Annotated in this window: 49 protein-coding genes and 1 pseudogene (2 of these 50 only partly in view); 29 read left to right on the top strand and 21 right to left on the bottom strand. The window is 32.3% G+C overall.

Annotation, left to right across the window (positions count from 1 at the left end; translation table 11 throughout):
- The 3 genes in view from BMZ09_RS13165 to BMZ09_RS13155 are tightly spaced (at most 5 nt apart) and all read right to left on the bottom strand, a layout consistent with a single transcriptional unit that may run on beyond the window.
- A protein-coding gene (locus tag BMZ09_RS13165) for an ABC transporter permease (protein WP_090841386.1) crosses the window boundary here: on the bottom strand, positions 1–699 show its 5' portion. It extends 495 nt beyond the left edge of the window; the window shows 699 of its 1194 coding nt (coding positions 1–699); its start codon is at positions 697–699; the stop codon falls past the left edge of the window.
- Positions 696–1328 (bottom strand): ATP-binding cassette domain-containing protein, encoded by a 633-nt coding sequence (locus BMZ09_RS13160; protein ID WP_177183539.1) that lies wholly within the window; start codon positions 1326–1328, stop codon positions 696–698. Before BMZ09_RS13160 ends, BMZ09_RS13165 begins: the two co-directional genes overlap by 4 nt.
- 5 nt (positions 1329–1333) lie before the next feature.
- Positions 1334–2989 carry a DUF4836 family protein gene (locus tag BMZ09_RS13155; RefSeq protein WP_090841382.1) on the bottom strand — a complete coding sequence of 552 codons (1656 nt, stop codon included), beginning with the start codon at positions 2987–2989 and terminating at the stop codon, positions 1334–1336.
- 226 nt (positions 2990–3215) lie between these two features.
- Here BMZ09_RS13155 and typA point away from each other — a divergent pair, with 226 nt between their 5' ends.
- The 8 genes from typA (at position 3216) to BMZ09_RS13115 (ending at position 12360) form a co-directional block, all read left to right on the top strand.
- Complete coding sequence (typA, locus tag BMZ09_RS13150) at positions 3216–5015, top strand: translational GTPase TypA (protein WP_090841380.1); 1800 nt, start codon at positions 3216–3218, stop codon at positions 5013–5015.
- Between the two features lie 3 nt (positions 5016–5018).
- Positions 5019–5792: a nicotinamide mononucleotide transporter family protein gene (locus BMZ09_RS13145; protein WP_090841378.1), complete on the top strand. Its 774-nt coding sequence runs from the start codon at positions 5019–5021 to the stop codon at positions 5790–5792.
- A 76-nt stretch (positions 5793–5868) separates the two neighbouring features.
- The gene (locus BMZ09_RS13140) at positions 5869–6069 is read left to right on the top strand and encodes a hypothetical protein (protein ID WP_090841374.1); all 201 of its coding nucleotides are present in this window, start codon (positions 5869–5871) and stop codon (positions 6067–6069) included.
- The gene (locus BMZ09_RS13135; protein ID WP_090841372.1) at positions 6069–7448 is read left to right on the top strand and encodes a nodulation protein NoeA; all 1380 of its coding nucleotides are present in this window, start codon (positions 6069–6071) and stop codon (positions 7446–7448) included. The genes BMZ09_RS13140 and BMZ09_RS13135 overlap by 1 nt, the downstream gene beginning before the upstream one ends.
- Entirely contained in the window at positions 7445–8923 is a 1479-nt protein-coding gene (locus tag BMZ09_RS13130) for a hypothetical protein (protein WP_143067824.1), read from the top strand. The genes BMZ09_RS13135 and BMZ09_RS13130 overlap by 4 nt, the downstream gene beginning before the upstream one ends.
- Positions 8924–9079: 156 nt before the next feature.
- Positions 9080–9952, top strand: coding sequence for a GNAT family N-acetyltransferase (locus BMZ09_RS13125; RefSeq protein ID WP_245741151.1), 873 nt, complete (start codon positions 9080–9082; stop codon positions 9950–9952).
- Positions 9949–11052, top strand: coding sequence for a DegT/DnrJ/EryC1/StrS family aminotransferase (locus tag BMZ09_RS13120; protein WP_090841366.1), 1104 nt, complete (start codon positions 9949–9951; stop codon positions 11050–11052). Before BMZ09_RS13125 ends, BMZ09_RS13120 begins: the two co-directional genes overlap by 4 nt.
- Positions 11053–12360, top strand: a complete 1308-nt coding sequence (locus tag BMZ09_RS13115) for an O-antigen translocase (protein ID WP_090841365.1) — start codon at positions 11053–11055, stop codon at positions 12358–12360.
- A 1-nt stretch (position 12361) separates the two neighbouring features.
- Here BMZ09_RS13115 and BMZ09_RS13110 read toward each other — a convergent pair whose 3' ends face one another.
- Entirely contained in the window at positions 12362–13504 is a 1143-nt protein-coding gene (locus tag BMZ09_RS13110) for a glycosyltransferase (protein ID WP_090841363.1), read from the bottom strand.
- Between the two features lie 31 nt (positions 13505–13535).
- Here BMZ09_RS13110 and BMZ09_RS13105 point away from each other — a divergent pair, with 31 nt between their 5' ends.
- Positions 13536–14648 carry a glycosyltransferase gene (locus tag BMZ09_RS13105; RefSeq protein WP_090841361.1) on the top strand — a complete coding sequence of 371 codons (1113 nt, stop codon included), beginning with the start codon at positions 13536–13538 and terminating at the stop codon, positions 14646–14648.
- Positions 14635–15051 (top strand): sugar 3,4-ketoisomerase, encoded by a 417-nt coding sequence (locus tag BMZ09_RS13100; RefSeq protein WP_090841359.1) that lies wholly within the window; start codon positions 14635–14637, stop codon positions 15049–15051. Before BMZ09_RS13105 ends, BMZ09_RS13100 begins: the two co-directional genes overlap by 14 nt.
- Here BMZ09_RS13100 and BMZ09_RS13095 read toward each other — a convergent pair.
- From BMZ09_RS13095 to BMZ09_RS13085, 3 genes are read right to left on the bottom strand one after another with little or no spacing between them, the layout of a single operon-like run.
- Positions 15037–15975, bottom strand: a complete 939-nt coding sequence (locus BMZ09_RS13095) for a glycosyltransferase family 2 protein (RefSeq protein WP_090841357.1) — start codon at positions 15973–15975, stop codon at positions 15037–15039. The two genes, BMZ09_RS13100 and BMZ09_RS13095, sit on opposite strands and share 15 nt — an antisense overlap.
- Complete coding sequence (locus BMZ09_RS13090; RefSeq protein WP_090841355.1) at positions 15972–16862, bottom strand: glycosyltransferase family 2 protein; 891 nt, start codon at positions 16860–16862, stop codon at positions 15972–15974. Before BMZ09_RS13090 ends, BMZ09_RS13095 begins: the two co-directional genes overlap by 4 nt.
- 11 nt (positions 16863–16873) lie before the next feature.
- Positions 16874–17560 carry a cell division ATP-binding protein FtsE gene (locus BMZ09_RS13085; RefSeq protein ID WP_090841353.1) on the bottom strand — a complete coding sequence of 229 codons (687 nt, stop codon included), beginning with the start codon at positions 17558–17560 and terminating at the stop codon, positions 16874–16876.
- A 255-nt stretch (positions 17561–17815) separates the two neighbouring features.
- Between BMZ09_RS13085 and BMZ09_RS13080 the strand changes: the two genes are divergently transcribed.
- The 4 genes from BMZ09_RS13080 to BMZ09_RS13065 all read left to right on the top strand — a co-directional run bounded on the left by BMZ09_RS13080 (position 17816) and on the right by BMZ09_RS13065 (position 24888).
- The gene (locus tag BMZ09_RS13080) at positions 17816–20836 is read left to right on the top strand and encodes a tetratricopeptide repeat protein (protein ID WP_090841351.1); all 3021 of its coding nucleotides are present in this window, start codon (positions 17816–17818) and stop codon (positions 20834–20836) included.
- Between the two features lie 40 nt (positions 20837–20876).
- Positions 20877–22604: a TonB-dependent receptor gene (locus tag BMZ09_RS13075; protein ID WP_090841349.1), complete on the top strand. Its 1728-nt coding sequence runs from the start codon at positions 20877–20879 to the stop codon at positions 22602–22604.
- A gap of 100 nt (positions 22605–22704) precedes the next feature.
- On the top strand, positions 22705–24327 hold the full coding sequence (locus BMZ09_RS13070) for an amidohydrolase (protein WP_090841347.1): 1623 nt from the start codon (positions 22705–22707) through the stop codon (positions 24325–24327).
- 33 nt (positions 24328–24360) lie between these two features.
- Complete coding sequence (locus BMZ09_RS13065; RefSeq protein ID WP_090841345.1) at positions 24361–24888, top strand: DUF2059 domain-containing protein; 528 nt, start codon at positions 24361–24363, stop codon at positions 24886–24888.
- Here the strand turns inward: BMZ09_RS13065 and BMZ09_RS13060 are convergent.
- Positions 24885–25583 carry a class I SAM-dependent methyltransferase gene (locus BMZ09_RS13060; protein WP_090841343.1) on the bottom strand — a complete coding sequence of 233 codons (699 nt, stop codon included), beginning with the start codon at positions 25581–25583 and terminating at the stop codon, positions 24885–24887. The two genes, BMZ09_RS13065 and BMZ09_RS13060, sit on opposite strands and share 4 nt — an antisense overlap.
- A gap of 21 nt (positions 25584–25604) precedes the next feature.
- Here BMZ09_RS13060 and BMZ09_RS13055 point away from each other — a divergent pair, with 21 nt between their 5' ends.
- From BMZ09_RS13055 to BMZ09_RS13040, 4 genes and pseudogenes are all read left to right on the top strand, one after another.
- Entirely contained in the window at positions 25605–26099 is a 495-nt protein-coding gene (locus BMZ09_RS13055; RefSeq protein ID WP_090841341.1) for a YkgJ family cysteine cluster protein, read from the top strand.
- Between the two features lie 27 nt (positions 26100–26126).
- Complete coding sequence (locus tag BMZ09_RS13050; RefSeq protein ID WP_090841339.1) at positions 26127–27020, top strand: hypothetical protein; 894 nt, start codon at positions 26127–26129, stop codon at positions 27018–27020.
- A gap of 74 nt (positions 27021–27094) precedes the next feature.
- Positions 27095–27244, top strand: a pseudogene (locus tag BMZ09_RS13045) (sterol desaturase family protein); the annotation flags it as partial.
- Between the two features lie 262 nt (positions 27245–27506).
- Complete coding sequence (locus tag BMZ09_RS13040; RefSeq protein ID WP_143067823.1) at positions 27507–28493, top strand: flotillin family protein; 987 nt, start codon at positions 27507–27509, stop codon at positions 28491–28493.
- Between the two features lie 6 nt (positions 28494–28499).
- Here BMZ09_RS13040 and BMZ09_RS13035 read toward each other — a convergent pair whose 3' ends face one another.
- Complete coding sequence (locus BMZ09_RS13035) at positions 28500–29780, bottom strand: exo-beta-N-acetylmuramidase NamZ family protein (RefSeq protein ID WP_090841334.1); 1281 nt, start codon at positions 29778–29780, stop codon at positions 28500–28502.
- An 8-nt stretch (positions 29781–29788) separates the two neighbouring features.
- On the opposite strand from BMZ09_RS13035, the gene BMZ09_RS13030 reads away from it, so the two are divergent.
- The 3 genes from BMZ09_RS13030 (at position 29789) to BMZ09_RS13020 (ending at position 33026) form a co-directional block, all read left to right on the top strand.
- Positions 29789–31024: an ABC transporter permease gene (locus BMZ09_RS13030; protein ID WP_090841332.1), complete on the top strand. Its 1236-nt coding sequence runs from the start codon at positions 29789–29791 to the stop codon at positions 31022–31024.
- 202 nt (positions 31025–31226) lie between these two features.
- Positions 31227–32207, top strand: a complete 981-nt coding sequence (locus BMZ09_RS13025) for a PLP-dependent cysteine synthase family protein (protein WP_090841330.1) — start codon at positions 31227–31229, stop codon at positions 32205–32207.
- Between the two features lie 390 nt (positions 32208–32597).
- The gene (locus tag BMZ09_RS13020) at positions 32598–33026 is read left to right on the top strand and encodes an FKBP-type peptidyl-prolyl cis-trans isomerase (RefSeq protein ID WP_090841328.1); all 429 of its coding nucleotides are present in this window, start codon (positions 32598–32600) and stop codon (positions 33024–33026) included.
- Positions 33027–33133: 107 nt separating this feature from the next.
- On the opposite strand, the gene BMZ09_RS13015 is transcribed toward BMZ09_RS13020, so the two are convergent.
- Entirely contained in the window at positions 33134–33499 is a 366-nt protein-coding gene (locus tag BMZ09_RS13015; RefSeq protein ID WP_090841325.1) for a DUF1304 domain-containing protein, read from the bottom strand.
- Between the two features lie 37 nt (positions 33500–33536).
- A complete protein-coding gene (locus BMZ09_RS13010) occupies positions 33537–34130 on the bottom strand; it encodes an FMN-binding negative transcriptional regulator (protein WP_090841323.1) in 594 nt (197 codons plus the stop codon).
- Between the two features lie 69 nt (positions 34131–34199).
- On the opposite strand from BMZ09_RS13010, the gene radC reads away from it, so the two are divergent.
- The 4 genes from radC (at position 34200) to BMZ09_RS12990 (ending at position 37836) form a co-directional block, all read left to right on the top strand.
- On the top strand, positions 34200–34898 hold the full coding sequence (gene radC / locus BMZ09_RS13005; protein ID WP_090841321.1) for a RadC family protein: 699 nt from the start codon (positions 34200–34202) through the stop codon (positions 34896–34898).
- Positions 34899–35062: 164 nt separating this feature from the next.
- Positions 35063–36361: a polysaccharide deacetylase family protein gene (locus tag BMZ09_RS13000; RefSeq protein ID WP_090841320.1), complete on the top strand. Its 1299-nt coding sequence runs from the start codon at positions 35063–35065 to the stop codon at positions 36359–36361.
- On the top strand, positions 36345–37037 hold the full coding sequence (locus BMZ09_RS12995; protein WP_090841317.1) for a YjjG family noncanonical pyrimidine nucleotidase: 693 nt from the start codon (positions 36345–36347) through the stop codon (positions 37035–37037). Before BMZ09_RS13000 ends, BMZ09_RS12995 begins: the two co-directional genes overlap by 17 nt.
- 4 nt (positions 37038–37041) lie before the next feature.
- Positions 37042–37836, top strand: a complete 795-nt coding sequence (locus BMZ09_RS12990) for a hypothetical protein (protein WP_090841315.1) — start codon at positions 37042–37044, stop codon at positions 37834–37836.
- On the opposite strand, the gene BMZ09_RS12985 is transcribed toward BMZ09_RS12990, so the two are convergent.
- A complete protein-coding gene (locus BMZ09_RS12985; RefSeq protein ID WP_090841313.1) occupies positions 37833–39110 on the bottom strand; it encodes a replication-associated recombination protein A in 1278 nt (425 codons plus the stop codon). The genes BMZ09_RS12990 and BMZ09_RS12985 overlap by 4 nt on opposite strands.
- 197 nt (positions 39111–39307) lie before the next feature.
- Here BMZ09_RS12985 and BMZ09_RS12980 point away from each other — a divergent pair, with 197 nt between their 5' ends.
- Positions 39308–40060 (top strand): rhomboid family intramembrane serine protease, encoded by a 753-nt coding sequence (locus BMZ09_RS12980; RefSeq protein WP_090841311.1) that lies wholly within the window; start codon positions 39308–39310, stop codon positions 40058–40060.
- Here the strand turns inward: BMZ09_RS12980 and rlmB are convergent.
- The 9 genes from rlmB to BMZ09_RS12935 all read right to left on the bottom strand — a co-directional run bounded on the left by rlmB (position 40055) and on the right by BMZ09_RS12935 (position 55998).
- A complete protein-coding gene (rlmB, locus tag BMZ09_RS12975; protein WP_090841309.1) occupies positions 40055–40789 on the bottom strand; it encodes a 23S rRNA (guanosine(2251)-2'-O)-methyltransferase RlmB in 735 nt (244 codons plus the stop codon). The two genes, BMZ09_RS12980 and rlmB, sit on opposite strands and share 6 nt — an antisense overlap.
- Before the next feature lie 70 nt (positions 40790–40859).
- Entirely contained in the window at positions 40860–42815 is a 1956-nt protein-coding gene (locus tag BMZ09_RS12970; RefSeq protein ID WP_090841307.1) for a S8 family serine peptidase, read from the bottom strand.
- 109 nt (positions 42816–42924) lie between these two features.
- Positions 42925–43749: a hypothetical protein gene (locus tag BMZ09_RS12965; RefSeq protein WP_090841305.1), complete on the bottom strand. Its 825-nt coding sequence runs from the start codon at positions 43747–43749 to the stop codon at positions 42925–42927.
- A gap of 21 nt (positions 43750–43770) precedes the next feature.
- Entirely contained in the window at positions 43771–44580 is an 810-nt protein-coding gene (locus BMZ09_RS12960; protein WP_090841303.1) for a hypothetical protein, read from the bottom strand.
- Positions 44581–44601: 21 nt separating this feature from the next.
- The gene (locus BMZ09_RS12955; protein ID WP_090841301.1) at positions 44602–46035 is read right to left on the bottom strand and encodes a RagB/SusD family nutrient uptake outer membrane protein; all 1434 of its coding nucleotides are present in this window, start codon (positions 46033–46035) and stop codon (positions 44602–44604) included.
- Positions 46036–46045: 10 nt separating this feature from the next.
- Positions 46046–49117, bottom strand: a complete 3072-nt coding sequence (locus BMZ09_RS12950; RefSeq protein ID WP_090841299.1) for a SusC/RagA family TonB-linked outer membrane protein — start codon at positions 49115–49117, stop codon at positions 46046–46048.
- A 427-nt stretch (positions 49118–49544) separates the two neighbouring features.
- Entirely contained in the window at positions 49545–50954 is a 1410-nt protein-coding gene (locus BMZ09_RS12945; RefSeq protein WP_090841296.1) for a SusD/RagB family nutrient-binding outer membrane lipoprotein, read from the bottom strand.
- A gap of 12 nt (positions 50955–50966) precedes the next feature.
- Positions 50967–54188 carry a SusC/RagA family TonB-linked outer membrane protein gene (locus tag BMZ09_RS12940; protein WP_090841294.1) on the bottom strand — a complete coding sequence of 1074 codons (3222 nt, stop codon included), beginning with the start codon at positions 54186–54188 and terminating at the stop codon, positions 50967–50969.
- Positions 54189–54306: 118 nt separating this feature from the next.
- The gene (locus tag BMZ09_RS12935; protein ID WP_090841293.1) at positions 54307–55998 is read right to left on the bottom strand and encodes a ShlB/FhaC/HecB family hemolysin secretion/activation protein; all 1692 of its coding nucleotides are present in this window, start codon (positions 55996–55998) and stop codon (positions 54307–54309) included.
- A gap of 181 nt (positions 55999–56179) precedes the next feature.
- Between BMZ09_RS12935 and rpsL the strand changes: the two genes are divergently transcribed.
- The 3 genes in view from rpsL to fusA are tightly spaced (at most 21 nt apart) and all read left to right on the top strand, a layout consistent with a single transcriptional unit that may run on beyond the window.
- Positions 56180–56554 (top strand): 30S ribosomal protein S12, encoded by a 375-nt coding sequence (rpsL, locus tag BMZ09_RS12930; RefSeq protein ID WP_028283866.1) that lies wholly within the window; start codon positions 56180–56182, stop codon positions 56552–56554.
- 21 nt (positions 56555–56575) lie between these two features.
- Positions 56576–57052: a 30S ribosomal protein S7 gene (rpsG, locus tag BMZ09_RS12925; protein ID WP_090841290.1), complete on the top strand. Its 477-nt coding sequence runs from the start codon at positions 56576–56578 to the stop codon at positions 57050–57052.
- A gap of 6 nt (positions 57053–57058) precedes the next feature.
- Positions 57059–57671: the 5' end (the start) of an elongation factor G gene (gene fusA / locus BMZ09_RS12920; protein WP_090841288.1), read on the top strand. Its footprint extends 1514 nt past the window's final position; only the first 613 of its 2127 coding nucleotides appear in the window; it begins with the start codon at positions 57059–57061; its stop codon lies off the right edge, out of view.

Below are 57671 nucleotides of genomic sequence, written 5' to 3'. Positions count from 1 at the left end.
AGGATCTGATGGATTGATAACATCAAGAATAATTCTAGATATTTTAGATTCTTTTAAAGGGCTTAGTGTTTTGTTGGTATAACTTAAAAAGGATTCTGGAACTAATATAGAATTTATTTTTTCGGAAGCATCCAAAATATAGGCAGGATATAGTTCTGTTTTACTTGAACCAGTAAGTTTTAGGTCAATAGGAATTTGTCTTATAATTTTCTCATTAATCTGAGGCATTCCAGTACTTGCTGCGTATCCAAAATTATAAAGGTTAATATAGTTTTTAGGAATTATAATCGGGACTTCTCGATCTCCGGGTTGCCATTTCCAATCGTCACTTTTAATGTCAATAAATTCGTCTCCAACAGCTTCTAAAAACATTTCTGTAGATATCCCAGTGTAGTTGGGTAATGTTACACTTGCAAGTACACGATAGGTGCCATGTGTAAAACCACCCGTTTTATTAATAAAGGGTTGTTGTTTAAGTTCTTCTATTTCGTCGGTAGTAAAAGCGTTATCTCGTCCTAAGTCTTTATAAATAATTAAGTTTTGATTGCCTAACAAATCGTTTTCTGAACTAAACACCGGTCTTGTGTCAATAAATAACTGAATCACAATTAGTAATATGGCTAATCCTAAACTAGAACTGAGTGCAAAAAATAGGAGTTGAGATTTATCAACTTGTTTTTTTAGAAGTATATCAATCATAGCAGTAGTATTTTTGTATAATTGATATTATAAGTATCACCTAAACTTGCAATTATTAAAGTTGCTTTGTTTTGTTCTACTTCTTGAGAGACAAGGTTAACTGCATTTGTTATTTGAGTTTGATCTATATGGCTAAAGGGCTCGTCTAATAATAAGATCTTAAATGGTTGGCATAAAGCTCTAACAATAGCAACACGTTGTTGTTGACCGTAAGATAAAGTTTCTGCTTTTTTGTGTGCTAATTGATCTACATCCAATTGTGCTAACATTGCCAAAATCTCAGTTTCAGATTTATGATTGGTTAGTGTGTTTTTAAGTTGAATATTTTCCAAAGCTGTCAATTCTGGAAATAGTCGAAGACCTTGAAATACAATCGAAATTTTTTCTCGTCTTAAAGACGTCCAATCATTTTCAGAAAATGAAGCAATTGTCGTTTTCTCAAATATAATAGAACCAGAATAGCGATTATTTAAGCCATATAAAAAGTTGAAAAATGAACTTTTTCCACTTCCGGAAACGGCTTTTATTAAATATTTTGAATTTGGAAGTAATTCAAAATTTTTACTCCAGACTTCGGATGAAGCTGGAGTAAAAAAGTTTGGTGTTATATTTTGGATTGTAATTTGCACGCTAATTAGTTCTTTTCAGAAGTAAGTTTAGCTATTTCATCACCGTATAAAATTGTCTGAATAAGTGAGTTTTTATCACCTTTTGTAGTTATAAAGGACTCAGCTCCATTAATATCCATGTAGAAATGATTTTCTTCAAAATACTTTTCGTACAATTCAGCACTTTTATCTGTTATGTTATCTATTGGATTCTTTTTTCTGCCTCTAGAAAAACTATTAAAGTCGTCATAATTGTCAAAGCTTGTGTAACGACTAGATCTATCGTACTGACTAGTTTGATATAGCTTTGAAACGATACTATTAAAATCACCTTTACTGTAAAAGTAAAGACTATGTGATAATTTATCGATGTGCTTAAAATCTGATAAGTTTTTTGCTAATTTCCCACTATTTTTAACTTCATCAGCTTTATTTCCATCGTTTGTTATAAAAATTAAATCATCAGTAACCACCATTAAAATATCCTCTTCCAATTGATAATAATTTTTGCTAATTTCCTTAATTCGTGATTTTTTTTCTTTAATAGCATTAAAAAACCTATCAAATTTAGCTTTATCTTTTATAGCTATTGCAGTATAAATATTTGGAGATTTTTTTTCAGGAGAATCATTTTTGTCAGCCGTAAGTATTACTGTTCCGGTAAATATTTTTGAAAAATCTTGAGTGTCCATTCCTAAGTCTTTTTCAAGTTCACGATTAGCTCTTTTGGTGTTTTTTTTCAATTCTTCTCTTACCGAAATAGGTAAAGATTTGTTGTCTTTTAAGCTTAAAATGTGTTCGTAAATTGTTTCAGTATCTACAGATAGTTTTGTTAGCATGACAGGATTACTAGGCAAAACGTTTAGAAGTTTTTTGTCATATGAAGTAGTCATCCATTTGTCATAACCTACTAACGATTTAATGTCATTGTTTAATTTTAGTTTAGTAGCGCTATGTACGTTATCATCTTCAAAAGTGCTATAGTAGCTCAGATTGTTGTTTTCTAAATTAATATTCATTCCGGCAAATGCACTCAAAATACCATCCAAAGCATCGCCTAGTGGAGAAGAAGTAATATGTAAGCCTATGTCTTGGTTTGTGTCAAAAAAGTTGTCAAAATAATTAGTAGCTAATATAGTTTCTTGCCTATCTAAATTTGTTAAATCTATTAATTCTGCTGCTGCATAGTTTTTTGCTCCAATAATTAACGCAGTTTTATTGTTCCAACCAATAGCAAGTTCTTTAGTTGAATATATTGTAAAATTGTTATCTTTTCCAACATTAGTTTCTTTTTCTAAATTTGGAATTTTATTTAGCATTGGTGTTATAAAAGTTTCAAAAGCACTTGCATCTTTAATTGGTAGGGCTAAGCCTCCAAACCCAGATAGTCTTTTAATAGATCCAAATCCAAGAATAAATTCTTTTCTAAAGGTGTTGTTTAAGTTTTCTGAGGTCATAAATTCAGAAACAAAATCTTTTATTTCTTTAGGAGCTTTCTCTTTAATAAGGGTGTTTATATTTAAATTATTTATGTCCAAATCTTTACTTTTATCAGACAAGGATTTTAAATTAATATACATGACGCCAACAGCGTCTTTTGGGATAAAGTAAGATTCTTCATTTTTAGTACCGCAACTGGCTAATAAAATAGAGACGACTAATAGGGAAAGGATTTTTTTCATGGTTATGATTGGTTTTTTAACGGGTTGATTAATAAGTTAACAAATCTAATAATATAATGTTTTGTAGGAAATATTTTATAGTAAATTTCTATATTTAAACATAACTATCTGTGTGTGTTTGTTTAAAAATGTTACAAATTTTAAAGAGGAATTTATCAAATATAAATTAAAACGGGTTTTTAGATAAAAATTGAGTACATTTGCACGCTTAAAATAAGGCACCATTATGGCTAATATTAAAAATATTGCAATTATTGCACACGTCGATCACGGAAAAACTACGTTGGTTGATAAAATCATGTACCACTGTCAATTGTTTCGTGAAAACGAAAACACAGGAGACTTAATTTTGGATAACAATGATTTAGAACGTGAAAGAGGAATTACAATTACTTCTAAAAACGTTTCTGTAATTTACAAAGACACAAAAATTAATATCATTGATACACCAGGTCACGCCGATTTTGGAGGAGAAGTAGAGCGTGTATTAAACATGGCTGATGGTGTTGTATTATTAGTGGATGCTTTTGAAGGACCAATGCCTCAAACGCGTTTTGTATTACAAAAAGCGATTGACTTAGGTTTAAAACCTTGTGTTGTTGTAAACAAAGTAGATAAAGAAAACTGTACTCCGGATGAAGTACATGAAAAAGTTTTTGATCTAATGTTCGAATTAGGAGCAGAAGAGTGGCAGTTAGATTTCCCAACCGTTTATGGTTCGGCAAAAAACAACTGGATGAGTGATGACTGGAAAGTAGAAACTGAAAATGTTGAGCCATTATTAGATATGGTTATAGAGCACGTTCCTACACCTGTTTTTGATGAAGGAACAACTCAATTACTTATTACTTCTTTAGATTTCTCTTCTTTTACAGGTCGTATCGCGATTGGTAGGTTACAAAGAGGAAGTTTAGTAGAAGGACAACAAATATCTCTTGTAAAAAGAGATGGTTCTGTTACAAAAAGTAAAATCAAAGAATTATTTATATTTGAAGGTTTAGGACGTAAAAGAGTAGACAGCGTACAAACAGGAGATATCTGTGCAATTGTAGGAATCGAAGGATTTGAAATTGGAGATACTGTTGCAGATATTGAAAACCCAGAGGGTTTAAAATCAATTGCAATTGATGAGCCTACAATGAGTATGTTATTTACAATTAACGATTCTCCTTTCTTTGGAAAAGATGGTAAATATGTAACGTCTCGTCACATTAAAGATCGTTTAGAAAAAGAATTAGAAAAGAATTTAGCACTTAAACTAGGTGAAACTGGTAGTGCAGATAAATTTATGGTCTTTGGACGTGGTGTATTACACTTGTCAGTTTTAATTGAAACGATGCGTCGTGAAGGTTATGAATTACAAATTGGGCAACCACAGGTAATTATCAAAGAAATTGATGGTGTTAAATGTGAACCAGTTGAAGAATTAACAATTGACCTTCCAGAAACTGTTTCTGGTAGAGCTGTAGAGTTTGTAACTTTACGTAAAGGTGAATTATTAAGTATGGAAGCAAAAGGAGATCGTATGATTTGCGAATTCTTAATTCCTTCTCGTGGTATTATTGGTTTACGTAACTTGTTATTAACAGCTACTGCTGGAGAGGCAATTATGGCACACCGTTTTAAAGAATACCAACCATTAAAAGGTGCTATTGCTGGACGTATTTCTGGATCTTTAATTTCTATGGAAAATGGTAAAGCTATACCTTACTCTATCGATAAATTACAAGATAGAGGTAAGTTTTTCGTTGAGCCAGGTGAAGATATTTACGAAGGTCAAGTAATTGGTGAGAACTCTCGTCAAGATGATATGTCTGTAAACATTACTAAAGCTAAAAAGCAAAGTAATGTACGTAGTTCTGGAGCAGATGATAAAGCTAAGATTGTACCAGCTATCAAGTTTAGTTTAGAAGAAGCATTAGAATATATCCAAAAAGATGAGTATGTAGAGGTTACACCAAACCATATTCGTTTACGTAAGATCTATTTAACAGAAAACGATCGTAAGAGAAACAAGATTGCTTAATACGTGAAGCACTTACAGTTACCAAATCCAACACTTAGACGTGTAGTACACTCTAAATATATAGATATAGTTGGTGTAATTTTGGTAGCCGCTATCTGTTTTTACAGAGGGTTTCATGAAACAATATATTATCAGGGAGGTATCCAATTTGGGGTACCTCTTTCTGGTTTTAGTGATTACATATCTAAAGGCGCATTTCCAATTGGATTATTGTCTACAATAGGAGCTGTAGTATCTTTATTAGCTGCTAGAATGATTGTTAAACAACAAAATCTAGGAAATTGGATTGGCGTGTTTACTACTGTTAATTCAGGTATTATTGATTACCTATTTGGAAATCATTCTGCCATTATAACCTACCCCTTAACATTTATTATAGCCATTATTGCTACCAAAAAATGGAGTGAGGGTGAGCAGGTTAAAAAAGCAGATACCAAATATTGGTTACTCATACTTTTGGCCTTTATAGCCTCTTATACATTAGTGTTTTTAGGTTTTTATTGGTTTGGAACAACTATTAAAAATCAATTTTTTAAACACACCGTTGCTATTATTTTTGGAATATCATTAGTGGGTAATATAAGTACCGCTTTTAAATACGAGCAGACTTTTTTAACGTGGTCTTTTTATAACCTAGCGCAGATTATTAAAAATGTAATACAAGGTAATGTTGCAAACATTGTTAAATATGTGTTTTACATCATAAATTCAATACTTACTTTTTTTGATTGGCGTATTAATGGCGATGTTAAAAAGACAAAAGGAGAGTTAGGTTAAAGTTTCTCTGATTTAATAATTACATTATATTCTTAATATAAATTTGTAACAATGTTTATATTTACAAAAAACACAAATGTATAGTCTCTATTTTGATCCGGGTTTAGGTGCGATGATTATTCAATCTATCGTGGCTGCAGTTGCGGCTATTCTTTTATTTTCAAAAAATATCATGTATAAAGTTAAAGTCTTTTTGGGAATGGACAAAAAGGAGAATGATGATCTTTTTGATGATATTAATGTAAAAGATTCTGATACGGATAAAACGTCTAAATAGTGACTACCATATCTAAACATAGTGCTTCATTTAGGGATCCTTCTGGATATGTGTTTCTAGACGATGGTGTTATTAAAAGAACCATTAATCCTATTTATTTTAAGCAGTATGAAGCCTTAAATACTTCTGGATTTTTTAAAGCCTTATTTGATAACAAGCTTTTGGTTGCCCATAAAGAAGTTTCAGCTACAGCTGAAAAAATTATAATCCAACCAGAACACATTCCGTTTATTACTTATCCATACGAGTGGAGTTTTAATCAATACAAAGAAGCGGCATTATTAACATTAAAACTTCAGAAGTACGCCTTAGAGCATGGGTTTTCTTTAAAAGATGCTAGTGCCTTTAATGTTGCGTTTTACAAGGGAAAAGCTATTTTTATTGATACGCTTTCTTTTGATTTTTATGTCGAAGATTCACCCTGGCGAGGATACAAACAATTTATATCTCATTTTTTAGGACCTTTAGTATTATCACATTATCATGGTGCGCAATCCATAAAATTAATAAGTAATTTTATAGACGGTATTCCAATAAAAATGTTGGCATCTATGTTGCCTTTTAAAACTAAACTTAACCCGTTTTTGTATACTAATATTCATTTATTAGCAAAGTTTGAAGACAAGCATAGTCAAGATTATAAAGGCGAATCTAAAGCGTCTATATTATCTAAAAAAGCACAGTTAAATATTGTTCAAAGCTTATATGATTATATAAAAAACCTAACACTTAAAGAGCATAGTGAGTGGGGGGATTATTATGATAAAACAAATTATAGTGCTAGTGCTTTTATTAAAAAGGCGACAATTATTAATCAATGGATTGATACATTAAAGACTAATACTATTATTGATATTGGTGGCAATGATGGTACGTTTGTTAGAAAAATAGAACGTCAATTACAGCAGGCCTTGGTTTGTGATATTGATAATAACGCGGTAGATTTTAACTTTAAAACAATTAAAGAAAACAAAGAGACTTACATGACGCCGTTTGTGTTGGATGTTTTAAATCCTTCTGCAAGTATCGGGTTTAATAATACAGAGCGTCTATCGTTTTTAAATCGCATACAAGCTTTTGCGCCAGAAGCTACTTTAGCTCTAGCAGTTATACACCATATGTCACTTAGTGGAAATGTGTCGTTTAAAATGTCTGCACAATTTTTTGAATCGTTTTCTAAATATTTAATTATCGAATTCCCTAAACGAGAAGATTCTTGGGTGCAAAGATTATTAGATAGTAAGACTGATTTTAAGGATTACTTCGATTTTTATAACATTAGTAATTTTGAAAAAGAATACAGCTCTTATTTTGATATCATAGAAAAGCTAGCTATCCAAGACACGCATCGTGTGTTGTATTTAATGAAGGTTAAATGAAAAAACATCTTGCCAATTTTATAAATAATAAAAATAATCTTCCACTCTTAGTCGGTATAGCTTCGGGTTTGTATCCCATGTTATATTATTTTAATGCTAATTACACACAAGCAAATTCGGTAAGTCAATTACTGTTTTTTAGTTTTTTCTTTATTGTTGTTCCAGTTTTAATCTTTAGTATTTTTAATTACTTTTCAAAAAAAATTAAACTTTTAGAAGCTAATAAATTCAAGCTTTTTGTTTTATTAGATATTGGCTTTTTTGGCAGTTTTATTTTGATAAGTACCTTTAGGTTTCAGTTAATTTATATCATTCCGCTAATTATTGTGGCACTGTGTTGCGCATTATTTTTTAGTAAACATTTAAAAAAAATAGTGGTCTTTCAGTTTCTGTTGGTGGTTATGGCTTTAGTATCACTTATTCCTACTGTTTTTAAACACGTCACGTATTCTAAACAATGGTTAGAGCAGCCTGATGCTATTACCAAGGTTATATTTAAGACAACTCCTAATGTTTATTTTATTCAAGTAGATGGATATGCTAATGTGGATAAGTTAAGCAAAGGACCTTATGGCTATGACAATTCTAGTTTTAACAGCTATTTAAAAGAAGCTGGTTTTAAAAATTATTCAGACTATCGAAGTAATTATTATTCGACTTTAAGTTCTAATAGTTCACTTTTAGCAATGAAGCACCATTACTATTCTAGTCCGGATCACTCTTTTGCAGAGTTGTCTCATGCTAGAGAAAATATTGTCTCTAAAAACTCTGTTTTAGAGATTTTTAAAAACAATACGTATAAAACACATCTTTTGATGGACAAGTATTATTTTTTGCTAAATAGACCAACTTTAGGATTTGATTATAGTAACATAAAATATAAAGACGTACCGTTTAGGTATAAAGGACTGGGACCCGTTAGAGATGTTATTTCTGATTTAAAAACGGTATTGCCAAAAGATACTTTGACTTCTAATTTTTACTTTATTCAAAAGCTATTGCCTTCTCATGTTACTAACAGTTCAAGTGAGTCTGTAAATAAAATAACCGAAAAAGAAAACTACTTAAATAAGTTACAACAAGCTAATCTATGGTTACAAGAGATTATTACGTTGATAGATAGTCAGGATAAAAATGCGCTAATTATTATAACTGCAGATCATGGTGGGTTTGTTGGTTTTAATACCACGTTAGAAGCGCGAATTAAACAAACAGATCCGGATCTAATATATTCTATTTATACTGCTATGTTGGCAATTAAATGGAATGGTATGCCTCCAGACTTTGATACTAAATTTAAAACTCCAGTTAATTTTTTTAGAATCCTTTTTTCTTATTTAGTTGAAAATGAGAGTTATTTGGATCATCTTGAAGATGATAGTAGTTATATTATGATCAATCAAGGCGCGCCGTTTGGAGTCTATAAATATATTGATAACCAAGGAGAAACGGTTTTTGAGCCATTATCTAATTAAATGTACTACAATTGCTTTTTTAATTAGTAATTTAGGCTGGCCTAAAATTGTAATATTATTTTTTCAATACAAACATACAACCCCGAATACTTTAACGTTTGGAACGATTTTGTTGTCGCCTCCAAGAACGCAACGTTTTTATTTAATCGAAACTTTATGGAGTACCATAACGACAGATTTAATGATTTCTCATTGCTTGTTTTTAAAGATGAAAAATTAGTTGCTATACTACCAGCAAACAGGGTTGAAGATTGTGTTTATTCTCATCAAGGGTTAACATATGGCGGCTTAGTGTTTAAAGAAAATTTAAAATTGAATAGCGTTTTATTAATTTATAAAGCACTTTTAAAATTTTTAAATGAAGCTAAAATATCAGAATTACAATTAAAAATATTGCCTTCTATTTATAATACATTGCCAAACGATGAGCAGTCTTATATCATGTTTTTGCTAAATGCAAAACTTAATAGACGGGATGCATTATCTGTAATTGATTACAGACAGGCCTTGAAATTTTCTAAAGATAGGTTAGAAGGCGTTAAACGAGGTAAAAAACACGGTTTAGTTATTAAGGAAGAAGGTGGTTTTGAATCTTTTTGGTCTACAGTGCTTGAACCTAATTTAAATGAAAAGCATAATGTGAAACCGGTGCATAGTTTAGCCGAAATAACAGCATTAAAAACTAATTTTGAAAAACAAATACGTCAATTTAATGTCTATCAAAATAATCAGATAGTAGCTGGGACTACAATTTTTGAGAGCAAATATGTTGCGCATTCGCAATATATATCGGGTAATAATCAAAAGAATGAATTAGGAAGTTTAGATTTTTTGCATCATTATTTAATTACGTCTGTATTTAATAAGAAACGATTTTTTGATTTTGGAGTGTCTAATGTAAATAACGGAAGACAAGTTAATCAAGGTTTGCAATATTGGAAGGAAGGTTTTGGAGCAAGAACGGTAACACAAGATTTTTATACGGTGGATACTAACAGTTATAAAATTTTAGACACGGTATTGATATGATAAAGTTTTTAGATCTACCAAAAATTAATGCACGTTTTGAGTCAGAATTCAAATCGGAGTTCAATGCATTTTTAAATTCAGGAGTATATGTTTTAGGACAAGGTGTAACAACATTTGAAGCTAACTATGCGGATTATTGTGGAACTAAATATTGTATTGGTGTCAGTAATGGGTTTGATGCTTTAGCTTTAATCTTTAAAGGCTATTTAGAATTAGGCGTATTGCAAAAGGGGGATGAAGTTATTGTGCCTGCTAATACATTTATTGCATCTATATTGGCTATTATGGAAGTGGGCTTAAAACCTGTTTTGATTGAACCTAATACGGATAGCTTTAATATAGAAGCATCGGAAATTGAAAAACATATTTCCGAAACAACAAAAGCGATATTGATTGTTCATTTATATGGGCAATTGTGTGATGTTTCTGAAATTAATGCGTTAGCCAAGCGTAACCAGTTATTAGTTGTTGAAGATGCTGCACAATCCACAGGAGCTATCGATAGTCTAACATCAAAACGATCGGGAAACTTATGCGATGCAGCAGCTTTTAGCTTTTACCCAAGTAAAAACTTAGGGGCTTTAGGAGATGCAGGAGCGGTCACTACTAATAATAAAGCATTAACTGATGTTATTTTTAAATTAAGAAATTACGGCACATCATCTAAATATGTAAATGATGTATTGGGAGTAAATAATAGATTGGACGAAATTCAAGCCTTGTTTTTAAATGTTAAGCTTAAATTTTTGGATGCGGATAATGTACAGCGTGTAGCTATTGCAAAACGTTATTTGTTAGAAGTAAAAAATGTAAAGATAAAATTACCGGTGTTTAATGGTTTACGCAATCATGTGTTTCATCTGTTTGTTGTTTTGGTAGAAAATCGAGATGATTTTATTAATTATTTAGAGTCACATAAGATTCAATCAGGGATTCATTATCCAATTCCGCCGCACAAACAAAAAGCACTTCATCGATTTAACGAGTTAAAATTTCCGATAACAGAAAAAATTCACGAAACTTGTGTGAGTATTCCTATTAGTCCAGTTATGACTAAACTTCAGGTCGATACTGTAATAGCAATACTTAACGGATATTAATTGAAAAATTTTTTAGAATACATAAATACTAATGTTTTAGTTAAAGTGGCTTCACTTAACTCAATCTCTGTTATTGTAAAAATAATAGCAGGATTCTTAACATCAAAAGCACTAGCTTTATTTGTTGGGTCAGAAGGGATGGCATTAGTTGGTAATTTAAGAAACTTTACAGGGTCTATACAATCCATATCTATACTTGGGTTATATAAAGGGGTTGTAAAGTATATCGCTCAATTTAAAAAAGATACCGTTCAACTTAGTAAAGTATTATCTACAGTATTCTATTTAGGCTTTATCTCCAGTTTATTAATGTCTTTTCTGGTTTACCTGAAAGCGGATTATATTAGTGATTTAATATTTAAAGACTATAATAATTATGCCTATATCATTAGGATATTTGCTGTAGCAATACCTTTTTATTGCCTAAACATGTTTGCCTTTTCTATTTTAAATGGGTTTGGTAAATACAAGTACTTGATAATATTCAATATTTTTGGACAAATCTTAGGGGCTACAGTTACTATTTTGTTGATTTGGCAACAAAAAGTAGATGGGGCTTTGATAGCTGTGGTAGTGGCAGAATCCCTTATATTTTTAATCACATTGGTTGGAATTATTAATCGTCGAAATTTTGCACCATTAATAAAGTCAAGTAACTTTAGTTTAAGTTTTGCTAGAAAGTTAAGTTCGTATTCCGGTATGGCTTTGTTTTCTGCAATAATATTACCATTAATAGCGATACTAATTAGAAGCTATATTATAGATAATATTGGATTAAAAGAAGCCGGTTTTTGGGAAGCCATGAATAGAATATCAAAGTATTACTTGTTATTTGTAACCACGCTTTTGACCATGTATATCTTACCTAGATTTTCAGAGATTGATAATATCAAGGATTTTAGAAAAGAAGTTTTTGGTTTTTATAAGTCTATTATTCCAATATTTGCTGTTGGATTAGTGGTCATCTATTTTTTGAGACATTTTATTGTTCAGGTTGTGTTGACGGACGAGTTTACACCTGTTGAAGATTTGTTTTTATGGCAATTAATGGGTGATTTTATTAAAGTGCTGTCAGTAGTCATTGCTTATCAGTTTTTGGCTAAACGCATGTTTTGGCATTATATTATTACCGAAGCTTTTTCTGTAACCACGTTATATTTTACAAGTACATTATTGATTGACGAATTTGGGGTAGTCGGGGCAAATATGGCCTATTTTATAACTAATGTTATGTATTACGCCATAATACTACTAATTTTTTATTCGTCTTTATTTGGTGTGCTACCGGATAATTTAGAAGGAGAGTAATCTATAATGTATTCCAGGTTTTAACGTATTGTGCTGCTATATTTTTATAGTTATGATGTGTTGTTATAAAAGCATTAGCATTTACAGATATTGTCTTAATAATATTTGGGTTAGTAATTAACCATTCTATTTTTTTGACTAAATAGTCTACATCGGGCAATGCATTAATAGCTATTGTATCTTCTTTTACATTATAATATGTTAACCATTGTTGCTCAGCGCCAGTAAATACCACCTTACCTTTAGCCATTGCTTCTAAAGCATTATAACCTTGATCATAACCATAGACTTGATCTAAAATTATATGTGCTTGGTTATAGCTATTTATGTATGTGTTGTATGGTAGATTTTTAGTGATTGTTATTTCGACTAGATCAGGATATTTTGACGCTATAATTTTTAAAGCTTTCTCAAAAAATAAGACGCCTTTTTTTATTGAATTTTCAGTATTTATACCCAAAAATATTTTAATTTTTTGATCTAAATCTAAAGGTGTGTAATTTATAATATCTGTATTTATTGGATTAGCTATCACACCTAGGTATTTAGGCGTGTTAATTAGAGGTAAATGGTAATCCAAATCTGAAGCAATAATCCCGTCGTAATTACGTGCTAAAAAGGTGTGTAGTTTTTTATGTCGTTCTGTGACATATTCTAAAGTAAAAGCATAGTCTTTTGCTAAAGTGTTGTCATTTAGATAAGGTGTTAGAAGGCTATAGTTTTCTTTGTTTTTTAAGGCATAAGAGATGTTGTAATAATCTTCTCCACAGGACAGTAAAACCACCTTTTTTGTTTTCTTAAAAAGTTTTTTTAGTAGTGCTATCTCTAAGCGTGCAGTTGTTTTAAGTGAGGCTTCGTTAATAAGTTGTACCACATCAAACTGCTTTAATTTGTTAAACACTAAATAGTATTTAATGGCAAGCTCTATTTTTATAATATTAATTCTAAACACTTTTAATATAGCTTTGGATAAAAATAGTAGGGCTTTTTTTTCTCTAAAAACAGAATACACTTTATAGTCAACCGGAAAGGATTTAAATCCATCTCCAGAGCCAATTATAACAACCTCATGATTTAAAGCTTCTAAACCTTCTTTTAAAGAATTGTGTAATCTACTATATTCACCCAATAATAAGATTTTCATTTACTATATTTGATTATCCAAAACTAACCATTTGCAAACTAATAATAAAATTAATGTAGGGATTGTTGCGTCGTCATTGGCAGGCGGAGGCGCAGAACGTACAAGTGCAAAATTATCTCAGATTTTAGAGGGTTTTGGTTTTCACGTGCATGTCATTACCGTATTGTCTGGAGAAGATTTTAAATTTTCGGGACAGCGTTTTGATTTAGGCATTTTAAAAGCAAAAGGGACGCCTATATTTGGAAGACTGCAACGGTTGATTGCTTTTAAACAATATCTTAAAAAGCATGATATTTCAATAGTTGTTGATTCTAGATCTCGACCTACTTTTATTAAAGAGTGGCTTATTAACAAGCTAGTCTACACAAAGCTAAATGTGGTATACTGGGTACATAATTACAATACGGAGACTTATATTCCAAAAGCAAGATTTTTAGCGCGATTGATTTATAAATCAGACACTAACTTTATTACTGTTAGTCAGGCTATAAATGAAAAAATAAAGCAAAACTACGGTTTTACAAATGTCACAACCATTTATAACGCATTTGATAAAGACTTCTTAAATTATGCGACAGATGTAAATTTGAATTTACCAGAACAATATATTTTATATTTTGGACGGTTAGTCAATAAAAGTAAAAACATTACTTTATTAATAAATGCTTACAGTCAGTCTAAATTACCAATGCAGAATGTCAAGTTGGTAATTTTGGGTGATGGTGAGGACAAAGTTGAATTACAACAATTAGCGTCTGCATTAAAGTTAGAAGAGTATGTTTTATTTTATAACTTTACTAAAGCCCCAGCTAAGTTTATAAAAGACGCAAAATACACGGTATTAACAAGTAGATATGAAGGTTTTCCGATGGTTTTGTTGGAATCCTTATCTATGGGAACTCCTGTCGTGTCAGTAGATTGTCAATCGGGACCAAGTGAAATTATTCTTGATAAGCAGAATGGGCTTTTAGTTGAAAATTTTAATACAGAAACTTTAGCGGTTGCATTAAATACTTTTATATTTGATACAGATCTATACAGCGCGTGTAAAGCTTCGGCTAAATCTAGCGTAAGCCATTTATCTGAAGAAGTTATTGGAGCACAATGGAGCAACTATTTAAAACGTATAAATGAAACAAACTAATCTTGACGACGTCCAAATAATTAATATCCCTAAAATTTCTGACGAAGAAGGGAGAGGTAATCTTTCGGTTATTGAAAAAGACTGTTTGGATTTTGATATTAAACGTGTCTATTATTTATACGATGTTCCAAGTGATGCTTATCGCGGTGGTCATGCACATAAGGCATTATATCAATTTTTGATTCCGTTAAGTGGTAGTTTTGATGTTATATTAAAAGATGGTAAGTCTACTAAAACCGTAACACTTAATAAACCCGATAAAGGTTTGTTGATTGTGCCAGGTATTTGGAGAGAGCTTGAGAATTTTTCAGCAGGGTCTGTATGTTTGGTGTTGGCTTCCGATGTCTATAAAGAGTTAGATTACATCAGGGATTATAATCAATTTGTATTATCTAAAAGCTGATAAATAAATATTCTTTTTTATCAAAAACTCTTGAAATTGTTTCAGTTTTATTAAAAGTATTTTTGGACAATTTAATATCACACGCTGCTTGAAATTAAGATTGTTGACGTTAATTTCATTAATTAAAAACGTCGCTTTTTTATCTTCATTATTAAACTTGTATCTAATGGCTAAAGCATAACGCTTAATGTCCATGTAGCGTTTTAAAGACGGGTTAGTTTGTTCTTCAGTAGTATACTGACTAATCAATAATAACCTATTATCATTCAGTTTACTATTAGATAAACTATTAGGGTCAAAAAAGTTGTAAAGCATGGTAACCACGGGGTTAAATGCTATGGCACCATGTAAGCCAAATCTAATCCACAAATCAATATCTTGTCCTGTACGTAATTGCGTATTGTAAGCTCCTATTTTAAAGAACGTATCTTTTTTAAATGCAACAGAAGAAGAGTGCGGAATGTAGTTTATAATATTAGCTTCAAAAAAATTGTCTACTAAAAGACAGTCGGAGTGGTATTCAAAATTAAATTTAGCTTTTGTTACAAAACCATCACGTCTTTTAATTTCGTAATTATTACAGAATAAGACAGCGTTTTTAAAAGTATCAATGCACTTTTTTAATGCTTTTAAATGATTTGGTTTCCAAATATCATCTGCGTCTAATGTCGCGATATACATTCCGGTTGAAGCTGTTATTGCAGTATTACGTGCAACGGAAACGCCCTGATTTGTTTGATGTATAAGTTTTATCCTTTTGTCTGTATAAGTATCTATAACGGAAACACTTTGGTCTGTAGAGCCATCATTAACTATAATAACTTCAAAATCTTTAAACGACTGATTTAAAACCGTGTTTAATGTTTTTGAAATATAACTTTCTTTGTTATAAAGCGGTATGACAACAGAGAAGAAAGGACTCATTTTTTGAGGTTAATATGACAAAAGTAACTAATTCTAAAGATATCAAATAATGCTAAAGAGGTCAGTTTGCTGGTTAATAAATACTTAGTTATCGGATTAGTAAAATAGTAAGAATAGGCTAAAAGATAATTTAATTTAAATCGCTTTAATTTAGAGAAATACTCTAAAAAAGGAATAAAATCTTGTGGTATAAGTTCTGATTTATAAATATAATCTAAGTTTTTTAATCCTTTTTCTGTTTTGTTTAAAAAGACGTTATTAAAATCAACATCACCATGTAAAATAGGATTGTCAATATGTAAAATGGCTGTTTTTAAAACACTTGCTTTGTATGCAAATAATGTGTCTTCATGACCATATTGGTTTAATGTTTTTTCAAACGTAATAGCGTTAAATGTTACTTTAGTCATTAACGTATTATTACAAAACATGCGTTTATGCGGTTTTTCAGATCTTTGCTTGGCGCTTAAATCTTCTCTTTTTTTTCCGTAAACTAAGCGTAATTCTCTTTTTTTAGAGACTTGTTTTGGATGGATACGTCCACCATAAATGATACCAGTTTCAGGTGTAATATTACTAAGATAATTGGCAATGTATTGGTCCGATATAACTAGAGAGTCACCATCAATAAATAAAATATAGTTATAGATGGACGCTTCAGCTAAAAGATTACGGTTATTACTTAATCCAACATTTTTAATATTGGTTTTAAATGTTACAAATGCTAATGTGTTTAATACTTGATTGGTTGTATTTATAACATGGTTTGATCCGTCATCTAATATTAAAATCTCAAAATTAATTTGTGATTGTAGTAATTGTGCATGCAGACTGTTAACTAATGTGGTGACGTTGTAATTATAGGTCGGTATTAAAACAGAAAGCATACAAATAGGGATTAATTAGCCTTACGTTGTACAACTTCAAACACCTTATTGTCATCACATTTTAATGTTTTGCTTGGGTATTTTAAAAGTAAAGCATAATCATGGGTAGCCATTAAAATGGTATTTCCATTTTTATTTATTTCTTGCAGGACTTCCATAACCTCAATACTAGTTTGTGGGTCTAGGTTTCCTGTAGGCTCATCTGCTAATATCAATTCTGGATCATTTAGCAAAGCACGTGCAATAGCAATACGCTGTTGTTCTCCTCCTGATAATTCATGCGGAAATTTAAAACCTTTAGTTTTCATGTCTACCTTATCTAAAACAGAAGCGACACGCTCCGTCATTTTAGCTTTGTCTTTCCAGCCTGTAGCTTTTAAAACAAATAATAAATTGTCGTTAATAGTACGGTCTGTAAGTAATTTAAAATCTTGAAATACAATACCTAGCTTTCGACGTAAAAACGGAATCTCTTTTTCTTTTAGTTTTAGTAAGTCGTAATCAACAATATGACCTTCTCCTTTAGTTAGTTTTAAATCGCCATAAAGCGTTTTCATAAAACTACTTTTTCCAGAACCAGTTTTACCAATTAGATAAACAAAATCACCTTTTTTAACCTCTAAGTTAATGTCAGAAAGGACTAAGCTTTCACCTTGAAAAATTGAAGCATTTTTTAATTCTAAAACAGTGTCAGACATAAAATAATTTTAATATTCTTAAGTTATTATAACGCTTTTGTATTGCAGAAAATTGTAGATGACAAAGTAAACAATTAATAGTAAAAAAAGGAGGTCAAAAGTAATAATTTATTACCGCATCTCTTGCGGATAGTTATTTGGAAAAAATAGAGTAGATTTTCTGCTTTTAATAACTCCGTTTATAATTATTAGTAAAATTCAGCGTTAGACCTATAGATTAATTTATCTTTGATTTATAATTTAAAAACAGTGTCAATGTTAGTAAAAAAACAGCTTACATTTTTTATAATCTTAGCGTTTTGTTTCCAATTATTTGGGCAACAATCCGCGGTGTATACAAGTAGTCTTGGAGATTACCAAAAAGCACTTCAGTTGTATAATAGTCAGCAATATTTAGCGTCTCAAAATTTGTTTAGTCAAATCAATAAAACGACGGATGACGAGAATGTACAAAGTAATTGTGCTTTTTATATTGCAAATGCTGCTATTAGATTAAACCAGCAAAATGCAGATGTATTAATGGAGCGTTTTGTGGAAGATTATCCAACTAGTACAAAACGTAATACTGCATTTGTAGATGTTGCAGAATATTACTTTACCAATGGTAAATATGCTTATGCACAAAAATGGTATGCAAAAGTGGACGAAGGGTCTTTGGCTAGAGCGGATAAAGAAGCCTATAACTTTAATAACGGATATGCATCGTTTACTACCAAAAACTATAAAGACGCCAGAAAGTATTTAACACGCGTCGAGACGTCTCAAAAATACGGGTCACAAGCCAAATATTATTTAGGATTTATGTCTTATGAAGGAGATGACTACGACGGAGCTAATAAGTATTTTGAGCAGGTTGGAGATGAAGAAAAGTATAAGGAAAAACTAAGTTACTATCAGGCAGATTTAAATTTTAAATTAGGAAAATTTGATAAAGCGATAGCGTTGGCTAAGTCTAAATTAGAAACTAGCGATAGAAATGAAGTTTCGGAATTAAATAAAATTATAGGAGAAAGTTATTTCAACCTAGAAAAGTATGACGAAGCTATTCCGTACTTAACAGATTATAATGGTAAAAAAGGAAAGTGGAGTAATACGGATTACTACCAATTAGGATATGCGTATTACAAGCAAAAGGATTATGATAAAGCCATTTCAGAATTTAATAAAATTGTAAGTGCAGATAATAGTGTTGCCCAAAATGCTTACTATCACTTAGGAGAAAGTTATGTTAATGTTGGTAAAAAACAAGAAGCATTAAATGCCTTCAGAAATGCATCGCAAATGGATTATGATTTAAAAATCCAAGAAGATGCTTGGTTAAACTATGCTAAAATTAGTTACCAAATTGGTAATGCGTATCAATCTGTACCGCAGGTTTTAAATGGGTATCTAGAAAAATATCCAAACACACAATATAAAGAAGAAGTAGAAGGGTTGTTAATAGACTCTTACATTACCTCTAAAAATTATAAGGAAGCACTAGTTTTATTAAAAAATAAAAACAGTTTTGAAAGTAAAGTTGCTTATCAAAAAGTAGCTTTTTATAGAGGTTTAGAGTTGTTTAATGATAGTAAATATCAAGATGCAGAAGACCTTTTTGATAGTTCTTTAAAAGAACAGCAAGATCAAAAATATACCGCTAGAGCAACCTTTTGGAAAGCAGAGACAGATTATAACTTAACAAATTATGATGATGCTTTAATAGGGTTTAAACAATTTGCACAACAAAGCGGTGCGTCTGAGACTGTAGAGTATGAAAATTTAGATTACAATATTGCTTACACGTACTTTAAACAAAAAAATTATGGTCAAGCAACCACATATTTTAATCAGTTTATTCAAAAAAACAAAACAGATAAAGTTAGATTGAATGATGCATATTTACGTTTAGCGGATGGTTATTTTGTGTCCAGTCGTTATAACGAAGCGATTGCTGCTTACGATAACGCTATGCAAGTTGGAAAAATTGAAAACGATTATGCTTTTTTCCAAAAAGCAATGAGTTATGGTTACATTGGTAATGAGAGTAATCAGACCAGTCAATTAGAACAATTTATTGCAAAATATCCAACCTCTAAATTGCGTGATGATGCGATGTATGCATTGGGTAATAGTTATGTAAAAGCAGGTAAAGATGACAAAGCTATTGGTATTTATAACCAATTAAAAAAGGAGTATAGTACAAGTCCTTTTACAAGCAAAGCGCAATTACGTCAGGGTTTAGTCTATTATAACGCTAATAAAAATCAACAAGCATTAACAACCTTTAAAGCGGTTGCAAAAGATTATCCAAGTACGCCAGAAGCAAATCAAGCGGTAGCAACAGCACGTTTAATTTATATAGATTTAGGTCAAGTAGATGAGTATGCTACTTGGGTTAGAACATTGGATTTTGTTGAGGTTACAGATGCCGATTTAGATAATGCAACTTACGAGGCTGCAGAGAAACAATATTTAGACGAAAACGTAAACGCAGCCATCAAACAATTTAATGGGTATTTAAACCAGTTTGCAAACGGATTGCATGCCACACAAGCACATTTTTACTTAGGACAGCTATACTTTAAAAAAGATTTAAAGTCTAATGCAGAGCCGCATTATGCATTTGTTGTTGGTAAGTCGCAAAGCGAATTCTCTGAAGAAGCATTATTACGTTTGTCTCAAATTCAATTAGATAAAAAAGATTGGAATGCAGTAATTCCAACCTTAAAACGATTAGAAGTAGAGGCTAACTTTCCGCAAAATAGTTTGTTTGCACAATCTAATTTAATGCAGGCTAATTACCAATTAGATAATTATAATCAAGCGGTCGCTTACGCGGAAAAAGTGCTTAGTAACCTTAATTTAGATAATAAAATAAGAAGTGATGCTTATGTTATAATTGCCCGTTCTGCTATTAAAACAAATGATCAAGCTAAAGCAAGAACAGCGTATGCACAAGTCGAAACATTTGCAACAGGCGAAACTGCAGCAGAAGCCTTATACTACAATGCTTATTTTAAAAATAAAGACGGATTGTATAACCAGTCTAACACGGTAACACAGCGTTTAGCAAAAGATTATTCTGGGTATAAATATTACGGAGCAAAAGGATTAGTTATAATGGCTAAAAACTTTTATGCTTTAGGAGATGCTTTTCAAGCAACGTATATACTTGAAAGTGTAATCAAAAACTTTAGCAATTTTGAGGATGTGAAAACAGAAGCACAAACAGAATTGACTAGAATAAAAGCAGAAGAAGCTAAAACAAATTCATCAGTAATTACTGAAGACTAAAATCAGCAATCAAGACAATCGCAATTCATAAATATAAATTATGTTTATTACAAAAAAACAAATCACTTTATTAATACCATCGATATTAATTTCGGTCTTTGCATTAGCACAAGAAAGGGAAGGAGATACTATACAGACAGGTGTTATTGATGTAGTAAAACCATATACACCAACAATTTCTGATGCTTTTAAAGTTAAAGAAACACCATCGTTGGATGATACAGATACCGCAACAAAAAAAGACGTTAAATATAATATTTTCTCTTTTCCTGTGGCATCAACATTTACGCCTGCAAAAGGAAAAGCAGCGGTAGTAGATAAAGCTAAAAAAGTAAAATTATATAACAACTATGCTACATTGGGTGTGGGGACTTATACTACTATTTTAGGAGAGGCTTATTTAAATCATGCGATTGGTAGAGACCAGGCGTTTAGTGCTTATATTGGGCATCACTCTTCTCAAGGAGATATAGATGATGTATTAACGGATAGTGGTTTTTCAGACTCTAAGCTTAATTTAAACTATACTAAAAACAATAGGGATTACACATGGTCTCTTTTAGGAGGTTTTCAACATGAAACCTATAATTGGTATGGTTTACAACAGCCTTTATTTAATCAAGCAACAGCAGATACATTAGATGTTGGTCATAGTTTTACTACTGCGCATGTTGGTGGAGATATTATGTTTGAAGATTCAGTTTTTAAATCAGGAAGCCTATTATTTAGACGTTTTGGTGACGATTATGGTTCTGGAGAAAATAGATTAAAAGTTAATGCTTTAGGAACAGTAGAGATTAGAGATAACGAAGTAGATGTAGAAGTCTTTGCAGATTACCTAGGCGGTAGTTTTGATAAAGCTTACGCAGTACCTACAGCGCTTAATTATGGTAATTTTATAGTAGGTGTAGCGCCAACTTTTAAATTAAATAATGATGACTTATCAGTAAGTTTAGGTGTTAAAGCGGTTTATTTAAATGATACAGAAGCTAGTCAAAGCAAATTTTTTATCTATCCAAATATTGCAGCTAGTTACAGATTAGTGGATGATGTTTTAATTGTGTTCGGAGGCGTAAAAGGTGGGTTAATACAAAACTCTTATTATGACTTTGCTGACGAGAACCAATTTGTGTCACCTAATTTATTTATAGCACCTACAGACCAACAATATAATGGATTTGCAGGGTTAAAAGGGAAATTGTCTAACGCTATGAGTTACACAGTTAGCGGAAGCTACAAATCAGAGAAAAATAAAGCGTTATTTGTTAATAATGATATCACGCAAACGTCAGAAGCTTATACCTACGGGAACTCTTTTGGTATTGCTTATGATGATGTAACAACGTTAAGTGTTGCTGCAGAATTAAACGTGGACATTAATCGTAATTTCACGCTAGGGATAAAAGGAGAATACTTTTCATATGATGCAAAAAATCAAATGGAAGCATGGAATTTACCAGATATAAAAGGATCTGTATTTGTAGATTATCAAATAAATCAACAGTGGTTTGCTGGAGCAAATTTATATTATATCGGAGAACGTAAAGACCAATTTAATATTCCAAGTTTAATAACGCCAATGACAGGAGTGGTTACTTTGGATGCTTATTTTGATGCTAACGCACATGTAGGATATCATATTAATGATCGTTTTTCTGTATTTGCTAAAGGAAATAATTTAGTAGGCGAATCTTATACAAAATGGCAAAATACACCAGTACAAGGCATTCAGTTTTTGGCAGGTGCGACGTATAAGTTTGATTTTTAGTTAAAATAATTCGGTTTAAAACCGAACACAAATAAAAGTTTAAAAAAGCCTCAATTAGAGGCTTTTTTTTTATGCTTATATTTACGGAAAAATTTAAAATATGAAATTCACCAAAATCCTATTCTTATTTTTAGTCATAACATCTTGTGGTGTAGATAAGACAGATGTAGATACTATTATCACTAATGCTAATGTGTATACTGTAGATGCTAACTTTTCTAACGCAGAAGCTTTTGCTATCAAGGACGGTAAGTTTGTGGCGGTGGGTAAAGCAGCAGATATTAAAAATAAATATAAAGCAAAAGCACTTATTGATGTTGCTGGTCAAACTGTTTTACCTGGTTTTATTGATGCACATTGCCATTTTTATGGACTTGGTTTAAACCAATTACAAGTTAATCTTAGGGATACAAAAAGTTATGATGACGTTATAAGTAAGGTTGTCGAATTTCAGAAAAAGAAACCTTCTAAATTTATAATAGGTAGAGGTTGGGATCAAAACGATTGGGAGGTTAAAACATATCCTACTAAAGCAGAACTAGATAAATTATTTCCAAATATACCTGTGGCATTAACTAGAATTGATGGTCATGCTATGATTTGTAATCAAGCAGCATTAGATTTAGCTAAAATCACAGAAAACACAATTGCAGAAGGTGGAGAGATTTTAAAAGAAAATGGTAAACTTACCGGTGTTTTAATTGACAATCCAATGGAGTTGGTAGAAGCAGTTTTTCCTGAGCCAACAAAACAGCAACAAATAGACGCCTTATTAGAGGCTCAAAAAATATGTACAGATTTAGGATTAACTACGGTATCTGATGCAGGTTTAGACAAACATGTCATAGAGTTGATTGACAGCTTGCAACAAGCAGGGACTTTGGATATGCGTATTTACGCGATGATTAGTAACAGAGAAGCAAATTTAGATTACTATTTAAATAAAGGAAAAATTAAGACAGACCGTTTAAATGTGCAATCGGTAAAGGTTTATGCAGATGGAGCGCTAGGATCTAGGGGTGCAGCGTTAAAGCAAGATTACTCTGATCAACACGACCATTTTGGAGCTTTAGTTATTGGTGTGGAAGCGTATAAAGATTTAGCAAAAAGAATTGAGAAAGCGGGTTACCAAATGAACACGCATGCTATTGGAGATTCGGCTAACCGTTTTGTGTTACAAACGTATGCTAAAACTTTAGAATCTGAAAGTAATAGACGTTGGAGAGTAGAGCACGCGCAAGTGATTACAGATAATGATTTTGAATATTTTAAAAACGAAAACATTATACCTTCTATACAACCAACACATGCAACAAGTGATATGTATTGGGCAGAGGACCGTTTAGGAAAAGATAGAATTAAAGGAGCTTATGCTTACAAAACATTATTAGAAAAAAGTGGAAGAGTCGCTTTAGGTACAGATTTTCCGGTGGAAAGAGTAAGTCCATTTTTAACGTTTTACGCAGCTGTATCAAGACAAGATACTAATCAATATCCTAAAGGTGGTTTTAATAAAGAAAACGGATTAACAAGAGAAGAAACGTTAAAAGGAATGACCATTTGGGCAGCATATTCTAATTTTGAAGACACGGAAAAAGGAAGCATAGAAGTTGGTAAATATGCCGATTTTATTATCTTAGGCGATAATATTATGACCATTGATCAAAAAGAAATCCCAAACATAAAGGTAAAAGAAACATATATTAATGGCGTGGCACAGTAGTTGCTATTTTGTAATCACATAAACTTATTTAAAATGAAAAAAATTATCGCATTAGTTTGCTTTTTAGCAATTGGGACATCAAGTTTTGCTCAAGTAGATCAATACAGTGAAGATGTTAAGACGTGTATAAAAAGTAATGGAACAATGACGTATTACGAAGGTGTAATAGATCAGATGTTTACAATGTTAGAGGAACAGTTTGAGTCTCAAGCAGTACCTACAACTGTTTGGACAGAGTTAAAAAAAGAAAGAACTGGTGCTATGGATGAGTTAGCGCAAATGGTAGTGTCTGCTTACAGAGCGCATTTTACACATAAAGATGTTAAAAATATGAATGCGTTATACGCAACAAAAGCAGGTAAAAACATGTTTAAGCCAGAAGTATTAACAGAAGGCGATAAAATTATTTTAACCGAATTTTATAAAAGTGATACAGGTCAAAAAATTGTAAGCTCTCAAGACTCTATGAATGCATCAATGGGTGATATTTCAGTAATGTGGAGTGGTGATTTATACAAAAGAATGATCGCTAAATTATCAGAAAAAGGATACGATCTTTAAATCGATAACTTAGCTAAATAGTCATAATGCTCGCCTTCCGCGAGCATTTCGCATTTTAAATCAATAGCAGTACACGCATCAAGTAATAGTTTGTAATCAAGATATAACCATTTCATTGCGGCTTCTTTTTCACCTTTATAACTTAAAAAGTAATCTAATTCGCCATAATAATTAGCATTCATATCTTGCCAAAAGCCACCATCTTCATCTAGATACATGTATTTTATATCGCTAGAATCTATTAATATTTGACCACCTTTATTTAATAAAGATTTTAAATGCAACAAATAAGTAGAGACTTGATCTAAGGTTTGAAATATTCCGGTACCATTCATCAATAATAAAATAGTATCAAAAGTATCGGTTTCATCTAAAAGCGCTTTTTCTTCAATAGTAATTACACCTCGTGCTTTACTAACTGCAACAGCACCAGCTGAGACATCAATAGCTTTAACGCTAAGCCCTTTACTTTGTAAGTATAGACTATGACTTCCAGAACCACAACCAACGTCTAAAATCTTACCTTTTGCTAAGTTTAACGCCTGTTGTTCTAACTTAGGCATAGCTTTATAATCTCTAAAAAGATAAGGAAGAGGTAACTCATCCTCATCAGATATGTTAGTAGACGTCATTAGGTCTACTGTATAATTATTATTCTGATAATCTAATAAGGCTTTTCCGAAAAGGTCTTTCATTTAAAATACTATTTTTGTAACATGGAAGAATTTTTAAATGATCTCCCAAAGCTTGCCAAAGATAAGCATAAGGAAAATAAAACCTTTTTTACTAAGCTAAAAAAGAAAGCACCAAAGCAACTGGATTATATTATGCAAGAATTGCATGAAGCCGAATTTAAAAAAACGGATTGCTTAACGTGTGCCAACTGTTGTAAAACTACGGGACCTCTTTTTACAGATAAAGATGTGCAACGTATTGCTAAGCATTTTAGACAAAAACCACAACAATTTATTGACACTTACCTACGTCTAGACGAAGAAAACGATTACGTGTTACAGTCTGTACCGTGCACCTTTTTAGGAGCAGATAACTACTGTTCTATCTATGATGTGCGTCCTAAGGCTTGCGCCGAATTCCCGCATACTGACCGTAAAAAATTTCAGCAAATATCTAATTTAACGTTAAAAAACGTCGCTATTTGTCCCGCAGCATTTAATATTGTGGAAGAGATGAAAAAACGAATTAAATATTAATACAATTATTTTGTATTTTTAAGTATTATGAAAAAGCTTTTATTTACCCTATTATTAAGCGTTGCAACCATTACAAGTGCTATGGCACAAGAATGGTTGACCTCTTTAACCTTAGCAAAAAAATTAGCATTGTCTAAAAATAAGATGCTATTGGTTATTTGGGAAGATTCAGCAAATTATTCTTATCCCATAATATTAGAAGATGCTGATGGGACTAAAGTGGTTACAGAATTGTTTGAAAGTGATGCTGTAAAAACGTTAGTATGGAAATATTTTGTACCTGTTATTATTAACGAGTCTATGTATCAGCAACTATTTGATAAAATAGATGGTAAACGTAACATGAGCTATATTAATCGTTTTAATGACGATAATGTAAAGGTTATGGATCCTAATGGTAATATTTTAGATTTGAGGACTGCGGACGAGTTTATGACGCAAGACTTGACTGCAATTATTAAAAAATATGCACTAGACACCTCTTTTTTGGAGGCAGAATTAAATAGTTATTTCGAAAATAAAAATTACGCAACAACTTTTAGATTAGCTAATAAATATTTAGATTTTGCTATATATGCTGAAGATTTTGTAAAAGAAGAAATTATTATGTTGTCAGACATATATATGCTTGAAGCGGAAAATTTATTGCAAAATAGTGATTATGCCACAAAAGAAGCATTATTACAAAAGCACGAATTATTAAAGATAAAGGAAGCTTTAATACTTGGTAAAGATAATAAGGCACGCCGAATGTTGAAAAAATATACAGAGGAAGACATTGATAAGATTAATGTTGCTTTGTTCGCATTTTTAAATTATGCAACCTACAGAAGTTTAGATAATATTGAGGAGGCACTTCCATGGAAAGCACAAGTGTTACAATCAGATTTAAATAAAGTTAAGTTTATTGTAAACAAATAGCATATCATTAATGGAATCTATAATTACATACTTCGAAACGATTCCATCTTCTCATAGGTGTAAATATTAATAGTTGGGATCGTCTTTTTGGGACTTATATGACTTTGGATAGAGATCAAATTATTTATGGTGTAGATACCTTTCCGGACGAAGCCAAAAACAGTGAGCTATCACACTTGTTAAAGCAACCTTTTTATAAGTATAGAAACCCAACAACAGACTAATATTAAAGGGTTTTTGTAATATTTTGTTAAATAGTGTTGATACTATATAGACTTGGTACATTATTTGAATATATACTAATCAAATAAGCGATATATCTCTAAATCATTGATAATCAGATAAATTAACTATTCGTCGAATATTTTGTGACGTTCAGCTAATTTTAAGTAAATTAAAGGGAGTTTAATATGTATTAACACAAATTCATTTTAAATTTGTACTCCCTTACAACTGATTTTTAGCGTATCGATATAATTTAAAATTATGATTAGGCAAAAAATAACATACACACTCCTTGTTTTACTTATGGTAACTACTTCTGCGTTAGCGCAATCAAGAAGCAGAACTACTATTACAGAAAACGTAAATGCAACTAAAGCTGGTCTTGTCCATGTTCTAAATAAAACTGGAGATACGATCATTCTTAAAAGTAGCACTCAAATTTTTAGATTTAGTTTTTTATTCCATAGTCAAAAAGAATCTGTTTTAATGGATTTAGGAAGTAAAGAAGCTAGGATTCCGCTTCACCATTTTGAAGTAGGACGTTACACTGTTGTAGCGTATAGAGAAGATGCTGTATATCCAATTTCTTTAAACAGAATAGAATCTATAGCTAAACCAACAAATGCCATTGCGGATTTGGAGGAAGATGTTTTACGTGCAAGTTTACCTGCGGAAGAATTACTTAAAAGAAATATTAAGCCAAGAGGATATAAAAAAGATGATACACGTTTAGCTAGTGCAAATTCTAAACCAAGCAGAGCAGAAAAAGAAGCTAAAGAAAGAGCTGAAAGAGAACGTATTCAAAGAGAGGGTGATGCTAAAGCTAAAAAAGAGCGTGCAGTAGCTGAGGTAAAAGAAAGAGAATTAAAAGAGCGTCTTAAAAAAGAAGCTGCGGATAAGTCTAGAAAAGAACACGCACTAGCAGAAGCCAACAGAGCGAAAGCAGCAAAAGATAAAGCTGACAAACAATTAGCCCAAATAGAAGCTAACCGTCAAGCAATTAAAGATAGAGAAATTGCAGAAGCAAAACGTGAAAAGCAAAGAGCACTTGCTTTAGCTGATGCCGAAAGAAAAAAGCAAGAGCGTGATGTTGCAGAGCATAACTCAGACCGATCTAGTGACCCAATAGAGGTAAAAGAAGTTAAGTACAATATTTCTGATATAAACAACGGTGGTTTAGATAAGCAAACCAGAGAAGAATACAGAAAAGAAAACTTAAGACCTAACGGTAAAAAGTATGACGAATAACCGATATTATTTGTATAACAAATAAGGTTTTCGTTTAACCATAAAATCATTTAAGCCACTTGTCCAAGTGGCTTTTATTTTGTCTTCACTCCAACCAGCTTCAATCTGTTGTTGCAGTTTTTTAGTTCCAGCAAGTTTTGTAAAAAAGCCATTACTAACAAAAAATGTAGATGGGTTTGTCGTGTTTTTATAAGCAGTAATTAGATAACTTAAATTTAATGTACTTTGGTGTTTAACGTCACTTAAATTATAGCCATTACAGACTTTATTTTCATGTTTTGGATATTTTGCACCTTCATTTGGTTTAGGTTTAAATGTGTAGTCTGTTTTTGATAAAAAAGGAGAACCATATATTTGAAACTGCAAATCCGTACCACGTCCAGCACTTACATTTGTACCTTCAAAAAAGCATAAACTAGGATATAAGTTTATAGCTTGTGCATTAGGTAAGTTTGGAGATGGTTTAATAGGTAAGTCGTAAGCCATTTGTCTAGTATAGTTTTTAACAGTAATAACCTTTAAGGCGCATTGTACGTTGTTTTTAAGCCAGTTTTCGCCATTAATCATTTGTGCATACTCTCCAATAGTCAAACCGTGTACAACAGGTATAGGATGCATGCCTACAAAACTAGTATGTGCTTCCTCTAAAATAGGACCATCAATATAATGTCCATTTGGATTAGGTCTGTCTAAAACTATTAAAGTTTTGTTTTGTTCAGCACAAGCTTCCATAACATAATGTAAAGAAGAAATGTAAGTATAAAAACGCGCTCCAACATCTTGGATATCAAAAATCACGATGTCAAGGTCTTTTAATTGTGCAACACTTGGTTTTTTGTTACTACCATAAAGAGACACAATTGGTAACCCTGTTTTAGTATCAAAACCATCTTTAACAACTTCACCTGCATCAGCTTTACCTCTAAAGCCATGTTCTGGAGCAAACACTTTTTTGACGTCAATATTTAAACGCACTAAAGAGTCTACAAGGTGTGTGTAATTGTTACCTGAAGCGTTATCAGTTAAAACATTAAAAAGCACACTAGTTTGATTAGCCACAATACCAACACGTTGTCCTTTTAGTAAAGGTAAATATGCTTCGGTTTGATTAGCGCCAACTATTAAGGATTTGACTTCCTGAATCGGATTTTGTACCTCTGCTTTTAAAGTTGTAGTAACTGGTGTTTTTTCATTAGTATTTAAACTTGAATCTTGCTTTTTCATTCCGCAAGAAATTAATACTAAAACAAATAATAAAACTGTATTTTTGAAAACATTAAATCGCATAATCTAGTTTGAATTTCGAGTTTTTTATAGCTAAACGCATAATTGATAGTAAAGCGTATAAAAGTAGTATATCGGCACCAATAATAAAAATTGGTATCGTAGCAATTGCATTGGGTATTATTGTAATGATGATAGCTATTGCGACAGGAATTGGTTTACAACAAAAAATTAGAGAAAAAGTAATAGCCTTTAATGGACACACTATTATCGAAAATTACGATACCAACAACTCACAAGAAAGCATAAGACCAATAACTACCCAACAAGATTTTTATCCCGAGTTTAAAAATATTCCAGAAGTAACACATGTCCAAGGTACAGCAACAAAATCAGGAATAATAAGATTAGAAAACGATTTTGAATATATTGTAATAAAAGGTGTTGGTGCAGATTATGATTGGCAATATTTTAAAGAATTTTTAATAGAAGGTAAATTACCCGATTACACAAAGGATATTAGTACCGATGTTTTAGTATCGCAATATCTGGCTAATAGGCTACAATTAAAATTAAACGACCGTATAAATACCTACTTTTTAAGGGAAGACTCTACCAAACCACCGCGCGTAGTAACATATAATATAGTTGGAGTTTACAATTCTGGTTTGCAAGAAATGGATCAGCTTTATGTTATCGGAGATATCAAACAAATCCAGCGTTTAAACAAATGGGATAGCAATCAAGTTGGACGTTTCGAAGTTTTTATAGAAGATTTTAATACATTAGAAGCCACAGGAAATGCAATTTTTAAAGAAGTCCCATCTACCTTAAATGCCAAAACGGTAGACAGAGAATACCCAATGATTTTTGAGTGGATTAAAATCTTTGATAATAACATATACGCTATCATTGGTATCATGATTTTAGTAGCAGGGATAAACATGATAACCGCATTATTAGTGCTAATTTTAGAACGTACACAAATGATTGGAATTTTAAAAGCCTTAGGAAGCGCCAATAATAGCATCCGTAAAATTTTCCTTTATAACGCGGCATATCTTATATTAAAAGGACTGTTTTGGGGTAATTTAATTGGGATAAGTTTACTAATGCTTCAAAAGTATTTTGGACTATTTCCATTAGATCCAAAAACCTATCATGTATCGGCAGTACCGGTTTATATAAACTTAGGTTATATAATAGCGTTAAATATTGGGACATTTGTATTATGCCTATTAATGCTGTTAATACCATCTTATATAATTTCTAAAATTTCGCCTGTAAAGGCTATTAGATTTGATTAAATAATTTGGGCGTTACTGTTATCCTGATTTTAGATCAGGACAACCGTCAGGCTTTCACAACTCGCTCTCTGCGAGGAGCTCAAACAGATTGCTCAATCCTTAACGCAACCAACCAAAGTTCCATTCCAAAATAAATAATTTCGGTTTTAACTTTCAAGCTTTAACTTTTAACTTATTTTTGCAAAAGAAAAAAAAACAATAGATGCAATACGCAAATAACATATTAGAAACCATAGGTAATACACCACTAATTAAATTAAACAAGTTAACTGCAGAGTTACCATGTTTAGTATTATCTAAATACGAAACTTTTAACCCAGGAAACTCCGTTAAAGACCGTATGGCTTTACAAATGATAGAAGACGCAGAAGCAGATGGACGTCTTAAACCAGGAGGAACAATTATAGAAGGGACTTCAGGTAATACCGGAATGGGATTAGCATTAGCAGCCATAATAAAAGGATACAAATGTATTTTTGTAATGGCGGACAAACAAAGTAAAGAAAAAGTAGATATATTAAAAGCAGTAGGCGCAGAGGTAGTGGTTTGTCCAACAGCAGTGGAGCCAGATGATCCAAGATCTTACTATTCTGTATCAAAACGTTTAGGAGAAGAAACACCAAATAGCTGGTATGTTAACCAATATGATAACCCAAGTAATGCTAAAGCACATTACCAAAGTACAGGGCCAGAAATCTGGAAGCAAACAGATGGTAAAATCACACATTTTGTGGTTGGTGTAGGTACAGGAGGTACAATTTCTGGAGTTGGTAAATATTTAAAAGAACAAAATCCAAATATTAAAATCTGGGGAGTTGATACTTACGGTTCTGTATTTAAAAAATACCATGAAACAGGGATTTTTGACGAAAAAGAAATTTATCCATACGTAACAGAAGGTATCGGAGAGGATATCCTACCAAAAAACGTAGACTTTGATATTATTGATGGGTTTACTAAAGTAACAGATAAAGACGCAGCTGTGTATACACAAAGACTATCTAAAGAAGAAGGTATGTTTTTAGGTAATAGTGCAGGAGCAGCTATTAAAGGTGTGTTACAATTAAAAGAACACTTTACTAAAGATGATGTTGTGGTGGTATTATTCCATGATCATGGAAGTAGATACGTTGGAAAAATGTTTAATGACGATTGGATGCGTAAAATGGGTTACATAGAGTAGCACAAATGTTGCGTAAGCAAATTAAGTATATAAAAAAGCTCACAATTTTAATTGTGAGCTTTTTTGATATAACAAATACATGTAATCTATAATTCGTTTTTTTGTAGTTATGACACATAAATACTTAACTTTAATTGGTAACATGACATAGTTGCTGATTTTAATTTAGGCTTTATTTTTTCTTTCAAAAGCAATTTTAATTTATCAATTTACTGCTATCAAAGGGCTGATCTGTTAATTTTTTATTTCTAAATAAGATAATATTGGTTTGAATATTAATATTTTAGGGTTTGGCTTGATTTTGGCGTTTACCATGTCAGTGCATTTAATCTATAATAATTACAGCATAAAAATTATGCAGAATGCACGTTTTAAATTTTATAATATAGTATGGATCAAGTAAAAGAAAACAACACAGTTAAAGTAAATTACACAGGAAAATTATCGGACGGGCAAATTTTTGATAGCTCAGAAGGAAGAGAGCCTTTAGAGTTTACTTTAGGTCAAGGACAATTAATTCCTGGATTTGAAAAAGGTGTGATTGATATGAAGTTAAACGAGAAAAAAACCATTACAATAGCTAAAGAAGAAGCTTATGGTGATGTTAACCCAGCTTTAATACAAGAAGTAAGCAAATCAGATTTACCTGAGGATATGACTCCTGCAGTAGGTATGGGCTTAGTGTCTAAAACAGAAGATGGTCGCGAAACTAATTTATTAGTAGTTGAGGTAAAAGACGAAACTATCGTGTTAGATGCAAATCACCCGTTAGCAGGTAAAGACCTTATTTTTGACCTTGAAGTTGTAGGTATTAAATAAGTCACTTATTTTATAATTAAAAACAGCCATTATTATATTTTGTATAATAATGGCTGTTTTTTTATGCTTCTTTTTAAGTCGTAAATTCTATTTTTTAAACGCGATACTTAATTAGCAATCAATAACAATATAATACCTACTAAAGCAGGTCCTGCTTGTATAAAAAATATTTTTTTAGAGACTGTTAATGCTGCATAAACACCAGCAACAGCAACACATCCTAAAAAGAAAATAGCAATATTGCTATACCATTCTTGATTAGTTATAAAAAAGGTCCAAATTAACCCCGCAGCCAAAAAACCATTATACAAACCTTGGTTTGCTGCCATGCTTTTAGTGGGTTTAAAGATCTCTTTCGGCAAGCTTTTAAAAACTTTACGTCCGGTAGTTTCCCATGCAAACATTTCAAAGTATAAAAAGTAGAGGTGTAGCGCTGCTACAATTGCAATAATTATTTTAATTAGTATATCCATAAGTTTAGTTTAAGCTGGTTATTGTAAAATAGGTACTTTAAAAGACTTGATCTAAAAACGTTTTAACTTGTTCTAGATTAGTCTTTAATAATTCTATTCTTGCGTTTTCGGTGTCTTTTGGTTTTTTATCTTGAGACAATTTAAATTTTCCTTCCCAGGTTTTTATTGTAATCTCAAATAATTTGATGTAATCTAGATTTTTATCTAGTCTTGGATTGTCCGTCTCTAATACATATTTATGATCAGGCGCTTCTAAAAAAGATGTCATATCTATTAAAGATTGCTTTAATTCGGCTTTATTTTCAATACGTTGTACTGTCCCAGTTAAATGGACTTTAATATAATTCCAAGTTGGCAATTGAGTGGTTGTATAAATGCTTGGAGAGATATAACATTGTGGACCAGAAAAAATAAGTGTCACTTCATTTAAATCCTTTAGTAATTCGGTTTGTGGATTATAAATGTCAATGTGACCAACTAGTTTACCATCAGATGCTCTGTAAATTAAAGGCAAGTGTGTAATTAATGGTGTGTTGTCTTTAACCGAAATAACAGTTGCTAAAGGATACGTTTTTATCACTTCTATTAAGTGTTTTTTGTCGCTATCTTGATGTTTTTTAGGAGGATACAAAGTTGTTGGCTGTTAGGTTATGTTTTTAATTTCATTTAAAAATCACAAAATATTATGTAATTTTATAAAATGTCAGATAAAAGTACTTCATTTTCAATTAAAAATTGGTCTCAAGACGATCAACCTAGAGAAAAGTTATTATACAAAGGAAAAGCAACGTTAAGTGACGCGGAGTTAGTAGCTATATTAATAGGTTCAGGTAACAGAAGTGAAAGTGCGGTGTCTTTATGCAAGCGTATTTTAGCCAGTGTGGATAATAACTTAAGCGATCTTGGTAAACTTAGCATAAAGCAATTAATGGAATTTAAAGGTATTGGAGAGGCTAAAGCTATAAGTATTATTGCGGCTTTAGAACTTGGGAGACGTCGCAGAGGTGAAGAAGCACTACAAAAAAAGAAAATCCAATCCAGTAAGTCTGTTTTCGAGCTAATGCAACCCGTAATTGGAGAGCTACCTCATGAAGAGTTTTGGATAGTCTATCTTAATAATTCTAATAAAGTAATCTACAAAAATCAACTTAGTAAAGGTGGCATAACAGGAACATTAGTAGATACGCGTTTAGTTTTAAAAACAGCCTTAGAGGTTGGTGCAGTAGGGTTAATTTTATCACATAATCATCCATCTGGTACTTTAAAGCCAAGTCAAGCGGATAAGGATGTGACTTTAAAACTAAAAACAGCTGCACAAAGCTTAGATATAAAAGTATTGGACCATTTGATTATTACAGAAAACGCTTATTTTAGTTTTGCTGATGAGGGTATGCTTTAAAACACTAGTTTAAAGTGTAATGTATTGTCCAATATTAAATATCTATAATTAGAAGACCTGGTTTATGCATTTATATTTATAATGTAAGGCTTTTACTTTTGGAAATTCATATTTTTGATATTAGTAGACTGCTTACTAAATACAGAATACTACTTTCAAAATAAATGCTACTAGTTTACACACATAAAATAACACCAAGAGTCAAATATGTTTTTAAGCAAATTTGCACTCGTGTTTTGGGCATACCTGTAAGTTTTACTACAACTATCGAAACCTTTATTGCGCACGATAGCCTAAAAATGTCCTACACAAGACAACCTTTAAGTAACGAGATTTTTATACGTAGTAATGAGTTATTGTTTGAACAAGGTTTGTCAGACATAGATATTGCTGTGCTACCTTGGGAGGACACCAAGTGTTTTTTTACTGCAGGAGATAAAAGTGCATTACCATTTGATATTTTTGCAGCTTCGTTTTATTTATTAAGTCGCTATGAAGAGTATTTACCACATGTAAAGGATCAATATGGGCGTTTTACAGCACAAGAGAGTATAGCCTTTAAAAATAATTTTCTGGATCAACCAGTCGTAGATATTTGGGCTTATAAATTTAAACATCTATTAGAAAGTAATTATCCTGATTTTGTTTTTCCAGAACAAGTATATACCGTTAAACCGGTTATAGATGTACCTGTGGCTTATGAGTATAAGTTAAAAGGCGTCATGCGTACTTTAGGTGGGACGTTTAAAGATGTATTTACTTTTAAATTTAAACGATTTTATCAACGTTATTCTGTGTTAAGTGGATTTAAACGAGACCCTTTTGATACTTATAAATATATTATTAATAAACAAAAATCTTCAAAATATAAATTTGTATTTTTCTTTTTGTTAGGCGATTTTTCGACCTACGATAAAAATATAAATCCCCAAAAACAAAAGTTTGTATCGCTTATAAAGCACGTGGCAGATTATTGCCAAGTCGGTATAAAAACATCATTTTTCGCATTAACAAATTTAGAGTTGTTAAAGGAAGAGAAAGTTAGGATGGAAGCCATTATAAATACGGCTATTGTTGGCTCTAGGCAATCGTTTTCTAAAGTAAATTTACCAGAGTCTTACCGTAATTTAGTAGAGTTAGAAATCCCTGAAGATTACACCATGGGTTATGTCAATCACTTAGGCTTTAGAGCCGGAACATGTACTCCTTTTTTATTTTTTGACTTAGATTTTGAAGTTCAGACGCCTTTAAAAATAGTGCCCTATCAAGCGTTAGATTTTGCTTTTTTAAAATACCATTCGTTATTAGATAAGGAACAAGCTTTAAAACGACTAATAAGCAGTATCAAAAAAGTAAACGGAACATTTGTACCCGTATTTCATAATTATACGTTTAGCAAACAAGACCGTTGGAAACATTTTAAAACCCTTTTTAATATAATATTGGATGCCAAAAACAAATAAAGTAGAACACGTTTTTTTTGATTTAGATCATACCCTTTGGGACTTTGATAAAAACTCAGCCTTAACCTTTGAGTTTATTTTTAAAAAGCATGATGTTAATGCTAGTTTAACTGATTTTTTAAGTTTTTATGAGCCAATAAATCTTAAATATTGGAAATTATATAGAGACGAAAAAGTAACCAAAGAAGATTTACGTTATAATAGGTTAAAGGAAACTTTTGATGCGTTACAGTTTACTGTAGAAGATCAAATAATCCATCACTTATCAGAAGATTACATTACTTTTTTATCTAGTTTTAATCATGTTTATGATGGTACTTATCAAATTTTGGATTACCTAAAAACAAAGTATAAATTACACATAATAACAAACGGATTTAAAGAGGCGCAAACCAATAAATTAAAAAGCTCCAAATTGGATCACTACTTTGAAACGGTGACTAGTGCAGAAAGCGCAGGCGTTAAAAAACCTAACCCTCAAATTTTTAATCATGCTTTAAATTCGGCTAAAGCCGAAACAAAAAATAGTATTATGATTGGAGATAATTACGAAGCAGATATATTGGGTGCTTTAAACATAGGTTTAGATGCCATCTGTTTTAATTACCACAACGTACAAGAGCAACCAGATATTAAATTTGTAAACCATTTATTAGACATCAAAAAATATTTATAGTAGTATGAAATTTCAACACAAAATAACAACTTTAGTAATCTTCTTGTTTACTTTTTCAATAGCGTTAAATGCACAAGAACAACTAAATGACTACAAATATATTGTTGTGCAAGAACAGTTTTCTTGTCAAAAAAAGGCTAACGATTACCAATTAAATGGATTAACTCAGTTTTTATTACAGAAACAAAATTTTAAAGTTCTTTTGGAGTCAGAAAGTTTACCAGAAGATGCTGTTAAAAATGGATGTTTAGTGGTTTATGCAGATGTGACGGAACATAGTAATATGTTTAAAACTAAGCTAAAAATTAATTTTAGAAATTGCAATAATCAGGTTGTATTTACTTCGGAAGAGGGTATTTCTTCAGATAAAGAGTATAAAGTAGCCTACAATATTGCTTTACGTAATACAATTAAAACCTTTCAAAATTTTAAGCACAACTATAAAGTAAAAAAGGTAAGTCAACCATTAGTTTTAGAGGAAGAAGATACGCCTGACACAATAGTTAAGCCTCAAGAAAAAACACCAAATACAGTATTAAAAACAGTGGTTGAGACCACTAATTTAAAAGTCTCTAAAAAGGATTTGTATACAGCTAAATTGATCCCAGGTTCAGTATTTTGTTATCAATTAAAAACGGATAATAACACTATCGCTTACACCATTTTGTTTTCAGGAAAAGAAGATGTTTATGTTGTAAAAGGAACCGATGCTGTTATTTATAAAATGAATGCGCAATGGATTTTAGCACAGTATAAAAATGATACTTTAGTGACTAAAGCAATTAATATCCAGTTTTAGTAACCATATTTTTCTTTCCAACGTGATTTTAAAAAGTCACGTTGGGCATTTTCCCTAGCATTATTTCCGGGTTCGTATAATCTTGTATTACTAACCTCTTTTGGTAAAAATTCTTGGCTAGTAAAATTATTTTCATAATTATGGCTGTATTTATAGTCTTCGCCATAACCAATCTCTTTCATTAATTTAGTCGGTGCATTTCTAATATTTAAAGGCACACTTAAATCGCCCGTTTGTTTAACCAATTGTTGCGCGTGGTTTATTGCCATATAAGCAGCATTACTTTTTGGCGAACATGCTAAATATGTAGCACATTGACTTAAAATAATTCTTGATTCAGGATAACCAATTGTGGTTACTGCCTGAAACGTTGTATTTGCCATAACCAAAGCAGTCGGGTTAGCATTGCCAATATCTTCGCTAGCCAGGATTAATAAACGTCGAGCAATAAATTTAACATCCTCACCACCTTCAACCATTCTAGCCAAATAGTAAACAGCCGCATTAGGATCGCTTCCTCTAATAGATTTTATAAATGCCGATACTATATCATAATGTTGCTCTCCCGTTTTATCATAACGTACCGTATTATTTTGGACCTTCTCCAAAACCATTGCATCAGTAATAGTAATCATATCTTTAACGTCACTATTAACCACCAATTCAAAGATGTTTAATAATTTTCTGGCATCGCCACCAGATAAGCGCAGTAAAGCACTAGTTTCTTCTAGTTTTATGTTCTTTTTAGACAAGAACTCGTCTTTTTCAATTGCACGCTTTAAAAGGGCTTCTAAATCGCTTTTTTCAAAAGCTTTTAAAATATAAACCTGACAGCGTGACAATAATGCAGAGATAACTTCAAAGCTTGGGTTTTCTGTAGTAGCCCCAATTAATGTGACCCAACCTTTCTCTACAGCCTGAAGCAAACTATCTTGTTGCGATTTACTAAATCTATGAATTTCGTCAATAAATAATATGGGATTTTTAGCAGTAAAAAGCCCACCACTATTTTTGGCCTTTTCAATAACCTCTCGCACATCTTTAACACCAGAACTTATCGCACTTAAAGTATAAAAAGGACGTTTAGAAGTAGTCGCAATAATATTAGCTAATGTTGTTTTTCCAATACCAGGAGGGCCCCAAAGGATCATACTAGGTATAATTCCTTGATTAATATGGCTAGTTAAAGTCCCATTTGGTCCTACTAAGTGTGATTGACTGATGTAGTCGTCTAGGGTTTGTGGACGTAATCTTTCTGCTAAAGGCGTGTTCATAATGTAAAATTAAATTAAATTTTGTTTTGGCGTGCCTTTTTTGCTCATTCTTCACAAAAAAGTCAGGCTTTCACTACTCAATCTTTTTGCTTAGGCAAAAAGGATTTCAGACAACCCGTTCAATCCTTCACGCAGTATGCGACTGACATTATTGCAATACAGTAAAATTGGATAACTATTTGCTATCTTGACTGTGAATGAAACCACAAGAGCCTTTTAAATTTACCATAGATGTTATAATCTATCCAATTGCATTTGTAATGTTGTTGTGGTTAATATTTGCTCTAGAGTTAAGGTTTGGATATCCATTAAATTTTCTAGGTATTTATCCTCAAAAACTCTCAGGTTTGATTGGTGTTATATGTAGTCCGTTTATACATTCCGGAATTTCCCATTTATGGCATAATACCATACCATTATTTGTTTTAAGTACAGCGCTGTTTTATTTTTACAGGCCAATAGCTTTTAAAGTTTTACTATACGGTATTTTATTATCAGGTTTTTTAACATGGTGTATTGGAAGACCATCTTACCATATAGGTGCAAGTGGTTTAATTTATGTCTTGGCTAGTTTTATTTTTTTTAAAGGTGTCTTTGCAAAACACTATAGGTTAATAGCCTTATCCTTATTAGTGGCTTTTTTATATGGGAGTATGATTTGGAATACAATACCACTAGAAGAAGGCATCTCTTGGGAAGGCCATTTAAGTGGTTTATTAGTAGGATTACTATTTGCATTTGTATTTAGAAAACAAATAGCAAAGCCGAAAAGATATGTGTGGGAAGATCCAAACTACAATGAAGAGGAGGACGAGTTTTTACAACATTTTGATGAAAACGGTAATTTTATTGAAACCGTAGTAGAGGAGGAGTTACCTGAAAGTAATCTTCCAGAAGTAACTCTACCAGTAACTATTACTTATACGTTTAAAGAAAATAAGGAACTATAAACGTTGTCTTACAGCTTCGTATAAAAACGCACCACAAGCTACACTTACATTTAAAGATTCTATTTCTCCTAATAAAGGCAATTTAGCTTTTTCGTTTGCTATTTTTAAAATAGAAGGATTTATGCCACGTCCTTCAGATCCCATTATTATAGCACAAGGTTCTTTAAAAGAAACATCATACAATGTATTATCTGTTTTTTCTGTAGCCGCAATTACTTTTATGTCTGACGACTGTAAAAAGAATACCGCGTCTTTTATATGATCAACTCTACATAATGGCACTTTAAATACAGCACCAGCACTAGTTTTAATTGTGTCTCCATTGACAGGGGCGGCACCTTTACTTTGTATAATTATACCATCCACACCAGTACATTCTGCAGTACGGATAATAGCACCAAAATTTCTTACATCACTTAATTGGTCAAGTAATAAAAAAAGAGGTGTTTTTGTTTTTGCAGATACCATTTCAAATAACTCTTCAATGTCATAAAACTTGACAGGGCTAATTTGGGCTACAGCGCCTTGATGATTATTTTTAGTTAATCGGTTTAATTTTTCAACCGGTACATAAGAAGAGTTTACTCTTTTGCTTTTTAAAACGGTTTCTAATTCTTGAAACAAGTCGCCTTTAAGTCCTTTTTGTAAAAAGACTTTATCTACATGTTCTCCTGCATTTAAAGCTTCAATAATAGCTCTAAGACCAAATATTTGAGTGGTTTTTTCCATGACGCAAAGGTATAAAAAAAGAGCCTGCAAATTGCAAGCTCTTTTTTACTTAATTATAATTTTAAAAGTATTATTTAATAATTACTTTTTTATTGATTGTAGAAGTTCCTTGTTGGATACTAAAAAAGTAAAGTCCTTTAGAATATCCAGATAAATCTAATTGACCATCAATTAATGGTGTATTGTCAATAGATTCTTTTGTAAATACTTCACGTCCTTGAATATCTATTAACGAGATTTTTACTTTTCCTTCAGATACTGATTTAAAAGAATAGTTTAATGTTTCGTTAGCTGGATTAGGCCATAAAGATAAGTTGTTAGCCGTTTCAAATTGATCTGTACTTAAAGTACTTGATAAGCTTTTTCCTGTAACAATTAAAGAATAGTCTTGTAAACCATTAGTTAACGCACCTTTGTGGCTAATTGTTATCGTATACGTTCCTGCAGGTGCATTGTTAATGTCAACACGCTCAATGTTATCTACAATATTATCACCTTTTACAGCCACTCCTTGGATGTTACTTAATTGCAGTTTCCATGGTAAATAAGCCGTATTAGAGGCATCGGTTATTCTTAAGTCTAAATCGTTTACTAATGCTGGTGTAGTACTATTTATTTGATTGTCTTTTGCTGTTCCCGCAGGATCTGTCCAGCATAGTGTAGCACTTAATTTTTCCCCGTCAAGGATTGTTACTTGGGTTGTAAAGGTTTGACTAGGAGTTAATGTAGATTCAAATATTTTGGCAGCTCCATCAGTAGCATCCTGTTCAATTGCTTCAGCAGATACCTTAGCATTCAATAAACCCCATCCAAAAATAGGATCTGGACCAGGGCTTGATCCGTTGTCATCTGCTGTGTGGCAAACTAATCCTTTTAATGATGAAGATTTCATATATCTTCCATTTAATTGGTTGTAATACTGCTGTAATAATAATAAAGTTCCCGTAGTATTAGGCGCAGACATTGACGTCCCTGTGTAAGAATCATAACTTGCGTTAGTACTGCTTATTGGAGAATAAACGTCTGTTCCATCTGCAGTAATATCTGGTTTTACTCTTCCATCATCAGATGGTCCTTGACTACTACTAGTATTTATAAACAAGTTTAGCATTTGCCCACTACCATTTGGATTTATTAAAGGGTTGTTTGCGTTGGCTACAACTAGATTGTTTTTACTGTTTTTATTTGTTGTTAGTTTGTCATAATTGTTTGCTGTTCCGCCTGTGTAAGTGTTAGAACCATCATTTCCGGCAGAAGCAACCATTAGATAATAAGGTGCATTATATGCAACTTCATCCCAAGCTACAGCTTCACTGTTGTAATTCCCCATCATCCATGTTGGTGCATTTTGAGAGCCATTTACAGAAACAGGAATTCCGTAAGAATGATTTGATAATAGTAGACCGTTTGTAGTTGCTTGGTCTAAAGCTTCAAGACTGTCATTATCCCAATCAAAAGAGGTTAACGTGGCTTGCGGAGCCATACCTTTAGCAGCAGCCTGCGTTCCTTTAGCCACAATAGTACCTGAAACGTGTGTTGAGTGATTACTTTCTCCGTTTGATGCAGAAGAATCTGGTGTTGTTACTCTAGAAGAAGGCACTGTTGCATCATCTAAAAATTCTTGATGTGTAGATAGAGTAGGACCTCCATCCCATGTCGCTACATGCATATTTTGTCCTTCTAAATTTAATCCTAATCCACCTCCATTATGTAGGAAGTTGGTACGTGTAGAGATGGCCTCTGCAGCATTATCAGTGGATACATAAACTGGTTTTCCATCTAAAATATATTTTATTTGAAATAATGTACCATTTTCATCTTTGTATTTTCGCTCAATATTGTGCGCTGTGATATAGTCTACAATTTCTTTTTCAATGGTTTTATTGGAAGCTTCCAAACGTTTTTTTAGAGCGTCAATTTTTGACGTATTATATGCGTTTGTAATCGCTTTTTTTTCTGTCTCTGTTTGGGCAAGTATTGTATTGGTAGTTAATAAAATACCAGCTAAAAGTATAAGTCTTTTCATAAAAATTTTTCTTTAAACAAATATAAAATATTTAGGTCATAATTTATTTTTTTTAACAAAAAAAAAGCCTTTGGTAAATACCAAAGGCTTTTAATAGTATATGTAAATTTTACATTTTAGTTAATGTAAATTCAGCTGTAACTGCATCTACACATTGAGATGCTTCATCATCTATGTAAATAACTTGGATAACAGTATCGTCATCACCGTCAAATTGACCAAATGTAGCTGCAGGTCCTAGTGTTGTACTACCTCCACAACCTACGCCAGTCTCTTGAAGAGTTGGTACGACTACATTACCACAAATAAGGCTAAACTTGAATTCTACGTCACCAAAAGATCCTAAACCTGGATATACTTGACTTGTAAATACTCTATCTGTTGGTGTTGCTCCTACTGTTACTTCGTATACACCATCTCCAAATGTTGGTGAATCAAATATTCCATTTGATACAGTCGATAATGTGTATGTTCCTGTAAAAGGCGCATTAATCGGACATAACTTGATTAAGCTTAAAGTATATTGGTCTGAATCTGCAACTTGACTAGCATCACTGGTAAGATTAAAAACTACCGTTTTTCCTTCTGTGGCTGCATTATCAAAATCTGCTACAATACTGTAAGAGGTTACTATATCTCCAGTAGGTAATACAGTGTTTGTTGTTGTTATTTCAAAATCTACACCTTCAACAGCTGTAGATGATGCATCTATTGACATTGTATAAGGCGTATCTGCAGTTGCTACAGCTGTAGCAGAAACAGGTACATTAAACATGTTAGATGCTCCGTCTTCGACTAAAAGCGTCCCACTATCACTAGCAAAGTACAGAGTGTTTGGGATATTGTTAAAATTTATGTCCGCCACGTCCCTGTTACAAGAAGTAACTACTGCTGCAACCATAAACAGATATAAAATATTTTTTAAGTTTTTCATTTTTTTATCAGTTTAAAATTATTAAAGAGGTGTGTAAACAGAAACTCCGTTTTCACCATATCCATTACAGAACCAAGATATTGTAATAACACCTGAATCAAAATCTACAGTACTAGTAGTACCTGGTTGTTGAACAACAGAACCCCATGGGTCTGATTGGTTTTCCCAAGCAATTGTTCCACAGTTTTCGGTAAATGTTACGTCAAAACTATCTGGTCCAGTACCATAAGGAGCTGAATAAGGTCCGCCGTCATATAATCCACCTGAAAAATCTTGGATAAAGTAAGTAGCATCATCAACTTCCATAATTTCTACATCCTGTGTGTTTGTAGAAAAAGTTGGTAAGAAATCATGGTACCCGTAAGTTGTAGTTACACTATACATACCAGCTAAATCAGACTCACATAATTGGATTATGCTAAGGTTGTAAGTAGCTTCAATTGGTCCATTACCTTCTAATGAAAGTAATAAGTTAGTTCCTTCTGGTGTTACACCAGCAAAGATACCTTGAACATCAATTTCTGCAAAATATTCGTTAGCAGGAATAGTTACTGAAGTTGTTGCTAAACTGTAGTCAACACCTGAAGTAGCTGTTGATGCAGCATCTACTACTACTGTAAATGTTCTATCTGAAGCACTTGTTGTGGTAGAACCAATCTGTATTGTTGCTGGTTCTTCAGCAGGTGTTACAAAATATGATCCACTTGCACCATCTGTAAAATAAGTTACATCAGGCCCAGAGTAGTTGTCTACTTCGTTATCTAAAGCACCATCCTCTTCACAAGAGAACATACCTAGCGTTATGGCTAAAAGAAATATTATTTTTTTCATTTTTATTTTATGTTTTATAAATTAATATCCTGGGTTCTGTTGGAATTCAGGGAAAGCATTTATTTCAGTTTGAGGTATTGGAAATTGGAATAAGTGGCTACCTGCAGGCAATGTTGTGAAAGTACTTGGAACTGGTGTTCCTGTTCCATCAAAAAAGTCACCATCTGTTGCACTTCTTACAACACCTTCATTCCATCTTTTAAGATCAAATAATCTATGACCTTCAGCGAATAGCTCTAATCTTCTTTCTAATTTAATTGCATCTAATAAGGCTGCTCCAGTTTCAGAAGGACTAATAAATCCTGAATATCTGTTCATTCTTACCACGTCTAAAGCAGTTAAAGCTTCCGTAAACTGTCCTAGCATTGCATGCGCTTCTGCTTTGTTAAGTTGTACCTCTGCAGCTCTAATTACTTTTGCGTCTACAACACCATTATTTTGTCCAGACTCACCAAACATTTTTGTGATTGAATTATATAAGTTTCCAGAAGCATCTGCTTGTATTTGTGTATAAGCACCAGATGATTTTCTAACGTCTGTACTAGCATATAAATTAGCAAGTTCAAAAGATAATACGTATTCTGGTACAATTGCTCCAGCGTTAGATTGACTCCATGATGTTCCTATACTTACACCATCTAAGATTCTATCTTGATTTATTTTAAATATTACACCATCTTCACTTCCGTCTGTCCAAACAGCAGGGAAATTTGCGCTAGTTGCAACACTTGTTGTAACATCATTAGCAGCAGTAATTGCATTTAAATAGTCACCGTTATATAAATATGCTCTTGATAATAAACCATTTACAGCATTTTTATTAAATCTACCAGATCCATTGTCTGCATTAATTGTTGCTTTTACAGCTTCTAATTCACTAATAATAAAGTCGTAAGACGTCTCTACTGTAGGTCTTAATACTTGTATTGTAGGATCTGTAGATGTAATTATAGGCATACCTAATGTTTGAGAAGCTCCTGCTGATTGAGTTGGAATTTCTGAAAACACTCTCACTAAGTCAAATAGAGCTAATGCTCTAGCTGCTCTTGCTTCTGCTTCTATATTACTTCTTTCTGGTCCAGCTGGTAAATTATCTATATTAGATAAAATTAAATTAGCTCTGTTAGTAACAACATAAGGCGCGTACATAAAACTGTAAGCAAGGTTTGGAGCATGTCTCCATTCGAAAAATAGTCTATTACTTAATCTTCCTTCTTGAGCAATTATTACATTATCCGTTAAAATGTCCGGTAAAGCTAAAAATTGACCTCCATAGTAGTTTCCACTTAAGAAACCAGAGTATACTCCTCTCATTGCTGATTCGAACTCTCCTATATTATTATAGAAAGTGTCTGGCGAAACAGAGTCGTTTGGTAATTGATCTAATTCATCCTCGCAAGAATTAAAAAGTAATATACCAAAAACTAATATTATTGTTTTAAATATGTTTTTCATAATTTTTTTTTTAAAATTTTAATTCAACACCCATCTGTAAAGACTGAGTTTGTGGGTAACTGTAAAGGTTGTAGTTACCAAAATTAACACTAGTATCAGTTTCACCTGAACCAATACCAACTTCTGGATCTCCATTAAAGTGTGGTGCGTAAGTCCATAGGTTTTGACCTTGTAAAAACAATCTTAAAGAACTAATATTTAATGTTTCAGTAAATTTACTTGGTAAAGTATATCCAATCGTTAAGTTTCTTAATCTTACGTAGTCTCCTTTTTGTAATAATCTATCAGATGTGTTACCTGCTTCGTTACCAAATAAAGGGCTTGGTAATACATTAGTATCTCCTGGGTTTTTCCAGTAGTTAAATGCATCAACTCTTTGATTTGAATCTACTCCCGTACCATTACTTAACATGTTACCTTCTAAGTAGTTTTGAATGTAGTTACCAACTTTGTAGTATAAATCTGCTGTAAAGTCAAAACCTTTATAAGTCATGTTTAGGTTTGCACCTCCATCAAATTTAGCTATTGGAGACTTTCCATCTAATACTACTGCATCATCTGCGCTATATTGGTTAGTTATGTTACCGTCTATATCGTAGAAAAGAGGCTCACCGTTAGCAGGATTAACTCCAGCATAACGTACTAAGTAATACGTGTAAATTTCTTCTCCTACACGGACGATGTTATTATCTCCATTAGTAGTAAGTAAAATATCTGCTCCGTTTGGATCTGTTGAAGAACTTACTAATTTAGTTACTTCATTATCTAAAAATGCAATGTTACCACCAACAGTTAATGTAAAGTCACCAAAATCTTCAGCTCTAATGATGTCTGCTGAAAGTTCTAATTCTAAACCTTTATTTGTCATTTCTCCAATGTTACTAAAAATTGAACCATCTGGTTCTCCACCTAAACTAGATAATGGCGCATTTAATAATAAATCAGAAGTTGTTCTTTCGTAGTAGTCAATTACACCTCTAATACGTCTATCAAAACCTGCAAATTCAACCCCAACACCCCAGATGTAGTTTTTCTCAAACCCTAAGTCTGAGTTTCCGTTATCTGTAGGAATAGCTGTAGAAGCACCGTTTAAACTTCCAAAGTCTAATGTTGCTACTGATGCATAAGAAGCTAATCCATTACTGTTACCTGAAGTACCAGCTGATGCTCTTAATTTTAATTCGTCTACTATATCACTATCAGCTAAGAAATTTTCTTTAGATAAATTCCAAGCTAAACTTCCTGACCAGAATACACCGTAACGGTTATTGATACCAAAAGTAGAAGAACCATCTCTTCTAATAGAAGCAGTAGCTAAATATTTACTGTCATAGTCATAGTCTAAGAAACCTCCGTAACCTAATAGAGATCTTGTAAATAAGTTTGTAGAAGCTGCTGTTGGAATTGTTGCAACTGCTTGTACACTTTGAAAATCATTACTAAATCCATCACTTGATAAACTGTAGTTTCTAAATGTTCTTTTGTTGAACTCAAATAAACCTGTTAATGATACATTATGTTTATCTCCGATTGTAGTACTGTAATTTAATAAGTTAGTCACTGTAAGGTCTAATTCATTAGATCCACTGTCAGTTTTACTACCAGGGTTGTCAGCATCTCCTACAAATCCGTCTAAGACAGATCCTGGCTTTAAGAAATACTCTCTTCTATACGCTGTATTTGTAGCACCTACTTTAAAAGTGTTTGTCCATTTGTCAGAAAGGTTAGCTATAGCACTAATACCTCCAATTATAAATAACGTATTATCTGACTCTGGATTGTTTATTAAAGCTTCAGAAATAGGGAAACCAGCTCTAGTAGGGTTGAAAATAGGATTTCCAGCACCATCTAAAACTTGGTTGTTATCGTCATCTAATAAAAACTTTGTTTCGTATGGGTTATAGTCATACATCGCTCTAAAAGGATTCTGAACATTGTTTCTATCTCTTGGCTCATCACTAGAAGTACCTGTAATACTAACATTAGTGCTTACTTGTAACCAATCTTTAGCTTGAACATTTAAATTTAATCTACCACTTAATCTTTCAAAACCATTAATACTTTGTATAATACCAGTATTTCTATCATGTGCAAAACTTACAAAGTAAGATGACTTTTCTGTACCACCATCTATTGATATAGAATTGTTTTGTATGTAAGAGTTTCTTAATAACTCATCTTCCCAGTCTGTGTCACGTGCTATTAAAAAGTCATATTCTTCTTGAGTAGACACTTGCGCTCCTGGAAGGGCAGTTGCATTTCCAATACCTAAAGCTGATAATTCTCTTTCATACTGGATTTTTTGAGCAGCATTCATCATTTCAAAATTGTCAGCTATTCTTTGACCATAACCAACTCTTGAGCTGATAGATACTCTAGCATCTCTATTTTTGTTTCCAGTTTTAGTTTTAATGATTACTACACCATTGGCAGCTCTAGAACCGTAAAGAGACGCTGTTGCAGCATCTTTAAGGATAGACATTGTTTCAATGTCTCCTGGGTTTACAGAATTTAGATCTGGAGCAATTATACCATCAATTACGTATAAAGGCGCACTTGAAGCATTAATTGAACCTACACCACGTATCCTTACAAATGCAGTTTGACCTGGCTTACCGTTTCCTGCTACTACCTGTACACCAGGAGCAACACCTTGAAGCATGTTGTCAATTGAAGTTGAAGGAGATAGTTTTGTGATATCATCGGCAGATAAAGTTGTTACTGCAGATGTTAACTGATCTCTTTTCTTAGAACCAAAACCTGTAATAACAACTTCGTCTAAAGCGTTATCAGGAGCTAAGGTCATGTTGATAGTGTTAGCACCACCAACTGTAACTTCTTTGTTACCATAACCAACATAGCTGAATTGTAATTTATCTCCGACCTTAGTCTTTATTGAGTAATTACCATCAAAATCTGTTGATGTTCCATTTGAAGTTCCAACTACTAATACTGTAGCAGACGTCAATGGTATACCATTTTCGTCAGAAACAACTCCTGAAACTGTTTTGTCTTGTGCAAACGTTATTTGCACAACAAACGCTAGAAATAGCGTTAAAATTCCACTAAACTTTGTTTTCATTTTTATTTTTATTTGAATTAGTCTGAGCCAAAAATCATAATAAAAACTTAATAAAACAACTTTTTTATCATAATATTTGTTTTAGATAAGTGAATAATGCAAGGATTTGAGCAATGTGTTTGCATATATTCAATAGGAGGTTTGTTGTCTTGCTATATTGGAATGTATGCTTTTTTGTTGTGGCATTTCTATTGTGCGTATTCCGTTGTTTTGTCCTAATAATTTGATAGTGAACTAGTAATGCTAATAATATGTTAAAGGTTTTTATACTTAAATTACTTTTTCAATTGTGTTACCCATGCTAATGTTAAGATTATATTAAATATTTTTCCTACAATTTTTATGATGTTTTTATTTTTAATTTAATTGAATAAAAAAAGCCTCATAAGATTAACTTATGAGGCTTTTAAATATGTTTTAGGAATGTTTAGTTTACATCCCAGAATATTTTAGTTGTTTGACTATCTCCACCAATTGCAGCAGAAGCAGCAGACCAGTTTGTTTCGTTCAAGTTTTGTTCGTTTACAGGATACGTGTATCTTGTTGGAACAGGATTAGAAGTTACGACAGGAAGGTTAAATGTTGGATTGTCATATTTTCTCCAAACAGTCCATCCTTCAAATCCTCTGTTGTACATTGCTAACCAGAACTGAGTACCAATTTTTTGTCTCCAGTCACCTGCAGCAGTAGCGTAAGCAACAGCTGGATCAGCTAAGTAAGTTGCTAAGTCTGCAGCTCCCCAGTAATCAAAAGATGCTGTGATACCATTTGTATAGTGTTGATCAGCAGTACCACCTACATTCCATGCTCTATGACCAGCTTCTGCTAAGTAAAAAGATACTTCAGAAAAGTCTAATAAAACACCTGGTAATGTTGGGTCGTGTAAAGATGTACCGTCGTCATATCCTACGATATGAGTATAGTTACCAAATGTATTGTTGTCACCGTATATTCCACCAATGTAAGTTCCTGCACCCATATTTTCATCAAAATAGGTCATTCTTCTTGGGTCTTCAAGTGTATTCATTACATCTACTAAAGTGTTAGCAGGTACAAAATCCGTACGTCCTGACTGCACTAAGTCAACCCATAATGGATTTGTATTAGGTGTAGCAGATTCGTAAGTTAATAATGCATTATCTGCATTAGAAGTAAATACTCCCGCTGCATATGCAGACTCTACAGTAGATTGAGATAAAGCTGTATTGAAGTCAGATAAACGAATTCCTAATTTTAATTTTAAAGAATTTGCAAATTTGTTCCAAGCAACCATGTCACCTCCGTATATTTTGTCAGCAGAAGTAAATCCTGTTCCTACTAAATTAGGAATAGCAGCATTTAATCTATCTAATAAATCTAGGTAAATAGTTTCAGCGTCATCGTATTTTGGTAACGTTGATAAACCTAAAGCATCCGTGTAAGGAATATCTCCAAATGTATCTACCATTTGTTGCCAAGTGTAGATAGCTAATACATCTATTTGTGCAATACTTGCAGGAGATGTAGATTGAGCTCTAGCTGTTTGTAAATCTAATAATACATCTCTGTACATTTCTGACCAGTGGCTTTCTGGAATATTACGACCAACTAAGTCGTAGTTACTTTCGTCAGTATAGGTTGTTTCCGTCCAGTATTGTCCTAATAATCTAAATACGTTATTGTTGACGTTAGTACTGGTCATTTGATTAAACAAACTTTTTGTAGCAGAGTTGTATAAAAAATCCGCATCAACTTGCGTTGGATTTTTAGGGTCTCTATTTAAGTCCTCATATTGTTCGTCTGATTGACAAGCGAACAATGTTACGACTGATAATATTGTTATAAATGTTTTTTTCATAATGTTTTGTTTTTAGAACTGTAACTTTAATGACGCACCTATTTCTCTGATAGATGGGTAAGAACCTGATTGGTACCCTTGAATGTTTCCTGAGCTTAATCCTGCTTCTGGATCTGCGTAAGGAGTACTTTTATCAATGATCCATAAGTTTCTTCCAATTAATGAAATTGAAGCTGCTGTAAATGGAACTTGGCTTAAAATTTTGTCATCAAACTTATAAGTAATACTTGCTTCTCTTAATTTAATAAATCCAGCGTCATAGATGTGTTGGCTATTTGCAGCTCTTGCATAACCCCATGGGTTTGCATAGTTACTAGCGCTAGCTCTTACTGTGTTTACTGATCCGTCAGCTTGTACACCTGGTAAAATAACTCCACCACTATCAGCACCAGTTGTAACTGGGTTTCTTACTGGGTTTCCTAAGTCGTTAGTTCCTGCTGTAATGTCATATAATCCTGTTGCATAACCATACCAAGTATCTAAAGAAAATACATCTCCTCCTTTTTGCATATCGATTAAGAAGCTAAGGTTGAAGTTTTTGTAGTTAAAACTATTGTTTAAACCTGCAGTCCATTCTGGATTGATGTCACCAATAATTTCGTTACTTCCACTTCTCTCGTAGTAACCATTTGCTTGTACGATTGGTTGACCCGCATCATTGTATACTAAGTCTGTACCTCTAATTGTTCCGTAAGGTTGTCCTGGTGTTGCATTTATTGAAATACCTCCTTGTGGTGAAGCTAACTGTAAGTTATCAATACCATCAGCTAATGATACAACTAAACTTTTGTTTTTTGCCCAGTTTACATTAACATCCCAGCTAAAGTTTTCAGTTTTAATTGGTGTAGCACTTAATTGTACTTCCCAACCTTTATTTTCCATTGTACCTGCATTTAATAAAACTGAAGTATATCCTGTTGCATTTGATACTGGTACACTTGTAATTTGATCTCTGTTGGTAGTATGGTAGTAAGATACGTTAAGACCTAATCTTCTGTTGAAGAATTGTGTGTCTAAACCAAATTCGTAGTTTTCTTGTCTTTCTGGTTTAAGCTCTAAGTTGTTTTTAGATCCTGGGTTTGAAGCAATTCCTGTTCCTGAGAACGGAGTTCCAATACCATAAGTGTTAAATACATTATAGTTGTTAGTGTCAGATCCTACTTCAGCATAGTTGGCACTAAGTTTTCCAAAAGATAACCAGTCAGCATCGATAAATTTAGAGAATACTAAACTACTTGCTACAGAAAAATATCCGTAAGTGTTATTTTCTATTGGTAGAGTAGAAGAACGGTCTCTTCTGTAAGTTCCTTCTAAATAAGCAAAACCGTCATATCCTAAACTTGCTCTAGCATATAAACCATCTACTTTAGATACAGCTTCATATTCAGCAGGTGCATTAATAGCATTTACACTATTTGATAAAGCATAAAGACCAGGTAGATTTAAACCACCATTAGTTTGTGCATAAATACTACTTCTGTCATTACGTCTTAAGTTAAAACCAAGGTTTCCTTCTATGTTTAATTTTTCTGTAATGTTTTTGTTTGCAGTTAAAATAAAATCGTAGTTGTATTCTGCTACGTTATTATTAAATCTACTGTATGAAGATACATTTGAACTTCCAACGTTTGTTCTTTCTTCCTGAAATTCAGAGTAAGTATCAAAAGTAAATCTTCCTAAAACACTTAACCAATCGTTGATTTCATAATCTAAAGCAAAATTACCAAAGTATCTATTTCTTTGATCTGTCTCATAGTTTTCATAGAAAGTCCAATAAGGGTTGTCAGAGTAAATAGGAGAAAGGTTTGTTGCAGATGTTGGATTCCATGTAATGTTGTCTCCAGTAGCAAAATAAGCGTCTTCTAAAGCACCAACGTCTACATTTGTTTGAAACCATTGTCTAAACTGTTGCATAACGTTATTAGCATCATAACCAGTTCCGTATCTACCTTTACCGTTTGTTTTAGTATATGTAAACGTTGTAGAGGCTGTTAGTTTTTCGTTTAAATCATGAGATGCAGAAAAGTTAATAGTGTTTCTTTTAATTTCACTGTTTGGAAGATTTCCTTCTTGTAACATGTTTGTGAAACCTAATCTGAAAGAACTAGTGTCATTACCTCCATCAAGAGATACAGAGTTTACAGCAGTAGCTCCACTTTTCCATACAGAATTTGGATCATTAGCACCTGCAACCCAAGGAGTAGCTTGTTGGTAAGTATCCGTTAATTGTGGGTAAATAGAGTTCCATTGGTAAACATCTAAATTTGGGTCAAAAGCAGCACCGTAAGATGCATCTTCAGTAAAAGGAGTTGTTAGATCTGGGTTACCATCTCCATCAATATCAGTATACCCAAAAAATCCAGATGGGTCATCATAGAACTGTCCGTAACCAGCACCATATTTTTTCTGGTATACTGGTAAAGTTTCAGTATCTGCAGATCCAACTGTATAACTAGAATTTAAAGTTACTCCAATACCTTTTCTTTTTTTACCTTTTTTAGTTGTAATCATTACAACACCATTAGATGCTCTAGATCCATAAAGTGCAGTTGCTGCAGCACCTTTTAAAACGTTAATGGTTGCAATGTCATCAGGGTTAATATCTGATGCAGCATTACCATAATCATAACCACCACGACCTGAAACTTGGTCAGCACTGTTAGAGTTACCGTTATCAACAGGTATTCCATCAATTACAAATAAAGCTTGGTTGTTACCTGCAATAGAGGCATTACCTCTAATTACAACGTTTGTAGATCCTCCTAAAGTACCAGAAGATTTCACGTCTAAACCAGCTACTTTTCCTGAAAGAGAATTAACAAAGTTTGAAGATTTCACTTTAGAAACTTCATCACCTGCAACTTCTTGAGTAGCATAACCTAAACTTTTCTTTTCTCTTTTAATACCTAAAGCTGTTACAACAACTTCGTCTAAAGTATTACCTGGTTGTAAACTAACGCTAATAGTGCTAGAGGCTCCAATTGTTTTTTCAACAGAGTCATACCCAACATAGCTAAAGTTTAATACTTGACCATTACTTGCTTGAATAGAGTAGTTTCCATCAAAATCTGAAGTGCTACCATTAGAAGTTCCTTTTACAACAATTGTTGCTGAGGGCAATGGTAGTCCATTTTCATCAGTAATAGTTCCTGAGATTGTTCGTTCTTGAGCGTACGATAGACTGGCTACCATCACTAAGAACAGTGTTAAAATTCGATTTAAATTTGTTTTCATATTAATATATTAAATTAGTCTATCCCAAAAATCTAAATAATTTGTTAATAAAACAATGTTTAGGCAGTTTTTTTTAATATTAAATTAACATGAGTTAAAATGTTTGATTTATTCTAAATTAGAAGGTCGCCTTTAGGCTAATATGAATCTTAGAATTAGAGAAGTTGAAAGGGGTTTGTTCTGTTTTACCATTAGCGTAAATAAATCGAAGCAATCCAGCATTGGTAAGTATTCCGAAACCAAAACCAAAACCATATAAATTTTCTTTTTGGTTTAAATTATCGTTTTTAAAGCGTGCGATATCTATAACAGAATTAACAAAAATACTGTTGCTTAATTTGTATCTGTATTCTGTGTTTAATATGTAAATGCTGTTAGCAATTAGACTATTTTCTGTAAATCCTCGTATAGTATTAACACCTCCAAACCTAAAAAGCTCGTTTTCGAGGTAATTTTCTGACAGAATTAGTTGAATTATGCTTTTTATATAGAAGCTGTTTTTGTTATTTAAATTAAAAATGTGGCTACCATTAAAATCTATAAAATTTTGGTTTTGGTTGTTTGATGTTGTTTGTCTTTTTCCTACACCAAATTCGGTATTTATTTCTGTCTTTATTTTAAATAGAGGGGCTTCATTTTGTAGTTGTCTGAATTGATATCTTAATTTAAGAAAATTTGAGCTGTAATCTTCTATGTTTTCTAGGTTGTCAGATAAATGACTTGATTCTGCAGTTTCAATTCCCGCGTATAAACTTGTTTTATCATTTAATTGATAAAAAAGACTTGCTTTCTGTTTTGTGTTAATAAATGAAGAATCTCTTTTTGTTATATTAAGTGAAGCTTCTAGTCCTATTGGTGTTTTGAATAAATAAGGAAGATTTGCGATTAAGTTGAAGTTTTTCTGTTCACTCTCATCACTTTTGTAATCTAAGTATAAACTTTCGCCATAATTTAAATTATTTACTAATTGTAAATTTAAGTAGCCATTAAATTCTAATTTGTTGGTTTGTTCATTTGTTGTAAATCCAATAAATCCATCAAAGTTGTTACTTGGTGTTTTTTTTAAGTATAAATATAATTGTGTTGAATCTTTTGTAAATAGTATTTCAGCAGGTTTAGTTTGAGATGCAAAACTTAAGTTGTTTAATTGAAGTGTCTTTTTGTTAATGGAAGAAAGGTTGAACGTTTTGTTTTTCTGGATTTTAAGAAATCGTTTTAAATAAGATTTAGGAAGCTTATCATATCCTTTGATAATTATTTTGTCTAGTTGTCTATTTTTTTCTTGAGTCGTGATTATTAGATTTGCAGAAAGGGTTGTATTATTTTTTTGTTTGACATCACTAAGCTGTAAAGTGGAAAATGGTTGACCGGTTTCACTTATTATTTTATTGTACTTAATTAGTAGTTTTTCTAATGCTAAATAGGGGACTTCAAAAGTGTTGTTTTTTAAGTTATCTATGTTTAGTTTAGAGAAATAGTTTTTAGACTGAAAAGTAGGGTTTATATATAGGACAACATTTTCTATTTTATTTTTGAGTGCTATTTGTGCAATATAGAGGTTGTTTTTACTATGAGTTATTGATAGTAATTGATTATTAATATAACCATTTTGGCTTAAGGTATTTTCAATATGAGATACATTTAGTTTAAGTTCTTCATAAGAATCAAATGTTGTTTTGGTATTGTATTGGCTTAATATTGAAGTTTCGTTATCATCAAATCCTATTACTTTTAATTGTAAATTTTGACTGCATAATATAGAGGCGTATAAAATGAAGATTAGACAAGTTGTATATGTTTTAAAATTCAAATTCTGTTTGATTATATGTTGATAGTAAAATTAACGTAAAAAAGTAACTAAATAATATCTGGTGGAAATTTAATTTTAAATTCTATTGAAAATTAATGTATTAAGGTTTGATTACTTGAATTAAATCACTACATTTGCACCCCTCTTAGAGAGAGGTAACATAAAATTATATTAGAATTATATGCCAACAATTTCACAATTAGTACGAAAAGGAAGAGCCAAAATAACCAAGAAGAGTAAATCGGCTGCTTTAGATTCGTGTCCTCAAAGACGTGGTGTGTGTACTCGTGTTTATACAACGACACCTAAAAAACCAAATTCAGCAATGCGTAAGGTAGCAAGGGTTCGTTTAACAAACGGTAACGAAGTAAATGCATACATCGGTGGAGAAGGTCACAATTTACAAGAGCACTCGATAGTATTGGTTAGAGGTGGAAGGGTAAAAGATTTACCAGGAGTTAGATATCACATCGTTCGTGGTGCCTTAGACACAGCAGGTGTTGCAGGTAGAACACAACGTAGATCTAAGTATGGTGCAAAACGCCCTAAAAGTTAATTAAAAACTTAAGAAGAAGACATGAGAAAAAGAGCAGCAAAAAAAAGACCGCTTTTACCAGATCCTCGATTTAACGATCAGTTAGTAACTAGATTTGTTAACATGATGATGTGGGACGGAAAGAAGTCTGTAGCCTTTAAAGTGTTTTACGACGCAATTGACATCGTAGATACTAAAAAGACAGACGAAGAAAAAACAGCATTAGAAATCTGGAAAGATGCATTATCTAACGTTATGCCTCACGTAGAAGTACGTAGTCGTAGAGTAGGTGGAGCTACATTCCAAATTCCTAACCCAATACGTGCAGACCGTAAGGTTTCTACTGCAATGAAGTGGTTAATTAGTTTTTCTCGTAAGAGAAATGAAAAATCTATGGCACTACGTTTAGCATCAGAAATTTTAGCAGCAGCTAAAGAAGAAGGAGCAGCAGTTAAGAAACGTACTGATACTCACAAAATGGCTGAGGCAAACAAAGCATTCTCTCACTTTAGATTTTAATAAGATATGGCTAGAGATTTAAAATATACAAGAAACATTGGAATTGCAGCTCATATTGATGCAGGTAAAACTACAACAACAGAGCGTGTTCTATATTATACAGGAGTTTCTCACAAGATTGGAGAAGTACATGATGGTGCTGCTACAATGGACTGGATGGAGCAAGAGCAAGAACGTGGTATTACTATTACGTCTGCAGCTACAACTTGTACATGGAAGTTTCCATTAGAAAATGCAGAACCTACTCCTGATACAAAGGATTATCACTTTAATATTATTGATACTCCTGGTCACGTAGATTTTACTGTAGAGGTAAATAGATCATTACGTGTATTAGATGGTTTAGTGTTTTTATTTAGTGCAGTTGATGGTGTTGAACCTCAATCTGAAACTAACTGGAGACTTGCAGACAACTATAAAGTCCCAAGAATTGGTTTCGTTAATAAAATGGACCGTCAAGGATCTGACTTTTTAGGAGTTTGTCAACAAGTAAAAGATATGTTAAAGTCTAACGCTGTGCCAATAGTTTTAAATATTGGTGACGAAGAAGATTTTAAAGGTATTATTGACTTAGTAAAAAACCGTGCTATTGTATGGCATGATGAAACTCAAGGAGCAA

The sequence above is a fragment of the Olleya namhaensis genome, from assembly GCF_900114005.1.
GTDB lineage: Bacteria > Bacteroidota > Bacteroidia > Flavobacteriales > Flavobacteriaceae > Olleya > Olleya namhaensis.
The sequence above is the reverse complement of the archived record's forward strand: the minus strand, read 5'-3'. Positions and strand labels throughout refer to the sequence as shown.

Excerpts from the sequence above, each read along its gene's own strand:
- BMZ09_RS13075 (WP_090841349.1), top strand. The coding sequence starts at position 20,877 with ATGTTTATTACAAAAAAACAAATCACTTTATTAATACCATCGATATTA.
- BMZ09_RS13015 (WP_090841325.1), bottom strand. The coding sequence starts at position 33,499 with ATGGATATACTAATTAAAATAATTATTGCAATTGTAGCAGCGCTACAC.
- BMZ09_RS13025 (WP_090841330.1), top strand. The coding sequence starts at position 31,227 with ATGCAATACGCAAATAACATATTAGAAACCATAGGTAATACACCACTA.
- BMZ09_RS12955 (WP_090841301.1), bottom strand. The coding sequence starts at position 46,035 with ATGAAAAACATATTTAAAACAATAATATTAGTTTTTGGTATATTACTT.
- radC (WP_090841321.1), top strand. The coding sequence starts at position 34,200 with ATGTCAGATAAAAGTACTTCATTTTCAATTAAAAATTGGTCTCAAGAC.
- BMZ09_RS13110 (WP_090841363.1), bottom strand. The coding sequence starts at position 13,504 with ATGAAAATCTTATTATTGGGTGAATATAGTAGATTACACAATTCTTTA.
- BMZ09_RS13035 (WP_090841334.1), bottom strand. The coding sequence starts at position 29,780 with ATGCGATTTAATGTTTTCAAAAATACAGTTTTATTATTTGTTTTAGTA.
- BMZ09_RS13055 (WP_090841341.1), top strand. The coding sequence starts at position 25,605 with ATGGAAGAATTTTTAAATGATCTCCCAAAGCTTGCCAAAGATAAGCAT.
- BMZ09_RS13020 (WP_090841328.1), top strand. The coding sequence starts at position 32,598 with ATGGATCAAGTAAAAGAAAACAACACAGTTAAAGTAAATTACACAGGA.
- typA (WP_090841380.1), top strand. The coding sequence starts at position 3,216 with ATGGCTAATATTAAAAATATTGCAATTATTGCACACGTCGATCACGGA.
- BMZ09_RS13090 (WP_090841355.1), bottom strand. The coding sequence starts at position 16,862 with ATGCTTTCTGTTTTAATACCGACCTATAATTACAACGTCACCACATTA.
- BMZ09_RS12940 (WP_090841294.1), bottom strand. The coding sequence starts at position 54,188 with ATGAAAACAAATTTAAATCGAATTTTAACACTGTTCTTAGTGATGGTA.
- BMZ09_RS13130 (WP_143067824.1), top strand. The coding sequence starts at position 7,445 with ATGAAAAAACATCTTGCCAATTTTATAAATAATAAAAATAATCTTCCA.
- BMZ09_RS13140 (WP_090841374.1), top strand. The coding sequence starts at position 5,869 with ATGTATAGTCTCTATTTTGATCCGGGTTTAGGTGCGATGATTATTCAA.
- BMZ09_RS12990 (WP_090841315.1), top strand. The coding sequence starts at position 37,042 with ATGAAATTTCAACACAAAATAACAACTTTAGTAATCTTCTTGTTTACT.
- BMZ09_RS12960 (WP_090841303.1), bottom strand. The coding sequence starts at position 44,580 with ATGAAAAAAATAATATTTCTTTTAGCCATAACGCTAGGTATGTTCTCT.
- BMZ09_RS12995 (WP_090841317.1), top strand. The coding sequence starts at position 36,345 with ATGCCAAAAACAAATAAAGTAGAACACGTTTTTTTTGATTTAGATCAT.
- BMZ09_RS13125 (WP_245741151.1), top strand. The coding sequence starts at position 9,080 with ATGGAGTACCATAACGACAGATTTAATGATTTCTCATTGCTTGTTTTT.
- rpsG (WP_090841290.1), top strand. The coding sequence starts at position 56,576 with ATGAGAAAAAGAGCAGCAAAAAAAAGACCGCTTTTACCAGATCCTCGA.
- BMZ09_RS12945 (WP_090841296.1), bottom strand. The coding sequence starts at position 50,954 with ATGAAAAAAACATTTATAACAATATTATCAGTCGTAACATTGTTCGCT.
- BMZ09_RS12965 (WP_090841305.1), bottom strand. The coding sequence starts at position 43,749 with ATGAAAAACTTAAAAAATATTTTATATCTGTTTATGGTTGCAGCAGTA.
- BMZ09_RS13065 (WP_090841345.1), top strand. The coding sequence starts at position 24,361 with ATGAAAAAAATTATCGCATTAGTTTGCTTTTTAGCAATTGGGACATCA.
- BMZ09_RS13060 (WP_090841343.1), bottom strand. The coding sequence starts at position 25,583 with ATGAAAGACCTTTTCGGAAAAGCCTTATTAGATTATCAGAATAATAAT.
- BMZ09_RS13155 (WP_090841382.1), bottom strand. The coding sequence starts at position 2,989 with ATGAAAAAAATCCTTTCCCTATTAGTCGTCTCTATTTTATTAGCCAGT.
- BMZ09_RS12980 (WP_090841311.1), top strand. The coding sequence starts at position 39,308 with ATGAAACCACAAGAGCCTTTTAAATTTACCATAGATGTTATAATCTAT.
- rpsL (WP_028283866.1), top strand. The coding sequence starts at position 56,180 with ATGCCAACAATTTCACAATTAGTACGAAAAGGAAGAGCCAAAATAACC.
- BMZ09_RS13050 (WP_090841339.1), top strand. The coding sequence starts at position 26,127 with ATGAAAAAGCTTTTATTTACCCTATTATTAAGCGTTGCAACCATTACA.
- BMZ09_RS13080 (WP_090841351.1), top strand. The coding sequence starts at position 17,816 with ATGTTAGTAAAAAAACAGCTTACATTTTTTATAATCTTAGCGTTTTGT.
- BMZ09_RS13000 (WP_090841320.1), top strand. The coding sequence starts at position 35,063 with ATGCTACTAGTTTACACACATAAAATAACACCAAGAGTCAAATATGTT.
- BMZ09_RS12985 (WP_090841313.1), bottom strand. The coding sequence starts at position 39,110 with ATGAACACGCCTTTAGCAGAAAGATTACGTCCACAAACCCTAGACGAC.
- BMZ09_RS13120 (WP_090841366.1), top strand. The coding sequence starts at position 9,949 with ATGATAAAGTTTTTAGATCTACCAAAAATTAATGCACGTTTTGAGTCA.
- rlmB (WP_090841309.1), bottom strand. The coding sequence starts at position 40,789 with ATGGAAAAAACCACTCAAATATTTGGTCTTAGAGCTATTATTGAAGCT.
- BMZ09_RS13100 (WP_090841359.1), top strand. The coding sequence starts at position 14,635 with ATGAAACAAACTAATCTTGACGACGTCCAAATAATTAATATCCCTAAA.
- BMZ09_RS13095 (WP_090841357.1), bottom strand. The coding sequence starts at position 15,975 with ATGAGTCCTTTCTTCTCTGTTGTCATACCGCTTTATAACAAAGAAAGT.
- BMZ09_RS13085 (WP_090841353.1), bottom strand. The coding sequence starts at position 17,560 with ATGTCTGACACTGTTTTAGAATTAAAAAATGCTTCAATTTTTCAAGGT.
- BMZ09_RS13040 (WP_143067823.1), top strand. The coding sequence starts at position 27,507 with ATGATTAGGCAAAAAATAACATACACACTCCTTGTTTTACTTATGGTA.
- BMZ09_RS12950 (WP_090841299.1), bottom strand. The coding sequence starts at position 49,117 with ATGAAAACAAAGTTTAGTGGAATTTTAACGCTATTTCTAGCGTTTGTT.
- BMZ09_RS12970 (WP_090841307.1), bottom strand. The coding sequence starts at position 42,815 with ATGAAAAGACTTATACTTTTAGCTGGTATTTTATTAACTACCAATACA.
- BMZ09_RS13070 (WP_090841347.1), top strand. The coding sequence starts at position 22,705 with ATGAAATTCACCAAAATCCTATTCTTATTTTTAGTCATAACATCTTGT.